53 protein-coding genes and 1 tRNA gene (1 of these 54 running past the window's edge) are annotated in these 56,506 nt (G+C 58.7%); 27 read left to right on the top strand and 27 right to left on the bottom strand.

Translation table 11 applies throughout. The features are described from left to right. The first annotated feature begins 399 nt into the window (after window positions 1–399). The 4 genes from lpxK to NMA52_RS10050 all read left to right on the top strand — a co-directional run bounded on the left by lpxK (window position 400) and on the right by NMA52_RS10050 (window position 5,251). The gene (gene lpxK, locus NMA52_RS10065; RefSeq protein ID WP_254827536.1) at window positions 400–1,467 is read left to right on the top strand and encodes a tetraacyldisaccharide 4'-kinase; all 1,068 of its coding nucleotides are present in this window, start codon (window positions 400–402) and stop codon (window positions 1,465–1,467) included. A gap of 47 nt (window positions 1,468–1,514) precedes the next feature. Continuing rightward, window positions 1,515–2,825 (top strand): 1-acyl-sn-glycerol-3-phosphate acyltransferase, encoded by a 1,311-nt coding sequence (locus tag NMA52_RS10060; RefSeq protein WP_254827535.1) that lies wholly within the window; start codon window positions 1,515–1,517, stop codon window positions 2,823–2,825. Window positions 2,826–2,827: 2 nt separating this feature from the next. After that, window positions 2,828–3,769 carry a calcium/sodium antiporter gene (locus tag NMA52_RS10055; RefSeq protein WP_254827534.1) on the top strand — a complete coding sequence of 314 codons (942 nt, stop codon included), beginning with the start codon at window positions 2,828–2,830 and terminating at the stop codon, window positions 3,767–3,769. A gap of 189 nt (window positions 3,770–3,958) precedes the next feature. After that, entirely contained in the window at window positions 3,959–5,251 is a 1,293-nt protein-coding gene (locus tag NMA52_RS10050; protein WP_254827533.1) for a glutamyl-tRNA reductase, read from the top strand. An 11-nt stretch (window positions 5,252–5,262) separates the two neighbouring features. On the opposite strand, the gene NMA52_RS10045 is transcribed toward NMA52_RS10050, so the two are convergent. Beyond that, a complete protein-coding gene (locus tag NMA52_RS10045; protein ID WP_254827532.1) occupies window positions 5,263–6,819 on the bottom strand; it encodes a hypothetical protein in 1,557 nt (518 codons plus the stop codon). Window positions 6,820–7,023: 204 nt separating this feature from the next. On the opposite strand from NMA52_RS10045, the gene NMA52_RS10040 reads away from it, so the two are divergent. Further along, window positions 7,024–8,178 carry a 2-isopropylmalate synthase gene (locus NMA52_RS10040; RefSeq protein ID WP_254827531.1) on the top strand — a complete coding sequence of 385 codons (1,155 nt, stop codon included), beginning with the start codon at window positions 7,024–7,026 and terminating at the stop codon, window positions 8,176–8,178. 6 nt (window positions 8,179–8,184) lie between these two features. Here the strand turns inward: NMA52_RS10040 and NMA52_RS10035 are convergent, their stop codons facing one another. The 6 genes from NMA52_RS10035 to NMA52_RS10010 are packed head-to-tail and all read right to left on the bottom strand — an operon-like array spanning window position 8,185 to window position 11,579. Continuing rightward, window positions 8,185–8,850, bottom strand: a complete 666-nt coding sequence (locus NMA52_RS10035) for an SCO family protein (protein WP_254827530.1) — start codon at window positions 8,848–8,850, stop codon at window positions 8,185–8,187. After that, the gene (locus NMA52_RS10030) at window positions 8,825–9,436 is read right to left on the bottom strand and encodes a toxin-antitoxin system YwqK family antitoxin (protein WP_254827529.1); all 612 of its coding nucleotides are present in this window, start codon (window positions 9,434–9,436) and stop codon (window positions 8,825–8,827) included. The genes NMA52_RS10035 and NMA52_RS10030 overlap by 26 nt, the downstream gene beginning before the upstream one ends. 1 nt (window position 9,437) lies before the next feature. Then, window positions 9,438–10,253 carry a YHYH protein gene (locus NMA52_RS10025; protein WP_254827528.1) on the bottom strand — a complete coding sequence of 272 codons (816 nt, stop codon included), beginning with the start codon at window positions 10,251–10,253 and terminating at the stop codon, window positions 9,438–9,440. Between the two features lie 32 nt (window positions 10,254–10,285). Continuing rightward, the gene (locus NMA52_RS10020; protein ID WP_254827527.1) at window positions 10,286–10,738 is read right to left on the bottom strand and encodes a hypothetical protein; all 453 of its coding nucleotides are present in this window, start codon (window positions 10,736–10,738) and stop codon (window positions 10,286–10,288) included. Beyond that, entirely contained in the window at window positions 10,735–11,007 is a 273-nt protein-coding gene (locus tag NMA52_RS10015) for a hypothetical protein (protein WP_254827526.1), read from the bottom strand. The genes NMA52_RS10020 and NMA52_RS10015 overlap by 4 nt, the downstream gene beginning before the upstream one ends. Further along, window positions 11,004–11,579: an RNA polymerase sigma factor gene (locus NMA52_RS10010; protein WP_254827525.1), complete on the bottom strand. Its 576-nt coding sequence runs from the start codon at window positions 11,577–11,579 to the stop codon at window positions 11,004–11,006. Before NMA52_RS10010 ends, NMA52_RS10015 begins: the two co-directional genes overlap by 4 nt. Window positions 11,580–11,766: 187 nt before the next feature. Between NMA52_RS10010 and leuC the strand changes: the two genes are divergently transcribed. The 4 genes from leuC (at window position 11,767) to leuB (ending at window position 15,411) form a co-directional block, all read left to right on the top strand. Further along, a complete protein-coding gene (leuC, locus tag NMA52_RS10005) occupies window positions 11,767–13,152 on the top strand; it encodes a 3-isopropylmalate dehydratase large subunit (protein ID WP_254827524.1) in 1,386 nt (461 codons plus the stop codon). 92 nt (window positions 13,153–13,244) lie between these two features. Beyond that, a complete protein-coding gene (locus NMA52_RS19150) occupies window positions 13,245–13,610 on the top strand; it encodes a four helix bundle protein (RefSeq protein ID WP_371930954.1) in 366 nt (121 codons plus the stop codon). A gap of 125 nt (window positions 13,611–13,735) precedes the next feature. After that, entirely contained in the window at window positions 13,736–14,335 is a 600-nt protein-coding gene (gene leuD, locus NMA52_RS10000; protein ID WP_254827523.1) for a 3-isopropylmalate dehydratase small subunit, read from the top strand. A gap of 20 nt (window positions 14,336–14,355) precedes the next feature. Then, window positions 14,356–15,411 carry a 3-isopropylmalate dehydrogenase gene (leuB, locus tag NMA52_RS09995; RefSeq protein WP_254827522.1) on the top strand — a complete coding sequence of 352 codons (1,056 nt, stop codon included), beginning with the start codon at window positions 14,356–14,358 and terminating at the stop codon, window positions 15,409–15,411. Here the strand turns inward: leuB and NMA52_RS09990 are convergent. The 5 genes from NMA52_RS09990 to NMA52_RS09970 all read right to left on the bottom strand — a co-directional run bounded on the left by NMA52_RS09990 (window position 15,408) and on the right by NMA52_RS09970 (window position 20,323). Further along, window positions 15,408–16,763, bottom strand: a complete 1,356-nt coding sequence (locus NMA52_RS09990) for a hypothetical protein (protein ID WP_254827521.1) — start codon at window positions 16,761–16,763, stop codon at window positions 15,408–15,410. The genes leuB and NMA52_RS09990 overlap by 4 nt on opposite strands. An 84-nt stretch (window positions 16,764–16,847) precedes the next feature. Next, window positions 16,848–17,870 carry a hypothetical protein gene (locus tag NMA52_RS09985; RefSeq protein ID WP_254827520.1) on the bottom strand — a complete coding sequence of 341 codons (1,023 nt, stop codon included), beginning with the start codon at window positions 17,868–17,870 and terminating at the stop codon, window positions 16,848–16,850. A 220-nt stretch (window positions 17,871–18,090) separates the two neighbouring features. Next, the gene (locus NMA52_RS09980) at window positions 18,091–18,624 is read right to left on the bottom strand and encodes a YfiT family bacillithiol transferase (RefSeq protein WP_254827519.1); all 534 of its coding nucleotides are present in this window, start codon (window positions 18,622–18,624) and stop codon (window positions 18,091–18,093) included. 50 nt (window positions 18,625–18,674) lie between these two features. After that, window positions 18,675–19,760: a DUF4837 family protein gene (locus NMA52_RS09975; RefSeq protein ID WP_254827518.1), complete on the bottom strand. Its 1,086-nt coding sequence runs from the start codon at window positions 19,758–19,760 to the stop codon at window positions 18,675–18,677. Window positions 19,761–19,837: 77 nt separating this feature from the next. Further along, window positions 19,838–20,323 (bottom strand): RecX family transcriptional regulator, encoded by a 486-nt coding sequence (locus NMA52_RS09970; protein ID WP_254827517.1) that lies wholly within the window; start codon window positions 20,321–20,323, stop codon window positions 19,838–19,840. A gap of 110 nt (window positions 20,324–20,433) precedes the next feature. Between NMA52_RS09970 and NMA52_RS09965 the strand changes: the two genes are divergently transcribed. Next, complete coding sequence (locus NMA52_RS09965; RefSeq protein WP_254827516.1) at window positions 20,434–21,246, top strand: mechanosensitive ion channel family protein; 813 nt, start codon at window positions 20,434–20,436, stop codon at window positions 21,244–21,246. Between the two features lie 426 nt (window positions 21,247–21,672). Here the strand turns inward: NMA52_RS09965 and NMA52_RS09960 are convergent, their stop codons facing one another. Beyond that, window positions 21,673–22,476 carry a pseudouridine synthase gene (locus tag NMA52_RS09960; protein ID WP_254827515.1) on the bottom strand — a complete coding sequence of 268 codons (804 nt, stop codon included), beginning with the start codon at window positions 22,474–22,476 and terminating at the stop codon, window positions 21,673–21,675. Window positions 22,477–22,584: 108 nt separating this feature from the next. On the opposite strand from NMA52_RS09960, the gene ytxJ reads away from it, so the two are divergent. From ytxJ to def, 8 genes are all read left to right on the top strand, one after another. Further along, window positions 22,585–22,911, top strand: coding sequence for a bacillithiol system redox-active protein YtxJ (ytxJ, locus tag NMA52_RS09955; protein WP_254827514.1), 327 nt, complete (start codon window positions 22,585–22,587; stop codon window positions 22,909–22,911). Beyond that, window positions 22,908–23,792 (top strand): nucleoside phosphorylase, encoded by an 885-nt coding sequence (locus NMA52_RS09950; protein WP_254827513.1) that lies wholly within the window; start codon window positions 22,908–22,910, stop codon window positions 23,790–23,792. Before ytxJ ends, NMA52_RS09950 begins: the two co-directional genes overlap by 4 nt. Before the next feature lie 97 nt (window positions 23,793–23,889). Continuing rightward, a complete protein-coding gene (locus NMA52_RS09945; protein WP_254827512.1) occupies window positions 23,890–24,516 on the top strand; it encodes a TetR family transcriptional regulator in 627 nt (208 codons plus the stop codon). 10 nt (window positions 24,517–24,526) lie between these two features. Further along, a complete protein-coding gene (locus tag NMA52_RS09940) occupies window positions 24,527–25,855 on the top strand; it encodes a TolC family protein (RefSeq protein ID WP_254827511.1) in 1,329 nt (442 codons plus the stop codon). 48 nt (window positions 25,856–25,903) lie between these two features. Further along, window positions 25,904–27,100: an efflux RND transporter periplasmic adaptor subunit gene (locus NMA52_RS09935; RefSeq protein ID WP_254827510.1), complete on the top strand. Its 1,197-nt coding sequence runs from the start codon at window positions 25,904–25,906 to the stop codon at window positions 27,098–27,100. After that, the gene (locus NMA52_RS09930) at window positions 27,093–30,545 is read left to right on the top strand and encodes an efflux RND transporter permease subunit (protein WP_254827509.1); all 3,453 of its coding nucleotides are present in this window, start codon (window positions 27,093–27,095) and stop codon (window positions 30,543–30,545) included. Before NMA52_RS09935 ends, NMA52_RS09930 begins: the two co-directional genes overlap by 8 nt. A gap of 9 nt (window positions 30,546–30,554) precedes the next feature. Continuing rightward, window positions 30,555–30,965, top strand: a complete 411-nt coding sequence (gene ruvX, locus NMA52_RS09925; protein WP_254827508.1) for a Holliday junction resolvase RuvX — start codon at window positions 30,555–30,557, stop codon at window positions 30,963–30,965. Between the two features lie 43 nt (window positions 30,966–31,008). Next, window positions 31,009–31,566, top strand: a complete 558-nt coding sequence (gene def, locus NMA52_RS09920) for a peptide deformylase (RefSeq protein ID WP_254827507.1) — start codon at window positions 31,009–31,011, stop codon at window positions 31,564–31,566. 75 nt (window positions 31,567–31,641) lie between these two features. Here def and NMA52_RS09915 read toward each other — a convergent pair whose 3' ends face one another. Then, window positions 31,642–32,295, bottom strand: coding sequence for a viroplasmin family protein (locus tag NMA52_RS09915; protein WP_254827506.1), 654 nt, complete (start codon window positions 32,293–32,295; stop codon window positions 31,642–31,644). Between the two features lie 34 nt (window positions 32,296–32,329). Here NMA52_RS09915 and NMA52_RS09910 point away from each other — a divergent pair, with 34 nt between their 5' ends. The 8 genes from NMA52_RS09910 to NMA52_RS09880 all read left to right on the top strand — a co-directional run bounded on the left by NMA52_RS09910 (window position 32,330) and on the right by NMA52_RS09880 (window position 36,961). Continuing rightward, complete coding sequence (locus tag NMA52_RS09910) at window positions 32,330–33,121, top strand: TatD family hydrolase (RefSeq protein WP_254827505.1); 792 nt, start codon at window positions 32,330–32,332, stop codon at window positions 33,119–33,121. 331 nt (window positions 33,122–33,452) lie between these two features. Next, window positions 33,453–33,540: transfer RNA gene (locus NMA52_RS09905), tRNA-Ser, on the top strand. A 76-nt stretch (window positions 33,541–33,616) separates the two neighbouring features. Beyond that, entirely contained in the window at window positions 33,617–34,339 is a 723-nt protein-coding gene (locus tag NMA52_RS09900) for a MotA/TolQ/ExbB proton channel family protein (protein ID WP_254827504.1), read from the top strand. Window positions 34,340–34,366: 27 nt separating this feature from the next. Further along, window positions 34,367–34,873 (top strand): hypothetical protein, encoded by a 507-nt coding sequence (locus NMA52_RS09895; protein WP_254827503.1) that lies wholly within the window; start codon window positions 34,367–34,369, stop codon window positions 34,871–34,873. A 21-nt stretch (window positions 34,874–34,894) separates the two neighbouring features. Continuing rightward, on the top strand, window positions 34,895–35,452 hold the full coding sequence (locus NMA52_RS09890) for a biopolymer transporter ExbD (protein ID WP_254827502.1): 558 nt from the start codon (window positions 34,895–34,897) through the stop codon (window positions 35,450–35,452). Between the two features lie 125 nt (window positions 35,453–35,577). Then, on the top strand, window positions 35,578–36,054 hold the full coding sequence (locus NMA52_RS09885; protein WP_254827501.1) for a biopolymer transporter ExbD: 477 nt from the start codon (window positions 35,578–35,580) through the stop codon (window positions 36,052–36,054). A gap of 124 nt (window positions 36,055–36,178) precedes the next feature. Beyond that, entirely contained in the window at window positions 36,179–36,367 is a 189-nt protein-coding gene (locus NMA52_RS19145; RefSeq protein WP_371930953.1) for an RHS repeat-associated core domain-containing protein, read from the top strand. A 195-nt stretch (window positions 36,368–36,562) separates the two neighbouring features. After that, a complete protein-coding gene (locus NMA52_RS09880) occupies window positions 36,563–36,961 on the top strand; it encodes a hypothetical protein (protein WP_254827500.1) in 399 nt (132 codons plus the stop codon). 678 nt (window positions 36,962–37,639) lie between these two features. On the opposite strand, the gene NMA52_RS09875 is transcribed toward NMA52_RS09880, so the two are convergent. The 4 genes from NMA52_RS09875 to NMA52_RS09860 form a co-directional block, all read right to left on the bottom strand. Continuing rightward, window positions 37,640–38,950, bottom strand: a complete 1,311-nt coding sequence (locus NMA52_RS09875; protein ID WP_254827499.1) for a sugar MFS transporter — start codon at window positions 38,948–38,950, stop codon at window positions 37,640–37,642. Window positions 38,951–38,981: 31 nt separating this feature from the next. Then, on the bottom strand, window positions 38,982–39,761 hold the full coding sequence (locus NMA52_RS09870; protein ID WP_254827498.1) for a DUF1080 domain-containing protein: 780 nt from the start codon (window positions 39,759–39,761) through the stop codon (window positions 38,982–38,984). A gap of 63 nt (window positions 39,762–39,824) precedes the next feature. Then, window positions 39,825–40,937 (bottom strand): glycosyltransferase family 4 protein, encoded by a 1,113-nt coding sequence (locus NMA52_RS09865; protein WP_254827497.1) that lies wholly within the window; start codon window positions 40,935–40,937, stop codon window positions 39,825–39,827. Window positions 40,938–40,958: 21 nt separating this feature from the next. After that, on the bottom strand, window positions 40,959–41,645 hold the full coding sequence (locus NMA52_RS09860; RefSeq protein WP_254827496.1) for a DUF2461 domain-containing protein: 687 nt from the start codon (window positions 41,643–41,645) through the stop codon (window positions 40,959–40,961). A 66-nt stretch (window positions 41,646–41,711) separates the two neighbouring features. On the opposite strand from NMA52_RS09860, the gene NMA52_RS09855 reads away from it, so the two are divergent. Then, a complete protein-coding gene (locus NMA52_RS09855; RefSeq protein ID WP_254827495.1) occupies window positions 41,712–43,547 on the top strand; it encodes an ABC transporter ATP-binding protein in 1,836 nt (611 codons plus the stop codon). 58 nt (window positions 43,548–43,605) lie between these two features. Here the strand turns inward: NMA52_RS09855 and NMA52_RS09850 are convergent, their stop codons facing one another. The 9 genes from NMA52_RS09850 to NMA52_RS09810 form a co-directional block, all read right to left on the bottom strand. Beyond that, window positions 43,606–46,680 (bottom strand): T9SS type A sorting domain-containing protein, encoded by a 3,075-nt coding sequence (locus NMA52_RS09850; protein WP_254827494.1) that lies wholly within the window; start codon window positions 46,678–46,680, stop codon window positions 43,606–43,608. A 433-nt stretch (window positions 46,681–47,113) separates the two neighbouring features. Continuing rightward, window positions 47,114–48,091: a potassium channel family protein gene (locus NMA52_RS09845; RefSeq protein ID WP_254827493.1), complete on the bottom strand. Its 978-nt coding sequence runs from the start codon at window positions 48,089–48,091 to the stop codon at window positions 47,114–47,116. 88 nt (window positions 48,092–48,179) lie between these two features. Next, window positions 48,180–49,784 carry a thrombospondin type 3 repeat-containing protein gene (locus NMA52_RS19140; RefSeq protein ID WP_254827492.1) on the bottom strand — a complete coding sequence of 535 codons (1,605 nt, stop codon included), beginning with the start codon at window positions 49,782–49,784 and terminating at the stop codon, window positions 48,180–48,182. Between the two features lie 417 nt (window positions 49,785–50,201). Beyond that, window positions 50,202–50,351: a hypothetical protein gene (locus NMA52_RS09835; RefSeq protein ID WP_254827491.1), complete on the bottom strand. Its 150-nt coding sequence runs from the start codon at window positions 50,349–50,351 to the stop codon at window positions 50,202–50,204. Between the two features lie 116 nt (window positions 50,352–50,467). After that, window positions 50,468–52,819, bottom strand: coding sequence for a thrombospondin type 3 repeat-containing protein (locus NMA52_RS09830; protein WP_254827490.1), 2,352 nt, complete (start codon window positions 52,817–52,819; stop codon window positions 50,468–50,470). Between the two features lie 977 nt (window positions 52,820–53,796). Beyond that, complete coding sequence (gene argH / locus NMA52_RS09825; protein WP_254827489.1) at window positions 53,797–55,140, bottom strand: argininosuccinate lyase; 1,344 nt, start codon at window positions 55,138–55,140, stop codon at window positions 53,797–53,799. 35 nt (window positions 55,141–55,175) lie between these two features. Next, a complete protein-coding gene (locus NMA52_RS09820; RefSeq protein ID WP_254827488.1) occupies window positions 55,176–55,589 on the bottom strand; it encodes a DUF5655 domain-containing protein in 414 nt (137 codons plus the stop codon). A 9-nt stretch (window positions 55,590–55,598) separates the two neighbouring features. Continuing rightward, window positions 55,599–56,186, bottom strand: coding sequence for a Uma2 family endonuclease (locus NMA52_RS09815; protein ID WP_256534235.1), 588 nt, complete (start codon window positions 56,184–56,186; stop codon window positions 55,599–55,601). A gap of 41 nt (window positions 56,187–56,227) precedes the next feature. Next, a protein-coding gene (locus NMA52_RS09810) for a nitroreductase family protein (RefSeq protein ID WP_254827487.1) crosses the window boundary here: on the bottom strand, window positions 56,228–56,506 show its 3' portion. Its footprint extends 381 nt past the window's final position; the window shows 279 of its 660 coding nt (coding positions 382–660); its start codon lies off the right edge, out of view; it ends in the stop codon at window positions 56,228–56,230.

The raw sequence follows: 56,506 nt of genomic DNA, 5'->3' as shown, positions 1-56,506 counted from the left end.
CGTCGGCCAAGCGTCTGTCTACAGACCTTTAATGGGGCTTACTTCCCCGCTTTTTCTATACAGACCACGGACTCTTGGCCACTTGCCGAGTGAGCAAACACGGAATAGGCCTCGACGCCTCAACATCCGTCACCCGCGCCCGGCAAGGGCAGGAGTTTTCCACACTTTGGGTGTGAAATCCACAAAGAAAAAAGAAGCCAAAAAGAAATTACACATAATGATGATGGTCATATATGTATGTTTCTCTTTAAGGCAAGTCTAAAGGCCCATCCGTGGTGAAGCGTCCCGGACCGGTGGCCGCTCGACCTATTGCCTCTCCTCAGCGTGCAACACCTCATCCCGGCCTAAACCATTAGCTTTAACTTTGCACTCGGCCTACAAGGCCTCGACCTTTTTTAAGTGGTACAATCGACCGTTGCCAAATTGCTGCTCGCGCCCCTGTCGCTGCTCTACGGAGCGGGGGTAGGCTTTCGGAACTGGGCGTACCGGCGCGGGATTATGCGGGGCATATCGTTTTCGGTGCCGGTAATCAGCGTCGGCAACCTGTCGGTAGGGGGAGCGGGTAAAACGCCGCACATCGAATACCTGATCCGCCTTCTCGATCCCTACCTGAACATCGCGACGCTGAGCCGGGGGTACCGCCGTAAGACCCGCGGGTTTCTGGAAGTCCGCCCGGAGATGACGGTGGAAGAAGTAGGCGACGAGCCCCTGCAGTACGCCCGAAAATTTCCGGACGTTATGGTAACGGTCGCCGAGGAACGGGCCTTCGCCATTCCCGAGATCGTCGGTCGCCGACCGGATACCCAGCTCGTGCTGCTCGACGATGCGTTTCAGCACCGTGCCGTCAAACCGGGGCTCAACATCCTCCTCACTGAGTACGAACGCCCCTTCACCCGCGATTACCTTCTGCCCAGCGGCCGCCTCCGCGAATGGCGCAGTGGATACGAGCGAGCCGATGTGATCATCGTCAGCAAATGCCCCGCCGCCCTAGACCGGTCCACAGCCGACAAGCTCATAGGGGAAATTGACCCCCTGCCCCACCAGCGGGTGTTTTTCAGTTACTACGGCTACGCTACCCCGTACTATTTGCTCGACCATCGCTACCGGCTGAGGATGGAGGAAGGGATCGACGTGCTCCTGATCTCGGCGATCGCCAACACCGAATACCTATTGTCGCACCTGCGCACCGCCGCAAAGAACGTCCGCAGCCTCGACTACGCCGACCACCACTACTTCAGTGCCAACGACCTGGCGAACCTGAAGCGGCGCTTCGGAGAGATGCCGGGACGTCACCGGGCCATCGTCACCACGGAAAAGGACGCTACTCGCCTGGAAATGCACCGGGATTTCATCGCGGAGGAGAAGCTGCCCGTATTCGTACTGCCCGTGGAGGTGAAGTTCCATTTCGGCGAGGGGGAGAACTTCGATCAACTGGTGCGCGACTACCTGATCGGCTTCGAGTCATGACGGGCTTCCGCATTATGCCTACTTTGCAGCCCCTTTACTGACCGCCTATGTCTAAGCCCTTTTTCTGGGTCCTGCACTTCATGAGTCGCTGGATGCTGCGCATCTTTTACCCCTCGATGGAGACCGAGGGCGTACACCACGCCAATCACCCGGGGCCGACGCTGCTGTGCGGCAATCATCCCAACACCCTCGCCGACCCCCTGATGGCCGGGATCCACCTCGATCACCAAACCTACTTCCTGGCCAACGCCGGCTTGTGGATGAATCCGGTGACGGCCTTCATCATCGATCCGTTCTGCGTGCCGGTGGCCCGACCGAAGGACAAGGAAGCCGGGGCCGATAAGGGGAGCAAGGAGGAAGTGTTTAACCGCACCTTTCACGCCCTGGAAACCGGGAAGATCATGTACATCGCTCCGGAAGCCTACTCCGAACTGGAGCGGCGATTACGGAAAATAAAGGCCGGGGCGGCCAGTCTGGCCCTGGAAGGTGAGTCGCGGAACGACTGGAAACTGGGACTCACGCTACAGCCGGTGGGCATCAATTACGAAAGTCCGACGACCTGCTTCAGCCGCGCCTTCGTCCGCTACGGCGAACCCATCGTGGCGGCCGAATGGCGAGAGCAGTACGAAAAGAGCCCCATGCGGGCGGTTAGGGGACTGACGAACCTGCTGAGTGAGCGCATGGAGGGGCTGCTCATTCAGACGAAGAATAAGACCGAGGAACGGTGTCTGCGCCGTATCGACCGCAGCCTGCAGAACGACCGCCCGCAGACCGTCTCCGCTCACCACTTCCGCACCCAGCGCATACTTGCCTGGTTGAGGTCCCTCAACGACGAACGGCGCGAGGCTCTCTGCGCCACCGCCGGGGAGTACGACGACTTGCTCCGGACCGAGGGACTGGATGATCTGGCATATAGCAATCACCCACGGCGCAAGTATTCCGCCGGGCTATTTCTGGCCTTGCCCATATTTCTGTACGGCCTGATCAATCACCTGCCCTGGCTACTGGCGATCAACACGATCTGGAAGGCTCTCGGCATCGACCGGGGCTACAAAGCGACGGTGCAGACGCTGGGTTCGTGGATCGTGCTGCCCGTTATGTACCTGCTGCAGACCCTGCTGTTTAACTGGGTCTATCCGGCGGGAATGGGGTGGGTGTACTTGCTTAGTCTGCCGGTGTCCGGATTATTTGCCCTGCGCTACTGGATCACCTACCGCCCGTTCTGGGTCGGTCGTTTTCGCGGGAAGTCCAGTCAGCATGACAGACTGACTTCCCTGAGAGCCCGGTTGATGGCCGAACTGCCGAATTTTGAGGACTACGTACCGGCCGGCACTGCCGCTACATCCCGCACGTCCTGACCATGGAACTATACCTTCAGATTGGCATTTTCGTCGTCGCCATCGCGGCGTTGCTGTGGTCGAGCGATCGATTCGTGGAGTCCGCCGAGCGCATCGGATTGTCGCTGGGCATCAGTCCGTTCATCATCGGAGTTACGATCGTGGCCTTCGGGACTTCGCTGCCGGAATTAGCGACCAGCATCGTATCGGTGCTGGAGGGGACCAGTCAGATTGTCGTGGGCAATGTCGTGGGGTCCAACATCACCAACATCGCCCTGGTACTCGGACTTACCGCCGTGGTGGTCAAGAACATCGATCTGGATTATAACCTCTGGCACATCGATATTCCCTTCCTGTGGGGCAGTGCTTTTCTGCTGTACTTCGCGGTGATGGACGGTACGCTTTCCTTCTTCGAATGCTTCCTGTTTCTGGGGGGGATCATCATCTTTCTGGCGTACAGTTTTAAGGATCAGGATCGCCCGGACAAGGAGGATCGACCCGGGGCGGGGGCGCGTGATTATTTGTTGCTCCTACTCGGCGGGGCGGGCGTGAGCATCTCGGCTTCGTACGTCATCGATGCAATCACGGGGATCAGTCAGATCCTGAATATCGCTCCGAGTGTCATCGCTCTTTCGGCGGTGGCCGTAGGGACGAGCTTGCCGGAGGTGGCCGTGAGCCTGGCGGCGGCCCGTAAGGGAAAGGCCTCAATTGCCGTGGGAAACGCGATCGGGTCCAATATTTTCAACACCTTCATCGTGATGGCCATTCCGCGCTTCTTCGGCCCGCTGGTCATTCCGGCGGAGATCATTTCCGTGTACCTGCCGCTGATGATCGTGATGACCATTTTGCTCGGCGTCATGAGTAACAACCGCAAGATCACCCGGTGGGAAGGTTACGTGTTGTTGTTGTTTTATGCCTGGTACTTCTCGGCGATCGTGGAAGAGGGGAGTAGGGTAGTGGGGTAGGGGGTAGGGGGTAGGGGGTAGGGGGTAGGCTGTTAGTAGTTTAGGCTGTTAGGGTGGTAGAGTGGTAGAGTGGTAGGATGGTGGGATGGTGGGGTGGTAGGAATGGTAGGGTGGTGGGATGGTTAAGCTTTGCCTTACTCCTATTTCTACCCCATTATGACAGAATCCCTGCGCCCTTAAATTATCTTTGTGGCCGTTCCGACCCCATTTATGCTGCAGCACTTTCACATTCTCACGCTTACTCACCGCAATGCCAAACTGAAAGAGGTTGGTGAGTTGGTCACCGCGTTCGAGGGGGGGGATGGTCTGCGCGACCGCCTGACTCAACTACGGGAGCGGGGACTGGTGGACGAAGTCTTTTACTCTTCCACGTGTAACCGCATTCTGCTCCTCTTTACGACGGATCAGCAGGTAGACGACATGTTCAAGCGTGCGCTCTTGCCGGTACCCGCCGCGGGGCTGAGCCGCCTGAAGCACCTGTCGGGATTGCACGCGATACGGCACCTGTACGAGGTGGCCGGGTCGATCGATTCCCTGGTTGTCGGGGAGCGGCAGATCTTGGGGCAACTTCGGGAAAGCCAGGAACGCTGCTGGGAATGGGGGCTTATCGGTGATGACCTGCGCATCATCTGCAACCAGGCCGTACTCGCCGCGAAAGACATCTACGCGAATACCCGGATCGGCGAAAAGTCCGTTTCCGTCGTTTCCCTGTCCATGCAGCAACTGCAACGGTACGCTCCGAGTCGTAAGGCGCGTATTCTGCTGGTTGGCGCCGGGCAAACGAACCTGCTCGTCACCAAGTTTCTGCGCAAACAAGGCTACACGAACGTCACCATCGCGAACCGGACCGTGCAACGCGCGGAGCAACTGGTGAGCGGATTTGCCAACGGTCGTGCGATCGGCCTCGACGATCTCCCCACTTACCGTGAGGGTTTTGACGTACTGTTCGTTTGCACGGCATCCGCTCAGGCCACCATTACGCCCGAGATCTTTTCCGGTTTACTGGCCGGAGAGTCCTCCGCGGACAAGATCGTAGTCGACCTCGGTGTTCCCGCCGACGTGGCCGACGCTACCCTGGCCAACTTTACGTTCACCTACATCGCCATCGAGCACCTGCGGGCGCTGGCGGAGGAGAATATGGATTTTCGTCGTCGCGAAGTCGACCTCGCCCACGAGATCATCGACCGTCACCTGGAGGAAACCGAAACGCTCTACCAGACCCGGCTCATCGAGCGGGCCATGCAGGAGGTGCCGGGACAGATCAAGGCGATCCGCCACAACGCCGTCAATAAGGTGTTCCGTAAGGAGCTCGAAGACCTGGATCCCCAGGCACGCGAGCTGATGGACCGGATGATGATGTACATGGAGAAGCGTTGCATCGGTATCCCCATGCAGGCCGCGCGGGAGGCGGTACTGACGCGCCGGCCGCCGGCTCCGGCGGATTTATCCCCCCGGCGAGCCACCTCCGAAGCGGTCAGCTAAAGATTGCTTACTTAAGCGATCTGCCGGTTCTCCTCGAACTGCCGCCGGATCACTTCCTGTACCGATACGCCCTCGATCTTCGATTCCAGCCAACTGGGAATGTCAAGATAGGTGAAGGGCCGTGACTCGTAGGGGATCTTGGCGACCTCGTCCAGTCGCTTTTTGAGCTTGATGAATTCGTCGCGGAGGTCCTCCTCGCGGATCCGCGGGATGCGGCGCAGGAAGCGGAAGATGATCTGCTGGGTCTGTTGCAGGTGCTCTACCTTGGAAAGGAAGCGGTAAACGGACTTGACCTGGTACTCCACTAACTGTACGTTGCCCATTTCGAAGTGACAGATGAGGCTCAGAATGCGGGCGTAAGCCTGAATGTCCGAGCGGTAATTCGGGCTTCGCTGGTTGATGATCAGGTTGAGGTAGTCGATGGCGGTGTCGTTGTCGCCGCTTCCGAAGTACAGGCAAGCTATACGGTAGTAGAACACCATATGGCGGTGATGATCCCAGTTGTAGCGGTTGTCTTCGATTACCTCCATGATCTGGGGCACGAGACCCAGGCCTTCGGAGAAAGTCCCCTCCATGTAGTGCCGCCGGATCTGGTGATCAAACTGGTAGAGGTGATAGAGTCCGGCTACGTTGACGTTGTTCGTCAGGTCGAACTGGTGGGGGAACAAATCCAGGTGGTGGAGCTCGCCGATAAATTTATCGTACTGCCACATGTTAAAGAGGTTGGCCAGGTGGTTGTGCAGTCCCTTCAGGTAGAGGGGGGCGTTGGCCTCGATCATGCGCGGGTTCTCGCGGAACAGCTCGACCCACCGCTGGGTATAGCGGTAGCAGAGGGGGAATTCCTGCCGCATCAGGTGCATCCAGGTATAGCTCTGGCAGTAGTAGACCTTTCCCCAGAAGTCGAGCCGGTCGAAATCGCCGGTGGGCAGGTTGTCGCGAAAGAAGGCCAGCACCTCTTCCGATTCTTCGTGGCTGCTCACCATACCGTTCTTGAGGTACAGCCCGTAAAGGCGAAGGGAGAGATTGGAGAAGGCGTTGGAATCGCTGATCATCTGGGTGAGCAGATCACACTCCTTGCTGAGTTCTTCGGCCCGCCCCTCGATGCTGCGGGTGATGTACTGCCCTTCGATCAGTTTTTCGAACTGGGCGGTCTCCAGGGCGATGGTGTGGGAATCCACTTCGATGGACCGCTTTTTTACCTTGTCCAGAATGTCGAGCGACTGGCGGTAGAGGCCCTTATTGTAGAGAATGCGGGCGTAGTCCAGGTTCTCCCGCAGGGTGATTTCCTCATCCTTGTTGCGATTCAGTAGTCGGAGACTCGTCAGCAGCTGTTTGTAGAGATGAGCCTTCAGGTTGCTCAGCTGAGACTTTTTTATACCTTCGATCCGCTTAAGGAGATACGCCTCGTCGTACTCGCCGGTGCGCTCCAGTATGTCGAAGAGTTGGAGAAAGAGGATGTCCGCATCCGCCTGCTGGTTGCGTTTGACGAACAAGCGGAAGTGACGCTTTTCGGCGCGATTGAGGGAAGCCACCAGTTTGAGTAAGTCGTCGGTCTTCTGCTTGGGCATTGTATAAACTGTTTCAGTACAAGGTTGAATGTCAAAAGGTTACAGAACAATTCCTTTGACACCCACGTAGCAATACGGTAGATAATATGGGGGTATCCCACTCCGCATTCCCCGGGGAAGCGGTATTTTTATGTGATCGACTACGTTCTGTCCCGAATTAAGCCCTAAAGATATAAGAAGCCCGGTAACCGGCCCGCAACAAGTATGAATACTAACCAAGTCCAAATTTTTGACACCACCCTCCGCGACGGCGAGCAAGTGCCCGGCTGTAAGCTCGATACCCGCCAGAAGGTGGTCATCGCGCGCCAGCTCGAACTCCTCGGCGTGGACGTTATCGAGGCCGGCTTTCCCGTCTCCAGCCCCGGCGACTTCAAGTCCGTGGTCGAGATCGGGCAGACCGTCAAGGACGTAGTCGTCTGTGGTCTTACCCGCGCCGTGATGAACGACATCGACGTCGCCGCGGAAGCCCTTAAGGTAGCCCGGCACCCCCGCATCCACACGGGCATCGGCGTCAGTGAAAGCCACATTCAGTACAAATTACGTACTACCCCCGACAAAATCATCGAGCGGGCCGTCGCCGCCGTAAAGCACGCCAAATCGTACGTGGAAGACGTGGAGTTCTACGCCGAAGATGCCGGCCGCGCCGACAACGAATTCCTGGCCCGCGTTATTCAGGCGGTCGTGGACGCGGGAGCCACCGTGCTCAACATTCCCGACACCACGGGCTACTGCCTTCCCCAGGAGTACGGGGCGAAAATCGCCTACCTGCGCGATAACGTCAACGGCATCCACAAGTGTACCCTAAGTACCCACTGTCACAATGATCTCGGGCTGGCAACCGCCAACTCCATCGCCGGAGCGCAAAACGGTGCCCGCCAGATCGAGTGTACCATCAACGGTATCGGAGAGCGGGCCGGCAACACCTCCCTGGAGGAAGTGGTCATGATCATGCGCCAGCACCCCCAGCTCAACCTGTACACCAACGTTAATTCCAAACTGCTGCTGGAAACCAGTCACCTGGTCAGTGAGAGCATGGGTATGATGGTGCAGCCTAACAAAGCGATCGTAGGCGACAATGCCTTTGCCCACTCCAGTGGCATTCACCAGGACGGTGTCATCAAACGCCGCGACACCTACGAGATCATCGATCCCGCGGAGGTCGGCGTTGACCAGTCCAAGATCGTCCTGACCGCCCGCAGCGGCCGCGCCGCCCTGGCCTACCGCTTCAAGAACCTGGGGTATAACCTTACCAAGGTTCAACTCGACAACATCTACCAGGAATTCCTCAGCATTGCCGACCAGAAGAAGGAAGTGGAAGATGCCGACCTGGAACGGATGATGGAGGGGATGGCCGCCTAAGGCGGTTTACCTTTCCGCCAGCAGGGTACGGATATCCCGCGTCAATTGGTCCACGGAAGCCAGGCTTAGCCCGTTATAGATACCGCGAATGTGACGGTCCCGGTCGACGAGGACGAAGTTCTCCGTATGTAGAAAATCGTCCTGCTCGCGCTCGAGGCCCAGATCCTCCTCCGCGAAGTAATCCTGGCGCCCGAGTCGGTAGATCTGGTCGCGGTCGCCGGTGAGCAGGTGCCAGGTACCGGCATCCACGCCGTTGGATTCGGCGTAATTCCGGAGTACGGCCACCGAATCGTAGTTCGGGGTCACGGAATGCGAGAGCAGTTTGACGTCCGGCACCTCCCGGAAGGCATCCTGTAACACGGTCATGTTATTGGTCATTTTCGGACAGATGCCGGGGCAGGCCGTGAAGAAGAAATTGGCGACGTAGATTTTATCCGCCAGCATAGCCTCGGTGACCGTATCGCCCAGTTGGTCTACCAGACGGAAAGGACTGATCTGGTGAAAGTCCGCGAGGGAATCGCTATCCGCCGTGAACCAGTGGGGGGTGAAGGTCGCCTCCCGGTAGTAGGGTAGGGACGCCGCTTCGGAGCGGTCTGCTTCCCCGCAGGAAAGCATCAGGAGCAGGCCGAGGGCGGTCAGGAACGATTTACTTGGCATAGCGTACTTCTTCATCTTCGAGGGTGTAGCAGAGGTTGGCGCGCCGGAGTCCGAACGTCCGGCCGTCGCGCGCTTCGTAATTGTTGTAAAGTTGGCCGTTCTCCCGCCAAGCTTGCTGGAGGCCTTCTTCCCGGCCGTCGACCAAACGCAGGGTTTTGAAGGGCGCGCCCGAATCGTACCATTGCTCCTGCACGCCGCTGGCCACGCCATCCACGAAGCGGGATACGGAACGCAGGTTACCGTTACTCCACCAGCTGCGGGTTTCCCCGTCCTGGCGTCCGCTCACGTAGTGGCTCGCGAAGCTCAGTCGCCCGTCCGGAAAATACTTGCGGTGCAGGCCGTGGCGACGCCCATTGAGGTAGTCGGTGCGTACCGCGATCGTACCATCCGGGTAATTTTCTACCGCAGTGCCCGTGAAGGGGACGCCCGCGAACCGGGTGATTGGAGTGTTGAGGTCCGTGGTGAGCCGGTCGGCCGGTACGGTGATGGCCGGTACCGACTGGTCCGTGACCGCGGAATCAACCGTAGGGGTACAGTTACTCCACAGCACGGCCAGCAGGATCGGGCTCAGGGAAGAAATATAGTGAAATAGACGCTTCACTTTACTGAATGGCGTTAGGACTTCCCTGGTAGTTGCCGGGGAATAGGATGTAGTAGGTACCCAGGTACAATTCGTTCTGGATGTGGTAGTGGTATTCCTCCTCCAGCGTATGCTGGGTGATGGAGGTATGCCCGCCGGATTCGTCCAGGTCGGTGGGGTAGGTACCGGTGGCATTGCACTTGCGGCCATAGATGAAAAAGCCGTCGGAAATGATGCCGACCAGTTTATCGTCGTCGTCCGAAAAGGCCTTCGGCTCCAGGTGGTAGTGATAACTCTGCGGGCCGGTGTGCGCGGCCGAGTAGTCGAAAGAGGAAATCGCGTTATCGAGGGGAACGTTGGGCCCTTCCTGATCGTCGTAGATCATGGCACCGCTGACCGCCATGCCGATGGGACCGAGGCCCGTGGCGGAACTGGAGTTCGCCTTCACCGGGCTCGCGGGTACCGTGAGGGTGTACGAGCCGTTGAAGTCGTCGATGTTGCCCGGCGCCATCTTTTCGAAGGTGGTGGCCGTGGGCTCCACGAAGAGGGGATGATCGGACGCGGCGGCCGGCGTGACCAGCGTGTTTCCCATCGGATCGATGGCCGTACGTTCGGTAGTGTTGGACCAGTAGGGCGAGGTGTGATTGGGTAGTCCGTTGGACTCGATCACCACCTCATTGCCGTCGAGCATGATACTGAAGGCATCGGGATTGAATTCGGCGAAGGCGGCGTGCAGCTCACCCGACTCCGTGATAGGGGTCGTAAGGTCGCTATCTTCCTGACAGGCTCCGCAGCAGAGTAAACCGGCGAGGGAAAAGGCGAGGGGGAAGTAATTCATTAGGATACTTTTTCCCCTTTGACCACACCCGGTTAGGAATCCTTCGGGGGCGGGGGATTTTTTTCCTGCTGAAGAAGAATTCTCTGCAGAATATCTTCGATGAAGACGGGGTAGGCCGTCATTTGCTCCGCGGTCAGCAACTGTTTAATGTCGTTGAGGTGGCGATACGTGAGCCGGACCTTCTCTGTTTCCACGCTGCAGACCTCCCCGGGTACGGGCGGGACGTCGGAAACGGTAGCCAGCTGTTCCAGATACGTGCGGAGCAGCTGCGTTTGCCGGTCATTCAGCGCTTGCATGTTCTGGCGGTGAGTCCCGGCCAGCCTCAGAAATTCCGCGTGCTGGTCATCATCGAGCCCCAGGATTTCCCGGGCACTGGCGTGGGGGCCGCCGCGGGGGGCGGGGCCGAAGAAGACTACGGCGAGCAGTACAAGATTGACGATCAGCAGTCCGGCGGTCGCCCACCGGTAGGCTTGTAGTTTGTTCATTCCTCGTAGAGTTGGTAGCTCGTGATTAAAGCCAGTTCAGTATCCGCGACCGACGATTGCTGGAGGTGATAATAAACCGCCGAGGCGTTCAGCCCGAGGAAGAGGACGGCGGCGGCGGCAATCCGGCGCCAGTCGACGAGCTGAATGACGGGGGTGTCGCGTAAACCGGCTTCGATCCGGGACAGCAGCGCATCCGGCGGACTAGCCCGCGGGAGCTGTTCCAGGTGGCGAAGGGCTTCGGCAAGGCGATCGGGATGTTCGGGGGTCATTTTCGGGTAGTTTTGGCTTGCCCGCGGTCGGGGTAAGCGTGCTCGAGATTAATGCGCAGTCCTTTCTTACCCCGCATGAGCAGGCTCTCGACCGCTTTGAGGGAAAGTTTCATGATCTCGGCTACCTGGTTGCGGGGCAGCTCTTCCACGTAGCTCAGGATGAAGGCGGTCTTTTGTCGGTCGGGTAGGCGGTAGATGGCGGCAAACAGCGCGCGGTTCGTCTCCCGCTCCTCCAGGCGGGCGGCGGGGTGATGAAAATCCGGGGGGTCGTGCGCTTGAAGCATGCCGAAGATATTGCGGCGCTTGCGCCGGTCGAGGGCGGTCAGCGCGGTATTGGTCGTAATGCGGTAGATCCAGGTAGCTACCTGACTTTCCGCCCGGAAGCCAGCCGCCTTTCTCCACACTTTGGTGAATACATCCTGGGTAACCTCCTCCGCGTCCGCCGCTATCTGCAGGTAACTCAGCGCGGTGTTGTAGACCCGATCGCCGTAGCGGGCATAGAGCGACCGCAGGGCGAGGGTGTCGCCCCGGGCTACCCCGGCCATCAGCTCGGTATCGGTAGGTTCGGCCATGTACGCAAGGTATTCCCCCTTTGGACCGTAGAAAGAATCAAATCCTTCGCGCCCGGAGGACTATTCGCGATTTTTTCGCAACGCTTTGCCGCCTTAGCCACCGGACATTGCTTTTACCCTAAGTTCGCCGCACCCGCGCACCGCCGCCCGACTGATTATCTTTGCCCCCCTAATCCGTATTATCGACATGCCAACCCTTTTCGACAAAGTCTGGGACGCTCACGTGGTCACCTCCGTCCCCGGCGGCGCCCAGGTCCTGTACATCGATCGTCACCTGATCCACGAGGTTACCAGTCCGCAGGCCTTTAACGGACTGCGGCAGCGCGGTATCCCCCTGCTGCGCCGCGACCGCATCGTTGCGACCGCCGACCACAACGTACCCACCAAGGACCAGGATAAGCCCATTGCCGAACCCCTGAGTCGGAAGCAGGTGAATATGCTCACCGAAAACTGCGCGGAATTCGGCGTCGAATTGTACGGCCTCGGCCACCCCTACCAGGGCATCGTGCACGTGATCGGCCCCGAACTCGGCATCACCCGCCCGGGCATCACCATGGTGTGCGGCGACAGCCATACGAGTACCCACGGGGCCTTCGGTGCCATCGCCTTCGGTATCGGGACCAGTCAGGTAGAACAGGTAATGGCTACCCAGTGCGTCCTCATGGAGAAGCCCCGCAAGATGCGGATCAACATCGAGGGAGAACTGCAGGCCGGCGTGACCGCCAAGGACCTCATTCTTTACGTCATCGCTCAGTTGGGTACCGGGGGCGGCACGGGCCACTTCGTCGAGTACGCCGGTTCCGCGATCCGCAATCTGAGCATGGAGGGCCGGATGACCGTCTGCAACATGAGCATAGAAATGGGGGCCCGGGGTGGGCTCATCGCGCCCGATCAGACGACCTTCGACTACCTCGAGGGACGGGAGTTCAGTCCGCGGGGAGCCGATTGGGACGAGGCCGTCGCCCACTGGCGCACCCTGCCCACCGACGCGGACGCGACCTTTGATACCGAATATACCTACCGGGCCGAGGACATTCCTCCCATGATCACCTACGGAACCAATCCGGGCATGGGTATGGGGGTCACGGACACCATTCCCGAAGCCAGCGCGCTCCACGGAGCGGCCAGTATGGAGAAGGCTATGAACTACATGGATCTGGAGATCGGGCAACACATGGAGGGCATGCCCATCGACTACGTCTTCATCGGCTCGTGCACGAACAGCCGCATCGAGGATCTTCGTCTGGCGGGGTCGCTGGTGCAGGGTAAGCGGGTAGCAGCCAACGTTACGGGCATCGTGGTCCCGGGCTCCCAGCAAGTCGCCAAGCAGGCCATTGCCGAGGGGCTGGACCGGGTGTTCGAAGCCGCCGGATTCGAGTTCCGCGGTGCCGGATGTAGTGCCTGCCTCGGTATGAACGAAGATAAGGTGCCGGCCGGCCGCTACTGCGTTTCCACCTCCAACCGCAACTTTGAGGGTCGTCAGGGCCCCGGAGCGCGTACCATTCTGGCCAGTCCGCTGACGGCGGCGGCGGCGGCGGTGGCGGGGAAGATAGTGGACGTCAGAGATATTTAAAATTTAAAATTGGGTATTTAAAATTTGTACTACTATTTGTTGTTTGTTAGTTTGGCAGTGATTTTTGGTTTTACCCATCTACCACTAGAGAAATGACTGCTGATCAACTGGAGGCCCGTCTCATAATGTTTGGAGTGAATTGCACCCTTCTGACCCGCCGCCTCCCAATTGAGCAATATTATGATGCTAAGAACGCCGCGCATCAACTCGTTCGATCCGCTAGCTCCCCGGGTTTTCATTACGGAGAAACGCGGGCCGCGGAGTCTTCCCGCGATTTTCTGCACAAGTTGAAGCTTGGACTGAAGGAACTACGGGAGTCCCGCAATACCCTTCGGTACATCTACTACCTTAAATACCTTCCTGAGGAAGACGTCCTGACTCTTATTCGTGAATCAACTGAATTGATCGCTATTTTCACCTCCAGTGCTAAGAAGGTCCAAATGAAGTTGGCTTCCTGAACTGCCTGCGGGTGTCTCCCACATTTCGCTAATGGTTATTCAAAACAACCGTGCTACCCGAGGTGCCAAGTAAATTTCAAATTGAAAATTTTCAATTTTAAATCTGAGATCTAAAATTTCAACTTTTGACCCCCTTCAAACAACTCACTTCCACCGCCGTCCCCCTGCCCATCGAGGACGTCGATACCGATCAGATCATTCCGGCACGCTTCCTGAAGGCGACGACCCGCGAAGGGTTTGGGGAGAATCTCTTCCGCGACTGGCGCTACGATAAGCTCAATCAGCCGAAGCCCGATTTCGTGCTGAACAATCCGGCCTACGCCGGGGACATCCTCATTGCCGGGGCCAATTTCGGTTGCGGATCCAGTCGGGAACACGCCGCCTGGGCCATCCAGGATTACGGTTTCCGGGTGGTAGTGTCGAGCTACTTCGCCGATATCTTCAAGGGGAATGCCCTGAACAACGGATTGCTGCCGGTGACGGTAAGTCCGGCCGTGCTCGACGAAGCCCTGCGTACCATCGAGCAAGACTCGGGGGCCCGGTTCACGGTGAACCTCGAAGCCCAGACCTTCACCAATGAAGTTACCGGGACGGTTACCGAATTCGAAATCGATGAGTACAAAAAAACCTGTCTGCTGAACGGCTACGACGACATCGACTTCCTGCTGAGTCAGCGGGAGAAGATCGAATCTTTCGAACGTCAACGCCTCGACTTTAGCCTGTAATACCCTTACCGCCCCACTATATGCCTACCTATAATATTGCCGTACTGGACGGCGACGGGATCGGACCCGAAGTGATCGCCGAAGCGATCAAGGTGCTCGACGTCGTTGCCGAAAAATTCGGACACACCTTTCAATACACCTACGCTCCCGTCGGAGCGGTGGCAATCGACAAGACGGGGGAGCCCCTCCCGGAAGAAACGCTGTCGCTGTGCAGACGGTCGGATGCTTTACTGTTCGGGGCCATCGGTCACCCCCGCTTCGACAATGATCCTACCGCGAAGGTCCGTCCCGAACAGGGCTTACTGAAGCTGCGTAAGGAGCTCGGCCTGTTTGCCAACCTGCGCCCGGTGGCGAGCTACGACGAACTGGCTGACCTGAGTCCCCTGCGCCCCGAACGCATGAAGGGCGTGGATATGTTGATCGTCCGAGAGCTCACCGGCGGCATCTACTTTGGGGAAAAGGGTAGAAAGGACGACGGCAATACCGCCTACGATACCTGTACCTATACCCGTATGGAGATCGACCGCATCGTGCGGATGGGCTTCGCCGAGGCCCGTGCCCGCCGTGGCAGACTCACCCTGGTCGACAAGGCCAACGTGATGGAAAGCAGCCGACTGTGGCGGGAGGTCACCCGGGAGCTCGCCGCGGAAAACGACGACGTGGAACTGAACTTCATGTTCGTGGACAACGCCGCCATGCAGTTGATCCTCAACCCCGCCCAGTTCGACGTAATCGTGACCAGCAACATGTTCGGCGACATTCTCTCCGACGCATCGAGCGTACTGGCCGGATCACTCGGATTGTTGCCGTCCAGCAGCGTGGGCTCTACCGTCGGCATGTTTGAACCCATTCACGGCTCCTGGCCGGAAGGAGCGGGACAGGACCGTGCCAATCCGGTTGCCGCCGTCCTGTCGGCCGCCATGATGCTCGATCACCTGGAACTGCGTGAGGAGGGTGCGGCGATTAGAAGCGCGGTCAACGCCGTCCTGGGGCAGGGCGTAGGTACGGAGGATCTCCGGCCGGCCACGCGGGTCGGTACCCGGGAATTCGGCGACCGTATCGCCGCCGCGCTCTAGCCCGAAGCGTAGTAAAAGGGAACCGAAATAATCGCCCTGATCGAATCTTCCGGTCTGCGGGGGGAGGGGAGCTGTCGCTGGTGGACATTCAGGTAGTGCAGCCCCGGAGTAAGGGTGTCCAGGGGAATGAATTTGATCAGATCCGGGCGTAGGCTGTGATCCTGGCGGGTCAGAAATACATCGTGCAGACTGAGTCTGTTACTGTCGAGGTAGAGTGATAGCGAACTGCCGAGACACTCCAGAATATGGGGGGTCAGCGTAGCGGAATTTGCCGCATCCGGTTCGGAACCAAACAAGCGCGACAGTATCACGGAGTGAATGACGCTCTGGTGGGGGGGTAACAGTTCGGGGCACTGCCGTGCAATCACCGCTTCGTAGGAACTATACAGTGGAATGCGCACCCGCAGGGGTGAGGCTCTGATGATCTGAGAAGGCAGTTCCACCATGGCTTCCGTGACCCGGTCATCGTTTTCGTCCGCGTAGTATCCGGCGCGGAGCAGGTGTTTGCCGTTGGTGTCGTTATCGAAGTAATCGTTCGATACATAACGGAAAGGAGTAGCCTGCAGCGAAAGAAGGGTGACGGCCAGAAACAAGTAGGGGACGAGTACGAGGGCAAACCAATAGCTATGCTTACGGGAAAGTAGGTTGTAGTACAGCGGTCGGTACAGACGGGCCAGGGTAATCCAACCCAGCAGCCGGTAGAAAGGAAAGTAAAGGTGGGAGAAGAAGCGAAAGCGCTTGAGGTAGCCGGCGGTGAGAAAGTCCACGAAATAAACGAGAACGAAAAACAGGTAAGCGAACAGGATGATTCCCAGCAGGACCGTCCAAAAGGTTCCTCCGTCGGATACCGTATTGATCAGCAGCACCAACCCCGCCAGCGATCCGGTGATCGTGAAGATGCTGACGGCGACTACGATCAGCAGAAACGTAAAGGCGAAGATCAGACTGGCCGCGTCGTCGACGTGTTGGATGTAGCGGTCAAAATTTCCGGTTCGGCGCTGAAGGAAGGAGCGGAACTTCGGGGCCAGTCTTCTCCGTATCAGTACGGTATCCCCCATAACGGACCGCGAACCGATCGCACCGATCCACAGGCACCGCAGTACCACGTGCACGAACAGATTAGCCAGCGTGATGATGTAGGCAAACGACAGACACACGATCAGACCACCGACGAAACTTGAGACAAGGTCCTTGCCACTGAGCGCGTCGAGCCACTTTTTGGTCCACTCACCAAAGGCATCGAAGCCCGACAGCATTCCCGCCAGCGCGAATCCGGTGACCAGCAGCTCCAACTGCCAACTGTTAATTTGTAAAAGATCAAGATTCGTACCCTCGGCGGTGTGTTTGCGCATTGTAGCAATATACACTGCATACAAAAAGCGCCCGCTCCTCCCGGGGGAGGAACGGGCGCCTTTAGCGTACTAGGGAATCACGGTTTAGTTATCCCGGTGCAGATACAGCGAGCTCAGCCCGGGGAAGGGCAGGGAGGTCATGGGGGCCACGTCTCCGCTAGCAGTGCCTTCGAAGATCAGCAGTGTACCGCCGTTGGTAGCGCGATCGGCTACGTAAATACGATCGGTATCCTGGTCGTAGGCTACGTCAACCGGGTTACCGAGGGTAGTGGTCGCTCCACCAATACGGGTGTAGCTCTCGGCACCGACGGAGGTCAGGTTGCCCAGGGTAGAGAAGTTGCGCAGGATGACCAGTCCGCCGTCGGTATCGGAGGCGGCGTCACCGATGTCGGTCAGGATCATGATGTCGTCTTCGGCATTGTACTCCAGTCCGTGGGTACGGGTGATGCCGTCTACCTTGATGTAGCGATCGGGGGTGACCATGGTTCCGGGAGCGTTGTTGAGCAATCCGGTAAATACGGCGACGGAATCGCTCTTATCGACTACGGCGTAGAGGTCACTGCCGACGAACTGAATACCCCAGAGGGCAATGTCGGTATCGAAGGCATAGCCGGTCTGGATGTCGTCACCCGTCAGGATGTTATACACCACCAGGCGATTGGCGTTGTCGTTCTCATCGCTCCCTTGTTGGGCGACAACGAACTGCTTGTTGCGGTAAGCCAACCCGCGACCGTTCGTGAAGTCGGAAGTACTGCGCGATTCCACGTCGACGCCGTTGGGGTCATCAAGATCATCAATGACGTCGTTGTACTCGACCAGGACGTTGTTGGTGCGGTCTACCTGATACAGATTACCCTCGTCGGTATCGTAGTAAAGTCCGTCGGCATCGGTGCCGGAGGCCGTAAAGGTTTCGATGTCCGGGGCGCCGTCTTCCAGATTGACTACGCCGACCATACCACTGGTGTTGGAGGAGAGGAAGAGCGTTCCGTCGTCGTCGAAGTCGATGCCGAGAATGGTATCGTCATCGTCGTTGCAGGAAGTGAGGGAAAGTGCCATAACGGCAATAAGGAGCAGGCCGAGCCGGCTCAGTGATAAATTGGAAAGCATAAAATTGTTGGTTTGATGGGGAAAAAGTGGGTGTGTAATACTCAATAGGTGTGTATCCCCCAAACCCGATCCGTACGATGGGTGTTCGTCAGATTCGCGTAAAGACCTGCAAATAAGCTGCTAATAAAGTATTGTTTTGCAAATTCAATCAATTTAAGAATTTAGTAGCATTGTTTATGTAGTTCACAAGTTGGTCTTCGGTAAATGCAATTTTATCGCGTCAATTGTTCTCCAGGATTAATCGCAGGTGCCCTAAATGATGATCCCCGTGCCAGGCGTAGTGTGCCGCCAGGGTGTCCAGGTGGTAGGTAATACCGCTGCCGGGATGGTAAGCCGTGCGGCGCCACTGCTCATCCGTACACTGGGCCAGTAAGACGGCCAGCCGGAGGTGTATTCCCCGCAGAATGTCCAGACTGGCCTGCACCGGCACCGCGGCTACGTCGGGCAATTCCGCCCAAGCTTCCTGATTATAGGGGACCAGGGTAGGGTGATCTTCCACGAGGGTGACCTTGTGTCTGCGGTAGGCGTGCAGGTGACTATCGGCGAGGTGGTGAATGACCTGCTGGGCCGACCAGCCACCCGGTCGGTAAGCTACGTCGAGCAGATTCCGCCGTCGAATGTCGTCCGCCAGGGCTTCCAGTCGATCCGGAAAACTACCGATGCGTTTGATGGAGTCGATGCGGGCGGCTTCGTCCCCGGGCTGGGGCAATTGGCTTGGGCCGATGGGATACCGTAGAAGGTCAGTGGCGGACATGGAAGGCAAAGTTTAGGCGGGTACGCGGGAGCGGTGTGGGACGAATATCGTTAGTTGACTTCGGCGGTACGAATAACCTGAACGACCTCGGCCATCAGATCGCGCTTGCGGCGTCCGGGAGCGTAGACGAAGCCGTCGACCAGGACCAGTTCCTTATCGGCCTCGTCGTTCAGCAGGTAGGAGACAAAGGGCCCCGCCAGGAAGTCGTTCTCGATCTCCCAGATGCCCCGGCCTTCGATGGCGTAGGCCCCGTTGAGTTCGGTAGCTTCCGTAAAGAGGGGTAAGTCGGTGTCGTTGATCCGCATGTAGGTGTTGGCGGTAGTGGAACTGACGTATTCCTTACCGATCCGATCGCGAATTTCCTTGAGTCCTTCGCGGGAGAGCTGGGACTGATCCTGGTAGGGAACTTTCGTAACCATGATATTGAGACTGGCCCCTTGCACTTCCTTGCGCAGCCAGACCACGTCCTCCGCGTCGAGCGGTACCCGAACGTAGCCGCCGGGAATTTCCAGGGAGGCGCCGGCCATCTGGCGGACGGTATCCCCCAGCCGGCGGTTCACGCCCTCGAAGTAGGTGGTGACCCGCATGCGCTCATCTTCTCCTTGCTGCAGGCGCTTGACGACGCCGGGGTACACGGTACTGAGACCCGTAAGCAACTCATCGTGATTTTTACCCAGAATGTAGACCAGTTGCTGGCCGGTAGCCCACTTGTTCTTGGCTACGGCCGTTCCGAAACCCTCGGTCCTTACCTGCTGGATCTTGTCATCGGAGAGATCGTTGAGGACCATCTGGGTGGTGGGGCTATCGCTATCGCTAAGGTCGGCCAGAACGATGTAATTGCGCAACTGGCCCCAGGTAGGTTCGGCCGATACCTGCTCGGGCGTAATGTAGCGCACGTCGAAAATAGGCTCGGGCTGGGGCAGGATGATGTAGGGAGCTTCGAAGAAGTACGCTACGGAATCCCCCACTCCGGCCTTCCAGGTGCTGCTGTCGGCGATGACGACCAGGCTGTTGATCTGCCCGAAGGCCGAGGGGGTCGGCTGGAGGGTGCGTTGCAGTTCCTCATTCCCGCAGGAAGAGAGGCCGGCGAACAGGCTCAGGCAGAGGATGAAGAGTAGGGGACGGTATGCGGACATTGATGAAAGCGTTCTAATCAGGGGAACAGATGATTACCGGACGGGTTTTGACGGGCGGTCGCCGGGTCAAATGTCGGCTAAAGCTCCAACTCGTTGATGGCTTCCCACACCATACCGGATTCGTAGCCCCGCTTCACCATATAGTCCGCCAACTTACGGCGGCGCAAGTACGGGTGCTGCCCGGCCTTTTCGATCCCGTTGCGCCGTTCGAGTTCACTACACAGCGTACCGTAATATTCGGAGGGGTCGATCTCCTTCATGGCCTGTTTGATGCAGTACGCACTGATGTGGCGGTGCTTCAGTTCCGCCCGGATCTTATACCGGCCCCACCGCTTAATCTTGAACTTACCGCGGGCGAAGGAGCGAGCGAAGCGTTCCTCGTCGAGGTATTTCTCCCGGATGAGCTCCGCGATGACTTCCTCGGCCGGATCGCCGTAGTAGCCGAGCTCGTGCAGCTTTTCGCGAGCCTCCTTATGGCAGCGATCCTGGTAGGCGCAGTAATGCTGCAGCGCTTCTAGAGCCTGCTCGGCGGTGTACACGACTTTCTTGGGGGGCTGAAACACGGAAGTTTTTAAAAGGATTTGTTGCAAAAGTACGAAATTATCGGCTACTCCGGACTTAGAGGCCAAGCCCCAACCGTCCGTATCTTGCCGCGAATTCAACCCCGACCCCAATGATAGACTTCGCGCAGCTCTGGAGCGACTACGAACCCATTTTACTCGCCATTGGCCTGAAGATCGTCCTCGGCGTATTTCTACTGGTCGCCGGCTTCTGGCTCATCAACTGGCTGACCGAGAAGCTGCGCCACCTCTTCCAGAAGCGCAACATGGACATCAGCGTTTCCGGTTTCCTGACCAGTTTTTTCAGCATCGGACTGAAGGTGCTGCTCATTCTTTCCATTGCCGGCATGTTCGGCGTGGAAACGACCTCCTTCATTGCCATCCTTTCGGCCCTATCCCTGGCCGTCGGACTGGCCCTACAGGGCAACCTCGGTCATTTCGCCAGCGGTATTCTCCTGCTCACCTTCCGCCCCTTCAAGGTGGGCGATCTGGTCACAACGGGCGGGTATACGGGTACGGTAAAGGACATTCAGGTATTTAACACCATCCTGACCTCCGTCGACAACCGGCTGATCATCATTCCGAACGGAAAAGTGATGGGCAATGCCATCGAGAACATGACCGCCCTGGGAGTGCGCCGGCTCGACATGACCTTCGGCATCGGTTACGGCGACGATATCGATCACGCGCGGGCTACCCTGCAGTCCGTGGTCGAGGCAACCCCGAACATTCTGATAGACCGCGGCGTCGACATTTTCGTCCGCACCCTCAACGACAGCAGCGTGGATATGGCCCTGCGGGTGTGGACCGAGAACGCCAATTACTGGCCGACCCTGATCTATCTGAACGAGCACGTGAAAAAGGCCTTCGATGCGGCGGATATTAATATTCCCTATCCGCAGATGGATGTGCACGTCAGGAGTTAGGATTGCTCACTGCGTTCGCGGGTGGTCGCTCGCGGGGCTCGCGGGTGGTAATTTGGGATCGCTCCCGGCGGTCGCTGGTAGTCGCTCGCGGGGCTCGCGGGTGGTAATGTGGTCACGCTCACTGCGTTCGCTGGTGGTCGCTCGCGGGGCTCGCGGGTGGTAATTTAGGATCGCTCCCGGTGGTCGCTGGTAGTCGCTCGCGGGGCTCGCGGGTGGTAATTTAGGATCGCTCCCGGTGGTCGCTGGTAGTCGCTCGCGAGGCTCGCGGGTGGTAATTTGGGATCGCTCACTGCGTTCGCTGGTGGTCGCTCGCGGGCTTGCGGGTGGTGATTTAGTCACGCTCACTGCGTTCGCTGGTGGTCGCTCGCGGGGCTCGCGGGTGGTAATTTGGGATCGCTCCCGGTGGTCGCTGGTAGTCGCTCGTGGTTAGCTGAAGTACTTTAGTCGGCGGATTTCTTCTTCGGAGAGGTAGCGGTAGAACCCGCGGGGGAGGTTCTTTTTGGTGAGGCCGGCCAGGTAGGTGCGATCGAGTTTTTCGACGGTGTATCCGAAGTGCTCGAAGGCGCGGCGGACGATGCGGTTGCGACCGTTGTGGATCTGGAGGGTGACCTTACGGGGGTCGTCTTCGTTCGTGTAGCGGGCCCAGTCGGGGAGGAAGGGGCCGTCGTCGAGGTCGTAGCCGGCCTTCATTTGGGCGAGGTCGGCGGGACTGAAGGGTTTATCCAGGGTGGCTTCGTAAATCTTGGAGGTTTCGAAGCGGGGATGGGTGAGCCGGGTAGTGACGTCACCGTCGTTGGTGATGAGAAGCAGACCGGTGGTGTCGCGGTCGAGGCGGCCGACGGGAAAGAGGCGGAGGCCACGGAGGCCGGGCTCGTCCAGCAGGTCCATGACGGTGGTGCGGTCGTGCTCGTCGTTGGTGGTGGTGATGACGTTGCGGGGTTTATTCAGCAGAATATAGACAAACCGTTCGGAGGGGGCTACCACCTTTCCGTCGTACTCGACCACGTCTCCTTCCTGGATCTGGTAGGCGGGGTTGTCGAGCACGCTGCCGTTGACCTTGACCTTGCCGGCCTTTACCATATCGCCCGCCGTGCGGCGACTCGCTACGCCGGAGTGAGCGATGTACTTGTTCAGGCGCATGCCGATCAGTTCGGCGGGTTCGCGGTCCAGTCCGGGCGGGTTACTGGAGTTGCGGGCCTGGGAGCGTTGGAAGCGGCGCGGTTGTTTCATGGCGGGGCGATTGAGCAGGGTAGGACGGGCAAAGGTAAGGCCCCCGCAAGCTGTAGACTCCCGCGAACCCCGCCCCCCTGCCGACGTTGTGAAGGCATGTTCCATACCATGAATACTTCCCAGGATCTCGACGCCGCGCTGCAGGCTTCGCAGGAAAAGCCCATCGTGATCTTCAAGCACAGCAACAGTTGCCCCTTCAGCGCCCGCGCCCAGGTGCAGATCGCGAACGCCAAGCACGATATCGACATCTACGGAATCGTGATCCAGTACGCGAAGGACCTGTCGGAGGAAATCGCCGAACGACTGGACGTGAAGCACGCCAGCCCCCAGGCGATCGTCGTGCACCGCGGAGAGGCCGTCGATCACTACTGGCGCTCCGATATACAGGAGGACAGCCTGAAGGAACAAGTCCGCAAGCTCGGCGAACAGGCGTGATCGCGGAATCGGAACTCATCCTGCGGCCCGACGGCTCCCTGTATCACCTGCACCTGCTGCCGGGACAAGTAGCGGAAACCATCATCACCGTCGGCGACCCCGAACGGGTGCAGCAAGTTAGCCGGCGGTTCGATCGGGTGGAGCTCCGGGTGGAAGCCCGGGAGTTCGTCACCCACACCGGCGAGTTGAACGGTAAGCGCCTGACGGTCATCTCGACCGGCATCGGTACCGATAACGTCGACATCGTCATCAACGAACTCGATGCCCTCTTCAACATCGATCTGCATCGGCGGGAGATCAAGGAGGAACTTATCTCCCTCGACTTTCTGCGGCTCGGCACCAGTGGGGCCTTTCAACACGATTTGCCCCTCGACAGCTTCGTACTGTCGCGGGCCGCGCTTGCTGCGGACGGACTATTACCCTTTTACCTGAGCACCGGGGAGCCCGACCCCCTGGCCATCACGCTGATTGATCACCTGGACGAACAGCGGGTGCGCCTGCCGGTAGCCCCACTCATCGTGCGCCCCGAACTACCCGACTTCCTGTCACAACCGGCCGCCCGCTCGCTGACCGGGGGCATTACCCTGACGGCCGCCGGATTTTATGCTCCCCAGGGACGCAGTCTGCGCCTACCCGCGGGCATGAATCCGGCCATTCTCGATGCGTTGCGGCAGTTCCACGCGGATGATCTGCGCATCACCAATATCGAAATGGAAACGTCCGGAATTTACGGCCTGACGCACTTGCTGGGGCACCGGGCGGCTTCCCTGTCCGCACTACTCGCCAACCGGGCTCTGGGGACTTTCAGCCGGCAGCCGGGCAATACCGTGGAGGCACTGATCGATCTCGGCCTGGAACTCGCAACCGCTCCTGCGGGGTAGGGGGCGGGGACGCGGGAGCCGGCAAAATTCGGTTCAAGCAAGCTAAAAAACGGGGGAAACTTTGTAACTATCCAAAGTTTCCCCCGTTCTTTGCGGCGTGATAGAAGAAATCAACCACAACCGGCAGGTTCTCGACAAGGCGGGTGCCATGTTTCGGAGCATCGGCATACGCAGCGTGAGTATGGATGATATCGCCCGTGAGATGGGCATCTCCAAGAAAACGCTCTACCAGATGGTGGACAATAAGGAGGACCTGATCCAGCTGGTTCTCGAGGAGGATACCCGCCGGGACATTCAGGTGCTGCGCCGGCACACCGACGAAGCGGCCGATGCCATCGACGAACTGCTGCGGAACAGCCGCTACTTCATCCGGCAGATGCGGAAGGTGTCGCCGACCACCCTCCACGACCTGCGCAAGTACTACCCCGAACTGTTTCATTCGATGATTATGGCCCACCAACGCGAGTTCCTGCGGAGCGTGGCGACTAATCTCGAGCGGGGCATGGAAGAAGGGCTCTACCGGGCCGACATCGACGCCGAGGTGATCGCCAACCTCTACGTGGGCATGACCATGATGGTGGTGGACCGCGGAGTATTTCCGGCGCAGGAGCGTCCGCTCTCGGACATCATCCGTCAGCACAGCAGCTACCACTTCAACGGCATCGTCAATCAGTTCGGGCGCGACCGGCTGGACCAATACCTGAAGCAAGAAGATCTCCCCTAAGGCCAGGCATATGAAATTCTTCCCCCCCACCGTATTTCTGCTGTTCGTTAGTCTGGGACTGTCCGCCCAGGAGGAAGTCCCGCAAACGCAGGTCTATACCCTCCAGAACGCGGTCGACTACGCCTTCCTCAATTCCAATACCATCCGCAATGCCCGGGTGGATATCCTGGATGCGGAACAGAACGTGCGTGAGCGACTGAGCACGGGGCTTCCGCAAATCAATGGTTCGCTGGACTTTCTACACTACCTCAAGGTACCGGTGCTTCCCCTGCCCGAAGCCTTCGCCCAGGGCGATCCGAACGCCCCCACCTCCATCGCCTTCCAGCTCAAGAACAGTTTCACCAGCGGCATCAGCATCGGGAGCATGCTCTTCGACGGCTCGTACTTTGTCGGACTGCGGGCCGCCCGCGCCAGCCGCGACTACTTCAACCTCCAGTTGGAGGATGCCCAACGACAGGTCCGTACCCAGGTTACCCGCAGCTACCTACCCGTACTGCTCCTGTCGACCAACCTGGAGATCGTGGACCGCAACATCGACAATCTCGAAAAGCTGCTGCGGGAAACCCAGGCCCAGTACGACGCCGGCTTCGTGGAGCAACTCGACGTGGATCGCCTGCGCCTGAGCCTTAACAACCTGCGGAGCAGCCGCAACGACGTGGAGCAGCAGCGGGAAAATGCCCTGCGCTCGCTGAAATTCCTCCTGAACTTTCCCGAGGAGGAAGAATTGCGGGTGGCCGATGACCTGGAACAGCTGGAGCTCGAGGTCGATGCCGCCGCGCTCACCGCCGACGTTCCCTACCAGCAACGGAGCGAAATCCGTTTGTTAGACCAGACCATCGCTCTTCAAGACCTTAATATAGAGTTGCAGAAGGCGGCCTTTCTGCCCCGGCTGGATGCCTCGGCGGCCGCCCAGTACCAGTACCAGGGTAATAATCTTTCGGACGGCTTCTGGGCGCCTACGGTCGTGGTGGGCGTGTCGGCGGTGATCCCCATTTACGACTTCGGCGGGCGCAGCGCCCGCCTGCAGCGCGCGCGCCTCGACAAAGAGAAGGTGGTCAACCAGCGCGACGACGTAGCCCGGGGCATCGCCCTGGAGGTACGCAATGCCCGCGGCACCTTCAACACGGCCCGTCAACGCATGCAGGTGACCAAGGAAAACCTGGAACTGGCGCAGTCAATCTACGAAACCACCCAGATCAAGTACCGGGAGGGGGTCGGCAGCAGTGTCGAAACCGTCCAGGCCGAGCAACAACTCTACGAGGCACAGGCCAACTACCTGAATGCCCTCTACGATACCCTCGTCGCTAAGGAAGATCTCTATCTCGCCCTCGGGCGGTAGGACGACGCACCCGGTGCCGTCCACCCCACAAGCCTTTCAATGATCGTCATGAGAAATCTATTTGCCGCATTGCTCCTTGCCGTAACCCTTGGCTCCTGCGGCCCCGCCCCCGAAGAAAAGGAGCCGGAAACCGCCGCGGAGATCCAGGAAGCCCTGCGCACGCGCCGCGCCGAACTGCGGGAACTCACGAAGGAAGTGGAGAACCTGGAGCAGCGGCTGGCGGAGGTCGATCCCTCCTTTGCCCCCAACGCCACGCTGGTCGCCTACGAAACGGTGGCCCCGAGCAGCTTTACCAACTTCGCCGAAGTGCAGGCGACGGTGCGGGCCTCCGAAAGTGCCGTGGCCAGTCCGGAGATCCCCGGGCGGATCCTGCGCATGAACTTCGAGGAGGGCGACCCCATCCGCAAGGGACAGCTCGTCGCCACCCTGGACGTGGAGGGCACCGAAACCCAGCGCGCCGAGCTCGAAACCGCCGCCAGCCTGGCAAAGACCATCTACGAACGGCAACAGAAACTGTGGGAGCAGAATATCGGCTCCGAAATTCAGTACCTGCAGGCAAAGAATAACTACGAGCGGCTGCAACAGCAACTGAAGAGCATCGACGTACAGGCCAGCAAACGCAACGTCTACGCCCCCCTCAGCGGCACCGTGGACCAGGTGATGATGCGGACCGGAGAAAGTGCCATGCCCGGCGCGCCGATCCTCTCGATCATCAGCACCAATGATCTGGACGTCGTGGCCGACGCCCCCGAGGATCTGCTGACGAAAGTGCGGTTGCGGCAGCAGGTGCGCGTGCGGGTGCCGGCCCTGGACCTGGAGTTCGAAGCTCCGGTGAGCCGCATCGGCCGCACCGTGGACCCCGCTAACCGGACCTTCGAGATCGAAGTGGACGTGCCGCGACAGTACGTCAATCAGCTGAAGGCGAATCTGCTGGCCGAGGTGGAGGTGCTCGACTTCGCCGCCGAGGATCTGATCGTCGTGAGCCAGGACCAGATCCAGCAGGACGTCGACGGACAGCGCTACGTCTTTACGGCCGAAGAGGTCGACGGAGAAACGGTGGCCCGTAAGACCTACGTACGTACCGGCCGCAGCTACAACAACCGGGCCGTCGTCGAAAGCGGGCTCACCGCCGGCGCCCGCATCATCACGAGCGGTAGTCGCGGACTCACCGACGGCCAGCCGATCTCCCTGAGCCAGTCGCCGGTGCAGACCGGCACCACCGCCAATCCGACCACCAATGGCTAATCAGCAGAAACGGACCTTCGGGCTCACCAACCTTGCCGTCGACAACGGCACCAGCGTATTCCTGCTGGCCATTATGATCCTGATCTTCGGTCTGTACGCCTACGACCAGGTGCCCAAGGAGCAATTTCCGGAAGTTGAGCTCCCGCAGGTGTACATCAATACACCCTACTTCGGTAACTCGGCGGCGGACATCGAAAGTCTCGTGACCCGCCCCCTGGAGAAGGAACTGCAGGGCGTCGACGGGGTGAAGGTGATCCGGTCGACCAGCATCCAGGACTTCAGCGTGATCACCGTAGAGTTCAATTCCGACGAGGACTTCGACGATGCCCTCCGGCGGGTGAAGGATGCCGTGGACATTGCCAAGGCCGAACTGCCTACCGACCTCGATACGGATCCCACGGTGCTGGAGATCAACCTGTCGAAGTTCCCCATCGTAACCATCAATATGAGCGGCGATTTTCCGCCGGAGGAGCTGCGACGCTACGCTGAGCTTATGGAGGACGAGCTGGAGAACGTCGACGGCGTAAGTGCCGTGAACCTGAAGGGTATCCAGGAGCGGGAGATCGAGATTGCCGTGGACGTCCGCAAGATGGAGAGCCTGCAGATCAGCTTTCAGGACATCGAGAACGCCATCTCGGCCGAGAACCTGACGCTCTCCGGCGGGGAGATCGTCAACAACGGCGTGCGCCGGGCCATCCGGGTAGTGGGGGAGTTCGGGGATGCCGAGGAACTGGCTGGTACGATCGTCAAGAACGAGAACCAGCGCCTGGTGTACCTGCGCGACATCGCCGACGTGACCTTCGGCTACGAGGATCCCAAGAGCATCGCCCGGGCCGACGGCCTGCCGGTGATCAGCCTGGACGTCATCAAGCGCTCCGGGGAAAACCTCCTGAGTACCTCCGACGGAGTGAACGCGACGGTGGCCGCGGTCCAGCAACGGCTGCCGGACGATCTGAGCATCACTTACTTCAACGATCAGTCGGACAACACCCGCAGCGAGGTAGACAACCTGGAGAACAGCATCATCTCCGGGGTCATCCTGGTCGTGGTTGTACTCCTGTTCTTCCTGGGGCTGCGGAACGCGCTCTTCGTGGGCATCGCGATTCCGCTATCGATGCTCATGGGCATCCTGTGGATCTGGCTGACGGGCGTGACGCTCAACATCGTCGTGCTGTTCGCCCTCATTCTCGCCCTGGGCCTGCTGGTCGATAACGGCATCGTGATCGTGGAGAACGTGTACCGCTACATGCAGCTGGGGGAGGTATCCGACCGGGCGGCGAAGTTCGGGGCGGGGGAAGTGGCCTGGCCCATCATCGCCTCCACGGCAACCACCCTGGCCGCCTTCATGCCCCTGGCCATCTGGCCGGGGATCGTGGGGGAGTTCATGAAGTATTTTCCGATTACGCTGATCCTGGTCTTGTTGTCGTCGCTGATCGTGGCGCTGATCATCAATCCGGTGCTGGCGAGCCGCTTCATGCAAGTGGATAAACGTGCCGTGACTCCCGCCGGCCGCCGGCGCAAGGTGAGGACCACCCTCCTGACGGCCGCCGTCATGGTGGTCATTGGGCTGATCGGGCTATTGGTGGGAGCCAACTGGCTTTTCAACCTCATGCTCGTCGCGACGGTGGTCACGCTGGTTTACTTTTTCCTGTTACGGCCGGCGTCGTTCGTGTTTCAGGACCGTTTCCTGCCCTGGCTCGAACGGAAGTACGACCGCTTCATCGGCTTCGCCCTGCGCTTCAGCAAGTCGATGATCTTCGGGACCGTCGGCCTGCTGGTGCTGTCCCTCTTTCTCACCGCCCTCTTCCCGCCGCAGATCGAATTCTTCCCCTCGGCCGATCCACTTTACGTGAACGCCTTCGTGGAACTGCCCCTGGGCTCCGATATTGGCGCCACCGACGAGGTCACCCGGGTCGTGGAAACGCGCATCCTCGACCTGTTGGAACCCTACGACGACATCGTGGAGGCGGTACTGACGCAAATCGGCGAGAACACCTCCGACCCGAACACCCCGCCCGAGCCCGGCTTTACGCCGAACAAGGCCCGCATCACCGTCAGCTTCGTCCCCTACCGGGAGCGGGGCGGAGTGAGCACGCGGGACATCATGGAGGAGATCCGACTAGCCGTACGCGGACTGCCCGGCGTGAAGGTAAGCGTGGATCAGAACGCGAACGGTCCGGCTACCGGCAAGCCCATCAATCTGGAGATCAGCGGGGAGGACATCGACCGCCTCGTCACGCTGGGCGACGACGTGATCAACTACATCAATCAGCAGGGCATCCCCGGCATCGAGCAGCTTAGCGCCGACATCAAACTCGGCAAGCCGGAACTCCTCGTAAAGGTGAACCGGGAGGCGGCGCGGCGCTACGGCCTGTCCACTTTCCAGATCGCCTCGGCCCTGCGCACCTCCGTTTACGGAAAGGAAATCAGCAAGTACAAGCTCGGGGAAGACGAGTACCCGATCTTCATCCGCCTGCAGGAGCGGGACCGCAACCGGGTGGAGAACCTACTCAGTCAGCGCATCACCTTCCGCGATCCCGCTACCGGGCGCATCACCCAGGTCCCCATCAGTACGGTGGCCTCCGTGGATTACTCCTCGACCTACAGCTCCATTAAGCGGAAAGATCTGGACCGCGTAGTCACCATCAGCTCCAACCTGCTGGAGGGTTACGTAGCCAACGACATCATTCCCGAGATCGACGCCGCGCTGCAGGCCTACGACCTCCCGCAGGGATTCAGTTACGAGTTTACCGGCGAGCAGCAGCAGCAACAGGAGGACGTGGGCTTCCTCCTCGGAGCGTTCGTCTTCGCGCTCTTCCTGATCTTCATCATCATCGTGGCGCAGTTCAACAGCATCAGCTCTCCGTTCATCATCCTCACTTCGGTGATCCTGTCGACCATCGGGGTCTTACTGGGCTACTTTTTCTTCGGCGGCACCTTCTCAGTGGTCTTCACCGGGGTAGGCATCATCTCCCTGGCCGGGGTGGTAGTCAACAACGCCATCGTACTGATCGACTACACCACGCTGCTGATGAAGGAGAAGGTCGATGAGCAGGGGCTGGATAAGATCTCGGAACTGGAGTTGAGCGACATCCGGGCCGCCATCATCGAGGGCGGAGCCACGCGTCTGCGGCCGGTACTTCTGACGGCCATTACGACCGTACTGGGACTGATTCCGCTGGCCGTAGGCTTCAACTTCGACTTTTTCAGCTTCATCGCCAACTGGGATGGCCGGCTTTTCATCGGAGGAGATAATACGGCTATCTGGGGCCCGATGGCCTGGACGGTCATCTATGGTCTGGTCTTCGCGACCTTCCTGACCCTGGTGGTCGTGCCGGTGATGATCTGGTTAATGTACAAATCGCGGCGGGGTATCCGACGGTTCGCCGGTCGGTTCCGCCACGAGGAGGCCGATGCCGAAGTGCTCGAAGTGGAAACTACTTAACTTGCCACCGTGCGTATCCTGGCCATCGACTACGGAATCAAGAAGTGCGGCGTAGCCGCCACCGACCCCCTGCAGCTCATTGCGAGCGGGCTGGAAACCGTACCGACCGGTAAGCTGTTGGACTGGCTGGATGAATATCTGCAACGGGAAGAAGTCAGCGATCTGGTGATCGGGGAGTCCCGCGCGCTGGACGGCGTGGCCAATCCCATTCAGACCGAGATCGTCGGCTTCGAACGCAAATTTCGTCGCCGGTATCCCGGCATCACGCTTCACCGCCAGGATGAGTTCTATACCAGCCGGCGCGCCCGGGAAAGTATGCTCGCCATGGGGATGAAGAAGAAACGCCGCCGCGACAAAACGGAAGTCGACCGGATTGCCGCCGCGCTTATTTTACAGGACTTTTTGGAAGAAAGAAGGTAAACTTGCGGTTTTCCGCCCGTGAACCTGGGGTAAATTAGACTACATGATCCTACCGATCTACGCGTACGGCCAGCCCGTACTGAAGAAAGTGGCCCAGCCCATCACTCCGGACTATCCGGAACTGGCCCAGCTCATTTCCGACATGTGGGAAACCATGGAGGAGGCGAACGGCGTCGGCCTGGCGGCCCCCCAAATCGGCCGCAGCATCCGACTGTTCGTGATCGACAGCCGGCCCATGCAGGAGGAGGGGAAGGAAGATCTGGGCATCCGGCAGGTATTCATCAACGCCGAGATCCTGGAGGAAGCGGGAGAAGACTGGAGCTACGGCGAAGGTTGCCTCAGCATTCCCGACATCACCGGCGACGTCGACCGGCCCGAGGAGGTCACCATCCGTTTTCAGGACGAGAACTTCGTTACCCATACCCGCACCTTCAACGGCATGAACGCCCGGGTCGTCCAGCACGAATACGATCACATCGAGGGCATCCTGTTTACCGAGATGCTCAAGCCCCTGAAGAAACGACTCGTCAAGCGGAAGCTCGAAAAGATCAAGAAGGGGGATATCGATCTGAAGTACCGGATGAAGTTCGTGAGAGGGTAGGGTGGTATCGCTCGCGGGCTCGCTGGTGGTCGCCCTTGGCGGATGGTCGTATTTGCTGGTGATGTGGTGGGACGATTACTTCCGCCCGAAATCCGCCGGAATCTCGCCCCATACTTCGGTCTTCCACTTATAGATGGGGTTGGTGATCTTATTATCGCGCAGCCACTGTTCTCCCCGGTCGATGAGGTCGTAGAGCTCCGCGGTTTTGGCGTTGCGCGGGAGCGTGGTCTTGCACTTTCCCTTCCTGACCCAGCCCATGGCGATCTTGGAGTCTGTGTAGATCGGTAGGTCGGGTTGCTGTTGTTTCTGGAGGAATGCCAGCGCGTGCACGAGGGCCAGGAACTCGCCGATGTTATTGGTGCCGAGGGGGAAGGCGCGGTGAAAGATCTGTCGTTTGCCGGAGGTGGTCACGCCCTGGTATTCCATGCGGCCGGGGTTGCCGGAGCAGGCCGCATCCACGCTGATGCTCTTACCGATGATGGTATCCGTGGTCGGGAAGTTGCCGGGGCGGGGCCGCGGGCGCGATGTTTTTCCGGAAGGAGCCACGAGGGCCTGGTTGAGGTAGCTGGCGAATCCCTTCCTGAAGGCCGCTTCGGCCTGTCCGCGGTCGGGAAAGGATTTATACTTTGCACCTTTGTAGCCGTCGATCTGTTGCTTGGCCGTCGGCCAGTCGGTATACACCCCCGGCACATGTCCCATCCAGACGACGTAAAATTTCTGCTTAGCCATAGCCGCGAAGGTAATTCCCAGTAGCCAGCCCCGAATGTTCATCGACACCCACGCCCATCTCTACAGCGATAAGTTTACCGCGGATCGCCCCGCCATGATGCAGCGCGCCCGCGACGCAGGCGTGGAAAGGGTCCTGCTGCCGGCCATCGACCGGAGTACCCACGAACAAATGCTGAGCCTGGAGCGGGACTATCCGGACTACTGCCACGCGATGATCGGTCTGCACCCGGTGAGCGTAGGCGCCGACGTGGAGGAAGAACTGGCCGAGGTGGAGGCCCGTCTGTCACAAAGGAAGTGGGTGGCCATCGGCGAGATCGGCATGGACCTGTACTGGGATAAAACTTACCGTCGGCAGCAGGAGGAGGCCTTCGTACGTCAGTGCGGCTGGGCGATCGATTATGACCTGCCCATCAGCATTCACGCCCGGGAGTCGATAGACGAGCTCCTGGAGCTGATCGGTGAAATCGGTGACCAACGGCTACGCGGCGTATTTCACTGCTTCACCGGCGGTGAGGAACAGGCCGCCCGGGCGCTGGACTACGGTTTTTACCTGGGTATCGGGGGGGTAGCGACCTTTAAGAACGGGGGGCTGGAGCCGGTTATTCGGGCGGCACCGAAAGATCGAATCGTTTTAGAAACCGACGCGCCATATCTTGCACCCACTCCGTACCGGGGTAAACGGAACGAATCGGCCTTTCTACCGCACGTTGCGAAAAAAATTTCCGCCCTGTGGGAATTGCCGGTCGGGGAAGTGGGAAGGATCACCTCCGCGAACGCGCGGCAACTGTTTGAACTTGACCGCTTTGCGGAAAATGCCTTAGCTTGAGGTGATCAAGATGACGTCGAAGGGCTACTGCTTATTTTATGGGGGGCCGATAAAAATTTTGTTTTGTTGAACGTTTTTACAATTTTTGCGTCTATGCCCGCGCCCCTGGCCACCCGGTCGGCGCTGCCCGCTTCTTGATGAAGAAGCGGTATATTGACAAGAATATTTTGGAGAAGTGCTCGAGTGGCTTCAGCGGTACGCCTGGAACTCTGAGGAGGAACGACGATCAGCCGTAGGCTAACGCGTCTATATGGTAACCCCCCCACACACACTGCACTTCTTTCGGCTTTCACCAACGGGTGACGGCCATTATTGACAAGAATTTCATTTTGGAGAAGTGCTCGAGTGGTTGAAGAGGTACGCCTGGAAAGCGTATATACGGTAACCCCGTATCGAGGGTTCGAATCCCTTCTTCTCCGCAGTACCTTACACCATAATGCGTAGGGTCATCATCTTATTATCACGCAAACAATTTCGTCAACCTCAAATACGGCTATGCGACATCTATTTAAACCACTGGCGGTTCTTTCGCTGGTAGCCTTTTCCGCAGCGGACCTGGCAGCTCAAGAATCCGAAGGTTTTCAGGTTCTGAAGAAGAACTTCATCGACGGTGACTGGCGGTTCATGGCGATCGTACTGATCTGTCTGATCCTCGGTCTGGCGTTCTGTATCGAGCGGATCATCACCCTCAACCTGGCCTCCACCAACACCGACAAGCTTCTCTCCCGCATCGGCGAGCGCCTCGAAGCGGGTGACGTAGAGGGTGCCAAAGAAGTCGCGAAGTCTACCCCCGGCCCCACCGCCAGCGTCCTTTACGAGGGTCTACGCCACAGCGCCGAAGGTCCTGACGCCGTCGAGAAAGCCATCGTGAGCTACGGATCGGTACAGATGGGCCTGCTCGAGCGCGGTCTGGTCTGGATCTCGCTCTTCATCGCCATTGCTCCGATGCTTGGCTTCATGGGTACGGTAATCGGTATGATCCAGGCCTTTAACCGGATCGAGACGGTCGGTGACCTGAGCCCCGCGGTTGTAGCCGGTGGTATTAAGGTGGCCCTGTTGACCACGGTATTCGGTCTGGTCGTCGCCATTATTCTGCAGATCCTGTACAACTACATCGTCAACAAGATCGACGGTATCGTTAACAAAATGGAGGATGCATCTATCGCGCTGGTAGACATCATGGCCACCAACAATACCTTCACCCGTCCCCGGCTCTAATCGGTCGCTCGCAAAATCCAATCAATTATGTATTCATTTTTGAACAAGTACGGCCAGGCCCTGGCCTTCGGGATTGGAGTGCTGATCACCGTTATCTTCCTGGCCGCGATCTTCTCGGCCGACGCCAACACCCGGGAACTGCTGCTGCAGAACGACAAAACCCCCGAAACGTACGAAACCGGCATCTTTAACTTCGGTATCTACATTTCCCTCCTACTGACCGGATTGGCTTTCGTGGTCGCGCTGATCTTCGGCGTGGCCCAGATGGCCAGCAACCCCAAAGGCTCGCTGAAGGGGATCGCCGGTCTGATCGGACTCGCCCTCATCCTTTTCATCGGCTACTCGATGGCCAGTGGTGAGGCTACCGATCCCGAGATCGTAAACGCCATCAACAAATTCGAAACTTCGCAGGAAGCCACCATTACGTCCGGCAACCTGAAGTTCATCAGTGGGGCCATCCTCACCGCGCTCATCATGCTCGGCCTGGCCTTCCTGACGCTCGTTGTTTTCGGCATTCGCGGTATCTTCAAGTAACCTTTACAAAACGATACGACCATGGCTAAGACCAAAACGAGAGACCGGATGAACAATGAGATCAATGCAGGATCCATGGCGGACATCGCCTTCCTGCTGCTGATCTTCTTCCTGGTCACGACCACTATCGCCGAAGACAAGGGTATCCTCGTGAAGTTGCCACCCTGGTCCGACGAAGAGCCTGACATTACCCGACTGAAGGAACGGAACGTATTCTCCGTACTTGTTAATGCGCAAAACCAGCTGCTCGTCCGCGAGGAGCCGGCCCGGATTGGCGAACTGCGTGAGCGGGCCAAGGAATTCATCATGAATCCCACCAAGCGTCCCGACCTGGCCGAAGGGCCCCGCAACGCCATCATCTCGCTCAAGAACGACCGCGGTACCGACTACGATACCTACCTGGCCGTATACAACGAGTTGAAGGGTGCCTACGATGATCTCTGGGACGAGCTGTCACAACGCCGTTACGGGCAGCCCTACTCCGAAGAGATGCCCTTTGCCCAGCGTAAGGCGATCCGCGACGAAATCCCCATGGTACTTTCGGAAGCGGAACCCACCAACTTCGGTGAGGAGCAGTAAGGAAAAGACGAAGGGGCCGGATCAGCGTACAACTGTCCGGCCCTCTCTTTCCTGACCCGCTGCCCACCAATTTTTCCTCCGGGGTCATCTGACCTTCAGCCACGAATTCAAAATTTATAGCTCCTATGTCCAAGTTTAGCAAGAAGCGCGGCAAAGCATCCCCCGCCATCTCGACCGCCTCGCTGCCGGATATCATCTTCATGTTGCTCTTCTTCTTCATGATGGTGACCGTACTTCGGGACTCCGACCTCAAACTGCAGGTCAATACCCCCGAAGCCACCCAGCTCACGAAACTCGACGAGAAGTCCCTCGTTAACTACATCTACATCGGCCGGCCTACCCAGCAGTACCAGTCGGTCTACGGCACCTCCCCCCGCATCCAGCTGGGCGACAAGATCTCCACGGTCGACGACATCCCCCTGTTCCTCGAACAGCACAAGGTGAAGCTCCCCGAAGCCAAGCGCTCCCGGATCACCTCCTCCCTGCGCGTCGACGGCGAAGTCACCATGGGCATCGTTCAGGACGTCAAGACCAAGCTCCGCAAGAGCAACCAGCTCAAGATCAACTACTCCGCCGGTAAGCGGACGGGTAATCTCGATTAGGTCAACCCAGCTATACTCCCATGAGTAGTTGAAAAGCCGCTTCCCCGGATGGGGGAGCGGCTTTTTTGTGTTGGGTAATCATCGTTACCGCTATAATGGCAAGGAGCTGAACGAGTAGCTGGGCTTGTACGATTACGGGGCAAGGTGGTATGATCCGGCCATAGCGAGGTGGAATGTAGTTGACCCGAATGCTGAGAAGTATACTTGGATCAATCCATATAATTACGTCTACAACAATCCGGTTAATGGATTCGACCCTGATGGAAGAGATGGCATCCTCATTGTCTTCCCGAACTACAGGGTGGATACGTAATCTCGACTAGGACGACAACCTCTTGGGCATGCTGGAGTACTTTTGATTGACAATGAGACAGGAGGAACTCGTTATTACGAGTATGGTGGGTACGCTACAAGTGATAGCACAAAAGGGAGAGTTAGAAACTACAGTATTCCTGATGTCAAGCTCGGTAAGGACGGCAAACCCACTCAACGATCTCTTAATGGGGTCATGAGAGCTATATCTAAGCGGTCAGGACAGGGAGGTGATATCGAAGGAGCGTACATTGAGAACGATAATTATCAGGCCATGCTAGATTATGCTGAATCCAAGTTGGGCGAAAGCAATCCCGGTCCCAACTATGACCAAGGTCGAGAATCATACGATTTATTTTCTAATAACTGTGCTACATTCGGTTGCGATGTGCTGAATGCTGACCCGGAGGTAAATGATGCCTCTCCATTTACAATCAATATTGCACCTAATGCGGTAAAGAACCGCTATCAAGATTACTTTGATCGGGTTACCTACGATTCTGAGACTGGGCCCACTTCATACCATGTTAGAAAAAGCGAAATACAAAAATTTCTGGATCTCTTTCGCGACAAAGATGATGGTGATGAACAGTAAAACTTCATTTTGGGTAAAAGTTGTAATAACCTGCGTGGCTATCTCTTGTGCTTTCATATGGTTGTTAACTCCTGTTCCATGCGAACCATTCAAGCGTCCGAGTGGAGTGCCCATATCAGCATATTGGTCGGGTGGATGTGATGGGGGCAACTGGGTCGAATACGTATCATCTAATCCAGGCAGATATCATAGATTTAGGGTATATCGAGATTACGATGGACATCTTGAATTAGACGCAAATTTTAGTTCAAAGAATTGCCCGCAGATGATGCCCTTTGAGGAAGTATTATATATAAATGGAGATATAATTGTAATAGACGAAACTGGGAGCCAATGTATCCTGAAGTATTTCAGATCAATGTTGATCGCTGAGTGAGGAGTACAGTTAGTACTCTCGCCCAATGAGTAGCGCCACGCCGTGGCGACGCTTTTTGCGGCGGTATGGACGTGGCGCGAGTGTTGGGCGGTTGACACCTTTACAGTGAATAGTGAAAGGGTGAGCAAAAGGAGCCAGATCATCAGTTATCCAAGGCTGAGGCGCTCCGCGCCGACCCCGCACCGCTCGCCCCCAGATCGGCCCGAAGAGGCCTCATCCTTAATCAAAAAATGCCCATCCCGGAAGCACCGGAATGGGCATTTGCATGGCTCCCGCGGACCCGCCGCTAAAGCCCGTTCGAACTAGCGGGCGGATCCGGGCGTCGACATCGCGTCCGGGTTGAGGACGGCCTCGTCGGCGCGGACCTGCGGACGGTTGCGCATGTAGAAGTACAGGCCCCCGAAGAGCACGATGAGAATGATCGGAAACCACATCATGGTGGACAGGGTAGCCTGACCCGCAATGATGTCGGCCTCGGCACCGGTAGCTCCCGCCACTTCGGCGGTCGCCTTGGCGTCGTCGAGCCAGCCGCCGATGATGGGGTTCCAGATGACGAGGGCGAACATACCGGCACCGCCGACGAGCGACATGCCGAGCGCGCCCGTCTGGGGAATGTATTCGCCCACGAAGCCGATCATGGTGGGCCAGAAGTAGCAGATACCCAGGGCGAAAACGATCGCTCCGAAGTACACCGCCCCGCCGGTGAGCGTACTGAGCAGGTAAATACCGATGGTCGACAGCACGGCACTGATGAGCAGTACGCCGGTCGGGTTGAGGTTGTGCACGATGGGACCGGCGAAGAACCGTCCGACGGCCATCAGACCCGTGACGAGCGCCAGTACGATCATGGGACTGGCACCGCTGGCCCCCAGGATCTTCTCTACCCACTGCGTCGTGCTGAATTCGGTGGTAGCGGTCAGCGTCATGCAGACCACGATGAACAGGAAGAGGGGCGTAGCGAGGCTGCGGATGTTCTCCCGGGTGTCGTTGCTAATTGAATTGGCCTTCGGAAACTCCTGGCCGTAGATCAGGACGGCGTAGATGATCGTGGGGATGAACATGGTCGCGATGAGTCCCTGCCACCCGAGCGCGTCGCCGAAGAAGCGGGCAACGAGGGAGCCGATGACGATACCGCCGGGAAACCACACGTGGAAGCGGTTGAGCATCTGTGTTTTCTTCTCGGGGTACATATCCGCCACCATGGGGTTACAGGCAGCCTCTACGGCGCCGTTGGCGAAGCCGATGAAGAAAGTCGAAATGATCAGTCCCCAGAATCCGCTCAGCGGCCCGATGTCGCCGGCGTAGATGGTGAGGACGAGCCCCAGTAAGTGACAGACGAAGGCCGTCCAGAGCATCTTGCGGGGGCCGATCTCGTTGTACAGCAGTCCGCCGATGATCATGGCGATGGGGAAGCCCAGGAAAGCCATACTGTTCACCCAACCGAGTTGGGGGCCGGTGAGCGCGAAGGTGTTGCCGAGTTCGGTGAGGATGCCGGCGCGGATGGCGAAGGTCATGGACGTGACCACGAGGGAAACGCAGGCGGCAAGGAATAAACGGTCGCGGTTCGCGGGGATACCGGCGGCAGTCCCGGCGGTCGGTGAATCAACAAGCATGATCTAAACTATTTGGTGCAGTGATGTAAAGTTATTTCGAGCTGAGCTCGCGGATGCGGATGTTGCGGAACCAGACGGGGTCTCCGTGGTCCTGCAAACTGATCTTGCCCGAGGTGGACGAACCGAAGGTGGGGTAGTCCTTGAATTTCGAGTCGGCGATCATGGCCTTCCAGGGCTCGCCCTTACCGGTGTAGGTCACGATCCGTTCGCCGTTCTGCCAGTGCTCGACGTAGCCATCCTTCACCACGAGGCGGATGGAGTTCCATTCGCCAGCCGGCTTCACGTTTTCGGGCTCGCCGGTGATCATATCGTAGAGGTCGCCGGCCCGGTGGGTGACGATCTTGGCATCGGGGTGGCAGGAGTTGTCCAGGATCTGCATTTCCGGACCGCTGAGCCAGGGATAGGGCAGGGTGTCGTGCTCGATCACGTTGTAGATGAGGCCGCTGTTGCCGCACTCGCCGATTTTCCAGTCAAGTTCCAGTTCGTAGTTGGCGTAGCTTTCGTTGGTGACAAGGTCGCCACCGCCTACAACGCCGTGCTCGCCCTTATTGCTGGTATCGAGGTAGAGCGCGCCCTCGTCGTCCACCTTCCAGGCGGCGCCCGGGGCATCCTCGCCGTAGGTGTGCCAGTTGTCGGCGATGTCGCCCTCCATGAGGTCGGTCCACTCGCCGTTGCCCTCGATCATCGGTTCTCCGGCGGAGGTCATGACTTCTTCCGGGGTGGGCATATCTTCGGCCCGGGTCGCCTCGTTACCTCCGCAGGAATAGAGCAGGAAGGGGAGGGCGACGACGGTCAAATAACTGTACTGCATGGGTGGTAATTTTACTGTGGTAAGGTAAGGCGTGCCCGGCAATATGTGAAACCCCGGTTGCCGCTACCCCCGCATGACCCGCCGGTAGGCGGCGTCGAGCTCGCGGGCCGACTGCTCCGCCCGGTAGTGTTCGGTGATGTAGGCGCGGCCGGCCGGCCCCAGTCTTTCCCGCAGTTCCCGATCCTCCGCCAGCCGGGTGATGGCTCCGACCAGGGCGTCCTCATCGCGGGCCGATACGATCAGGGCCGTTTCCCCGTCGATGCCCAGTCCCCGGTTGCCCCCAATGTCGGTCATGATGGTGGGCCGGGCCAGGAACATACTTTCCAGCAAGACCTTGCTCAGGCCTTCCCCCTTCACGCTGGGCAGCAGGCTGATGTCGGCCCCGGCCAGTATGGACAGGGCATCTTCCCGGAACCCGGTAAAGGTGTAGTCCTCCTCGTCGTGGTACGGACTATCGGCCAGGTCGACCCGCAGTTCGGTCGTCTCCAGCCCCCGGCCGACGAAGAGGAAGTGGATCGGCAGTTCGGCCGGCATACGCCGGATGGCGGTACCGAGGTAGTCCATGCCCTTCATCCGGCGGGCATTGGCCAGAATGATGATCACGAGTTTATCCGCCGGGATGCCGAAGGCCTGGTGCAGGTCCATGGGTTCCACGGCGGCGTACCAGGCCGGGTCGTGCCCCTTGCCCACCACTACGGTCTTGCGGGCGTCGAAAAACAACTGCTCGTCGAAGCTGTCCTTGACCGCCTGGCTCACGCAGGTGATCATGTCCACCCGCGGGTGCAGATGCTGGAAGTAGGCCCCCGGGTCCCACCAGTGGATGTTCCCGGTATACCCCCGGTAAGTGACCACCTTCCCCGGCCACCCCTTCGCGGCGGCCACCCCGGCGGCAATGGCCTTGTTGTTAAAGAGGTGGAGGATATTGTACTCGCCCCGCCGCAGTTCTTCCCGGATCCGGTCGCGGTCGGCGCGCCCGAACTTCGATTCCGGATGCCAGTCGATGATCCTCACGCCGGCGGCTTCCAGTTCGTCGAGGTAGCTGGACCCCTCGCGGCGGGTCATGAGGGTGATGCGATACCCGTAGTGGCGAGAGAGTTCGACGAACCAGCGCCCTTCCGGACGAACGGCGTTCAGGCTGTCGCGGTAATCGGAAATGAGGAGAAGCGAATAGGACATGGCCGCTAAGGTATTACGGACTCAGTCGATCAGGCTCTCCCCGTTCGCATCCGTCGTGAGCACCTCGCTGAAGTAATCGAAAAAGGGCCGCAGCGCCAGCAGCGTGTGGGTGGCTTCGTCAAGAAAGCCGGGCGACAGTACCTCCGCTTCGTTAAAGTGGCGGGCGGCGTAAAACTGCTTGTAGCGCAGCAGGTCGATGTTCGGGTGGTCCCGGGGGAAGCCCTGGGGAGCCGTCTTCAGTTGCTCGCCCCGCAGGGTGCCGAAGGTGGTGCCGAAGTCCTTGGCTTCCACGATCTCCCGCATCGGACCCGCGTCCCCGCCCAGCTCCTGCCGGATGCGTTGCAGATCGTCGCGCTCGATGCCGTAAAAGCCGCCACCGACCATGCTTTCTCCGGGGGAGAAGGAAAAGTAGTACCCGCCCCGCCGCTGCCGCCCGTCGCGGGTGTAGCTGCCGGCGATGTTGGTCTTAAAGGGCCGCTTGTCCTTACTAAAGCGTACGTCGCGGTAGATCCGGAAGAGTGATTTCTTCCCGTTTTCCGTACTGATCACGTCGGTCTCCCGCAAGCGCTCCAGTAAGGCGTCCGAAAACTCGGCTACGTTTGCCCGCGCCGCCTCGTACTCCCCCCGGTGTTCGGCGAACCAGTCGCGGTCGTTGTTCTCCGCCAGCTGCCGCAAAAACTCAAACGTCGAGGATTTAATCTGAATCATTCGCCAAAGGTACCCCCTTCACTCCTTCCCCCCTTCACTCCCTCACTCCCCCCGTATCTTCGCCCCATGCAATCCTTCCGCCGACTTCTCGGCTACCTGGGCAACTACCGCGGCCTCGTGGCGCTGGCCATCGCGTGTAATATTCTGACGGCCGTATTCACCGTCGTGTCCATCCCCATCTTTCAGCCGTTCTTCAATCTGCTGTTCGAGCAGACGGAGCCCGTCACCACCGCGCCGGCCTCCATCGACTCCCTGGCCGATCTCGAGCAGTACGGCGGGTACCTGGTCACCGAGTGGATCACCGAGCGGGGACGCGAACAGGCCCTGCTGTACGTGTGCGCGCTGATCTTGCTGTCCTTCCTGCTCAAGAACCTGTTCCGCTACCTCGCCCTCTTCTTCATGTCGCCGGTCCGCAACGGCGTGATCCGCGACCTGCGCAATGAGCTGTACACTCACCTGCTCCATCTGCCGCTGGGTTACTTCACCGAGGAGCGCAAGGGCAGTTTGCTCAGCCGCATCACCGCCGACGTGCAGGAGGTCGAGAGCAGTATTCTCAATGTACTGGAGGCCATCTTCCGGGAGCCCTTCATCATCATCGGCTCGCTCGCCTTCATGATCATCGTGAGTCCTTCGCTGACGCTCTTCGTTTTCGGGCTCATGATCTTCACCGGTGTCGTGATCGGCGGCATCGGCAAGCGACTGAAGCGGAGCAGCGGCGAGGTGCAGGAAACGCTCGGGGAGATCGTAAGCCGTACCGAGGAGAGTCTCGGCGGACTGCGCATCATCAAGAGTTTCGGGGCGGAAGACCACCAGGCCCGGCGCTTCGCCGAACTTAACGACCGCTACCGCCACCGGCTCATCCGCCTGCTCTGGCGACGGGATCTGTCGAGCCCCCTCACCGAATTCCTGGGCATCGCTACGGTGGCCCTGTTGCTGCTCTACGGTTCGCGGGAGGTATTCGCGGGCACCATGGAGGCGGGCACCTTCATCGCCTTCATCTTCGCTTTTTACATGGTGATCGACCCGGCTAAGAACTTTTCCAAGGCCTGGTACAACGTACAAAAGGGCCTCGGCGCCCTGGAGCGGGTGGAAGCCGTGCTCGACGTACAGAACCCGCTTCTTACGCCGGTTGCGGGCGGGGCCGCGGGTGCCGTGCATTCCCGGGAAAAGCCAACATCGGGCATTAAATTTCACGACGTCGGATTCTCCTACACCCCCGACGGAACGCCCGTGCTGCAGCACCTCGATCTGGAGATCCCGACGGGGAAGGTCCTGGCGCTGGCCGGGGCCAGCGGCGGCGGCAAGAGTACGATCGCCGACCTGCTGCCGCGCTTCTACGACCCTACGTCGGGGTACATCACCCTGGACGGCCGCGACCTGCGCGATTTCCCCCTGGAGGAACTGCGAAGCCGCTTTGGCATCGTCAGCCAGGAGGCCATCCTCTTCAATGACACCATCTACGACAATATCGTCTTCGGCATGCGGGACGTCACTCCCGCACAGGTGGAGGAAGCCGCCCGGGTTGCCAATGCCCACGACTTCATCGTCGCTACGCCGGAGGGTTACCGGACCAACATCGGCGATCGGGGCAACAAACTCAGCGGCGGCCAGCGGCAACGACTCACCATCGCCCGGGCCGTCTTGCGCGATCCGGATATCCTGATCCTCGACGAGGCCACCTCCGCCCTCGACAGCGAGTCCGAACGGTTGGTGCAGGAAGCCCTGCAGCGACTAATGCAGGGGCGTACGGCCCTGGTCATCGCCCACCGCCTCTCCACCATTCAGAACGCCGACGAGATCGTCGTACTGGACCGCGGACGCGTCATCGAGCGGGGAACCCACGGGGAGCTGCTGGAACGCGGCGGTGCCTACCGAAAATTGGTGGAGCTGCAGGAAGTATAAAAAAGGCAGGCCGCCCGAAGACAGCCTGCCGGTATAAAAATAGGGATGACTTCCTTCTTTAGCGGTGGATCACGATCTGGTGGTTGACGTCGCGATCACCGTCGGTGAGTCGGAGCAGGTACATTCCGTCGGTCAGATTAAGGGCCTGCAGGTCGAGACGCAGGGAGCCGGCTTCCGCATCCGCGATACGGTCGAGGACGATGCGGCCGGTTTGGTCCACCAGTACAACCCGGGTATCGCCCGTGAAGCCTTCCCAGTCCACCTTGATCTCACTGGAGGCCGGATTGGGGTAGACGATGGACTCGGCAAGCTCCTTGTCCGCCAGGCGGGAATTCACGGGAAGGGTGCCCGGAGGATCCATCACGATCGGCTCACTGTCTTCGTCGTCCGCGGTGCGGATCGATACCCGACCGAAGACCAGAACGGGGGCATCGTGACTGGAGAAGTCGATGCCGCGGAGGTTGTCGTACACGACGTCGTCGTTGGAATTATCGATGATGATGATCCGCAGTTTATCGAAGGGGAAGCCGCTGCTGTTCTTCTCACCGTCTTCTCCACTGACGATGAACCGGTAGTCACCCGTGCCCTTCACCTGGCCGGAGCCCGTGAAGCGGAATCGGTGACCGTCGACGCTCAGCGTTTCAAAGCGGGTGGCGGAGAAGTAGAACTCGTAGGGGTTCAGGAAAAAGTCGAAGTGCCCCGTCGGCTTATACTTTCCATCCTCATACTCCACCTTGAACCCGAAATTGGCGATGCCGGGCATGGGATCGTAGAGGTAAGCCTTCCCGGGCGACAGCAACCAGCCACCGCCCACTACGGCGCCGGCGTTCGGATCGTACACCACGATATCCCGGCCGGACTGCTCCGTAACGGAGTTGCCGCAGCCATCCGTAACCGTGATGTGAACGGTATAGGTACCCACCTGGAAGTAGCGGTGCTGGGCATCGCCCTTATTCAGCAGCTGCTTTACGCTCATCTTTTCGGTGACCCCGTCCCCCCAGTCAATGGTGGCGGTGTGGTCGTCGTGATCGTCGGCGTCGGTATACGTGACGAAGCCCTTGAGGATCTGTCCGATATACTGCGCCCGATCCGGCACGGTAATGTCTACGATCACCGGAGGAGCGCTCGCGCTCATGGGGACCTCGACGTTCATCAGGGTATCCGTACAGCCACCGGTATCATCATCACTGACCGACACCGTGTACATGCCGCCGGGTAGTCCGGTAAACGTGCCCGTCGTGTTCATATCGGCCAGCGGACCGTCGATGCTGTAGGTATAATTGGTGCCTGAGCCCGACGCGTAGGCCGTCAGGGTGCCGTCGTCCGCACCGGGACAGGTAACTCCGGTCGTTGCTACCGAGTCCAGGGTGATGGTGCAGACACCGCCGCCGCCGCCGCCGACCGCGATCGTAAAGGTCTGCTGCGGGATGCCGCCCACGTTCTGGTGGTGGTAGATGTCGTGGGCTTCCAGTTCGATCTGTACGGACCCCGCGTCTCCCGGTCCCGGTACGCCACTCAGTAGTGCCGTACCGTCGCCGTTATCGGTCAGGGTGAGCCAGGCGGGCAGGTTAATGCCGACGATCTCCAGGGCATCTCCGTAGGGGAGGTCGGCGTCGGTTGCCATGACGAGGTAAGAGTACAGCGCACCGACCGTCGCGGTAGTATCGGGCATGCTGGTGAACATCGGATTCGTATTCACCAAAATCGGGACTTCGTGGGGCGTGGATTCCCCGCTGCTGTCGACGGCGGTGAATACAATTACGGACAGTCCCCAGTCGGCCGCGCCGGGTGCCCAGGAGGCCACGGTGGAGGTCGGGTTGGCGGCCGGGGTCGGTAGGGCGGGGGAAAGCATACCGCCGAGGGCGGTAAAGTCCGTACCGGTGGATTTCTTTTTTGCCGCCGTGATGCTCACCAGGTCGGTGCTGTCGGCATCCGAGGCCTGGACGGTGAAGGAAAGGCTGTCACCCGGCGCGACGACGTTGAACACGCTCGACGGCGGGGTAGGCGGAACGTCGAAGATGGGGCGTTGGGAGACGACGATCGAGATGGCGGTGGCGGTCTGGTTACCCAGATCGTCCGTGGCGGTGACGTTGATGACGTTCGCTCCCTGATTGGCGGAGCCGGGCGTCCAGTTGAAGGTGCTCTGCACGGGGTTGCCGGAAGTCGGTAGTTGTGGCGTGAAGCTCGCGCCCGGTGGTACGCCGACCGCGTTCAGGGTGACCGTACTTCCCGGATCCGTATCGGAGGCCCGCACGGTGAAACTTACGGCCTCGCCGGGGCGTACGTTGAGCACGGTGTTATCGGCCGGCGTCACCGTATAGTCGAAGCCCGGAGGATTGGAGGGCTGCACCACGCGCACGAAAAAGTCGACGGCGGCGGCGGACTTCACGGCTCCGCTCGCGTCCAGATCTTCGACGATCACGGGAACGGAGTACAGGGCGTTTACTCCGGCACCGCTAATGTCTACGGTTACCTGCCCGGTCGCGGACACGGAGAGGGGGCTCAGGTCGATGCCGGAGGTTTCCCCGGAGCCGGCCAGGCGGTAGCGAATGGCGTCACCGTCCGGGTCCGTCGCCGGCAAATTGAAGGTGGCGGTAGCGCCCTGGGGCACGTTCACGATGGGATTGATGGAGGTTACCGGAGAATCGTTCCCGAGAAGGCCGGGCGACAGATCGACCAGACTGGTGACGTACCAGCCTCCGCTTGCGTTGACGATACCACCAATGCGACAACAGGAGGAATAGTAGGGACTATAGGCAGCCTGGGTTGGATAGGTGTGCGTAAGGGTGACTCGTCCGAAGAACCACCCGTCAACCTCGTCTACGGCAGTTACCGTCAGGTTGATAGGATCGGAGGTGCCATCACCGTAGATTAGGGCGTCCACGGTCACGACGGTGCCGATGGCCGGCGTCCCGCTGAAAAAGAAGCCCGTCCGCCAGGCTTGCTCGATCTGGAATTCCACCGTGGTGCCGGTCAGGTGCCGCCAACTCAGGGAGCCGTAGCGGAAATGCGTCGCCTGTAGGGAGAGGCTCGTGAGCAGGAGCGACAGGACCAACATGAGCGGTGCCCAGCGGGGGGTGAATCTCCGACCTTCGACTTGGGAAAATAGATTCGGGTAACGTGTACTATTCATTATTAGGGTATTATGGGTGAAAAAATAGAATGGGCATAGCTGACCCATTACCGCGACAGCGGCGTTAAGGTCATTGCGTGGAATTGCAGGTGGCACGCTCGGTAGACGCGCCCGTTGTCCGGCAAGCCGGGGTATGATTTACAGTATGTATATAGCGGACGTGCCCGGGTATCGGCTCAGCTTCGTGAGCCGGTCCTGGTCTGAATATGAAATACGTTGGCCGGGTCTACTGGGTACTTTATATACCACCTCGGGTAATCGCGGCCGGTATGGGGTAATGCGACGGCCTACGCCACTCTAGGGAACCTGAATAATATTAATCGGGGTATGGTATGGGGTATCCGCCAATGGGGTGTTTCAAAGCCCTACGAAGCTAACTTCCGTAAGCATTGTATGCACTCCCTAATATTGGGGAATTTAGGTATGTACCAGATCAGCCATCCCTTTCGAACACGGATTTCCAATCGTGCCCGGCCTGCCGCAGCAGCGCGCCGAACGACCGGCTCTCTTCGGAGTGGGCCGTATCGCCAATGAGCGGGCCGAGAAGTTCTCCCCGCCACTCCCGACGTATGTTTACCAGGGTATCGTCGTCCGTGCGTCGCAGCCGTGCCGGAACGCGCGCTAGTTCCAGGAAACGATCGATACAGCGCTCTACCCGGCGGGTGTGCGTCAGTACTCCGGGGTCATCCGCGTACCGTATCCTGAGCGCGAGCAGACACTCGTACAGGGAGGATAGTTGGACGATTGCCGACCAGGGCCGCTTATCGGAATGAAAATAATGGACGATCGGATAGCAAAGGTGATCGTTGATGTGCTGATTGAGTTGGGTCACGAGATCATCGATCCTTTCCGTAAAAAAGCTGCCGTCCGGTTCGGTCGTGAAGTACGCGTATAGGTCCGTCGGATTATCCCCCATACTGGAAATGAAGGTCGCCAGGTTTTTCTTTTTCGTAGCCGCTCCGGTTACCGAAAGGATGTAGGTAATGGCCGTCGTCAGGACGCCGAAGCCCAGTACCGAGTAGACCGCCGTGACGTGGCGACTGAGGGAGCTGCCGGGCACGTAGTCGCCAATGCCCAGGGTAGAGAACACGAAGGCGGTATAGTAGGCCCTTTCCCCGGCGTTCGCCGCCAGTTTAGTGGTGGAATTGATCACCATATCGGGGTGAGAAGAAAATACCAGCCACCCACCGAGCACGAGGAGCACGACCCACACCAGCAGGGTTCCCGTCAGGTGGATGACGCCTGACCAGTCCCGCACGATCTTGAACCGTGGCAACAGCAACAGGTCCAGTACGCGATTCGTGGTCGTTGAGATGAAGCCGGAGCCGTTACACGAGAGGGTGGTGAACAGAAAGTCCACGAGGGTAATCAGGATCAGCGCGGAACCGCTAATGACAAGTAAAGCGTCCATAGCATCAAATAGCGTTCACCGGGTGTACATGTTCGTTCTCGTAGCGGGGGCGTGCCGCTACGTCGTCAGTCAACCTGCTTCCGCCGTATCAGTCACAAGTGCCCGTCGCGCCGATCACGTCGCCGTGACCTAAATGCGCACGCAGTGCACTTACGCTGATGCACTTTTCCTTCGCCTTGGTCAGGTCGCCGGACGGTATGTGTAGTACGGTGATCTTTTCCTGCTTGGGTTTGCCGCACTTCCAGTCGTCGATGTAATCGTCGTAGGCGAGTACCTGGGTACAGTCGGGAATACCGTCCCGGTTGTGGTCCACCCGGTCGTCGATGCCCGGACATACGTCGCAGTCGTCGCCTACGGAGTCGCAGTCGCTGTCAGCCTGGGCGGGGTTGGCGGTATCGGGGCAATTGTCCGCTCCGTTGCGGACTCCGTCCCCGTCACGGTCGTAGGTGGGAAAGTCGTCCGTGTCCTGCTCGTCCTCATCGTCATCATCATCCTGCTCGTCGTCGTCGTCATCATCGTCGTCGTCACCGTTTCCGTTGCCTTCATCTTCATCGCCGTTGTCATCGTCGTCATCCTCACCGTTGCCTTCTTCATCGTCATCGCTGTCATCATCTTCATCACTTGGCGGATTCAGAGAGAACTTCATGACCGTAGCTCCGCGTCGATTATCCGGATCCGTGAATGCCAGTTGGGCAAGGTCGTGGCTGATCGTGAGGCTCTGGGCGTATGCGGGCCGCCCGGTCAGGTTGGGTCCCGCTCCGACGTACTCCCAGCCACTGCCGCGAAACCGCATGACCGAGGCGCCGTCCAGGGCGTTCAGGTCCTGAAAGGCCAGGTAAGCGTCGTCGCCGTCAAATGCTAGGTCGGTCCAGAACCCCTTTGCGAAGTTGACGCCGCCTACCCGCTCCCAGCGCCCCCCTACGAACCGCATGGTATTTATTCCGAGGGTTGCCTTGTCGGTAAAGGCTACGTACGGCGTTCCCGACGTGCTCAGTTCCAGGTTGAGCCAGAGTACGGCATCCGCGGATGGGGAAGTGAAACCGGGGTCGCCGAGGTAAACCCACTCCGTTCCGTTGAAGGTCATGACCGAGCCCCGGTAATCGTGCTCGGAATCGGGAAAAGCTACGCAGGGCTGTCCGTTGCGGAAGGTGAATCCCGCCGGATACGAGAATGCGGGTCCGAAGCCGGCCTCACCCACGTAGCTCCAGCCTCCGGCGGAATACCGCATCACCGATAGTCCCCAGCCGTTCGTGCTGGGTTCCATAAAGGCGATGTATACGAAGCCGTTGGCGAATCCGATCTTTGGATCGATACCCGTACCCCGGTCTACCGGCGGGGATACGTCCGTCCACTTTCCGTTCGTAAGCGTATAGACCTCCAATGCGTACTCACCACTATCGTCTTCGTCCGTAGTGACGATCACGAAGGGCTGACCGTCCGCCGTGAAGGCTACGTCGCTGCGCTGTACCGCCGCGGCACTGGAGAACCCGGCGGGGCCCGCGGGAATCCAGGTATTCCCCTGCAGCCGGTACAGGGATGCCCGGCCCCCGTGACGACCGTCGCTGAACACCAGGTGCGCCACGCCCGCCGGGTCGGTAGCGAGCAGGGGATACTCGGCGGTGGCTCCCGTCAGGTTCGGCGTGCCGCAGGCTTCCCACGATTGGGCGTGGAGAATTGCCGATGCCAGTAACATTACCATAAATAAGCAGCGTGGCAAAAAGGAAGTATGCATGTGTTCTCGTTCTCGGTGGATAAGGTAAGGGGCTACGGCGCCCGTGAAGGGCACGCGTTCTAAATAAAGGCTATTTTTTAGGATACTTAGGTGTGGTTGGGTGGCTAAGGGTTAGGAGTCAACCTATTCCACCCGGCGGTCTGCTTACGCAATCTTGCTAATGGTACGCATTACTAATGGACTGGGCGCCACTCGCCTGCGCAGACCGGAAGTTACCCTAGCAACGAAGTTTATAGCCCGGTGTTTACCGCCCGGGCGGCGGAGATCACCTTGCGAAGTACTCACGAGCCCCAAAGCAGAAAAGCAGGCCGCCCGAAGGTGACCTGCTTTTCCTGGGAATCAAAGCGGCCCGGTTCGGAAAACCGGGCCCATCCGTAACTACCGCTTGACGACCAAACGGGTACTCATTTGCTGGTGGCTATCCGATATGCTGACGGTATACACGCCATCGGGCAGCGCATGCTCGGCGAGGTCCAGCTGATCGATCAGACGAAGTTCGGCACCGTTTTCCCAACCGGCTACGCGCACCGCAATGTGGTCGAAAGCGCGGGCCGATTTGTTCGCTTATCAGACTGGTGTGTCGGTAAAAAGGAAGGCCACCCCGGGGGGGTGACCTTCCTTATCTACGGCATGCCCTGGGTCGTTTATCGTTGGATGACTAGCCGCTGGCTGATTTGCTGGTCGCCATCGGACACGCTTAGCGTGTAGATGCCGCTCTGCAAGTTATGCTCGCTCAACGGAAGGCGAATCGTGGAGGTTGGGACGTCTACTTGTTGTGTTATAATCCGACGTCCCAATTGATCAAACAGTACCACTTCGAGGGGGGCGTTCCAATCCTGAAGCTCCACCGTAAGATCGTGATTAGCAGGATTAGGATAGAAGGCGAAATTGGCCGGCTCTCCCTTGTCGGTGGTAGGTTGGGTCATACTTTTCGCTGCTGTTTTCCCTCCGCTATTAGCGTAGTGAATCTGGATCGTACCTCCACCCAGTTCGGTAGAAGCATATTCGGTATCACTGGAACCCATCTGGTTGTCGTAAACGACACCTCCACCATTAAGGCTCCAGATCTTGATGCGGAACTTATCGGCTTCTCCTGCCTTGTTCATGTCGCCGTCAATGCCCGTGATCATGAATGCATAACCAGCTTCTCCGTTCACCTCGCCGATGCCTTTAAACTTAGCTCGGTTGCCGGAAACGACCAGCCAGTCGTACGCCGTGCTTTTGAAGCGAAAATCCGCCGCATTAAGGTGGAAGTTGGTGTTGCCGTCGGGAGTAGACTGACCTTTTTTGTACTTGGCTACGAAGCCAAAATTGGCCTTACCCTCCAGGTTGGGATCGGGTGTGTAGGCTCCGGCAGGAGAGTGAATCCAGCCGCCGCCGGTCACAAATCCTTCGCCAGGATTGAACACCACGGCGTAAGTGGCAGCTACTTCGGTATCGGTATCGCTGCATGCGTCGGTGACGGTAACCATGATGCTGTACACACCCGTAGCGGAATAAGCGTGGTTGGCCGACGCAGCGTTAGCAAGCTGGTCGATTGCCAGATCAGAAGTTGTTCCGTCCCCCCAGTCCACGATTGCAGTGTGCCCGTCCTGGTCGTTGGCATCGGTGTATTCGACGTGTACCTGGATTGGGGAACCCAGCGCGGTAGGCTCGGCCGTTACGTTGATTGCGCTGATCTCGGGAGCAAAATTCTCGTCGATTACTCCGTCGCAGTTATTATCAATACCGTCGCAGATTTCCGCGGCCAGTGGGTTGATCGCACTATTCAGTGGATTACAATCGTCGTCGTCGTTGAATCCGTCATTGTCGTCGTCGTCATCGCAGGTATCACCGATGCCGTCCCCATCATTATCGGCCTGATTGCTATTGGCGGTGAGGTGGCAATTGTCGACAATATCCAATATGCCGTCGTTGTCGTCGTCCTCGTCGACGCAGTCAGGAGAGCTATCGCCGTCGTTGTCAGGTGACAGGCTGGCGAGGTCGAGGGGGTCGGAGCCACAGGCTACTTCGTCGGCATCCGTCTGCCCGTCACCGTCATCGTCGGTGTCTGCATTGTTGCCGATACCGTCTCCGTCGGTATCTACCGATTCAGCTGGATCGGAGGGAAAGGCATCGTCAACGTCGAGCACGCCGTCGTTATCATCGTCATCGTCACAGGCGTCACCCAGGGTATCCCCATCATTATCGGCTTGCTCCGCATTCGCGATGGTAGGGCAGTTGTCTTCTTCGTCCGGAATGCCATCCTCGTCCGTGTCTGCAATGGGGTCGATACCCTCGTTGTACGTAGCAGCCACCTCTTCCGGCGACAGAGCTCCTTGATAAATCCGAGCTTCTTCAATTCTGCCGTCAAGAAATTGATTGAGCCCGCCGCCAGGGTATATGTGACGAGTTCCGAAAACCACCTGAATGTCGTTGCCGGCGTCGAAAGTGACCAGATTATTGTTGGTAACGTAACTTCCTAAGAGTTCACCGTTCCGGTATGCAGCTATTTTCGAGCCGGTTGCGAGCTGCTCATAGGTGATTACCATCTGGATAAGAATTCCGGCTTCGGTTTCTGCGTGCGCCGTCTGTAAACGCTGAGTGCGCCTGTACCCCGAGCTGCCCACCGTCCACTGATACGGGTTGAGTTCTGCGTAGACGATGCCGTCAAATTGGTCGATGTTCGTGTGGTCGATGGTCAGGACTGAACCATATCTGACGTTCAAATCATCTATGCGGCACCACGATACCAGGGTTTTGCTGGTGAGTGGCGGACCGGTATAGGTTTCGAGTTTGGCGTACTGATTTCTTTTAAGGTTAAGGGTTCCGTCAGATATGGTCGAATTGACCAACGTCATAGTGCCGAAGTTCCCCTGTTTATCGAGGAGTTCTTCCCCTTGCTCAAAAGTCCATTGACCAACGAGCACCGGCGCTTGGGTTGCGTCGGTAGTCTGTGCTACCAAATCGCTTATCGTAACCATAGCGAGGAGCAGTATGAGTATAATATGTCGCATAAATAGAATATAAAATGAGGGAACACCGTCTTGGTAGGTGGGATCCTCGGGTGATTAAAATGGGTTGCATAGCGGTGGCCTATTCCCTTCAGTAGGGAAGTAGATAATGCCGGGATGAAATATGGATGTGGAAAGAAGAAACCGACTTGGAATAACCATGGGTCCTTCTGCGATGTCAGGCACGGTCGTGCCTAAGGGTTAATTCATACTCAGGAAGAATGGTGCAAGTCGCATATCCCTAGTCACGGATAGCATACTGCAGGGTGTTAGATAGTGTGGTAATAGTGGTGGAACTCCGTTAATAATCAACATGGCTTACCCAAAGCATGCTAAGACATACCAATTCAGATAATTAACGGGCTAATCGGGTCAAGCATAGCTTGACTGTCCTCAAAAGAAATATGTTTGTAAGTTTAGCGTATTGAACAGAGCAGCCCCGTAACGGATGTATTAGGACTCATAGTTTTCAGGACCGTCCGTTTCCGGCCGGCAATCAATCTATTAAGGCTGCTGGGACGTCGTAGTGTATACGAGGCATTAATCAAACTCTAAGCAGGTTGCGGAGCAGTACTCCGTTCTGGACACACGCTAAATATGGTCTACGAACGTATATCGAATATAGGGCTATAAAAACATATATTTACCTTAACACAAAATATGGTTGTGTAAAGTAAAATATGGGGGTCTGAACGGCATCCATCAGTGATGCATTTTTCTCGTAATTGAGATTTTTTGTTGAAGGGAAACTCGGAGGTGCAGTGCACACCTTGTTACGGTAAATATTTCGCGCCTCACAGCCCCGAAAGAACCTTTCGCCGGCTTAATCATATGAATAAATAGACGTGCAAACTTGGATTTTCTAATCCAGGAGTAGGGGGCGGGCCATATGCAGTTCCCCTTAGGAAGCCCTCTTCGCTCAGGCCAACATCCGGTCAAATACCTAGTTAACGGAAAGCTAGGATCAACAGCGCTTCTGATTAGCGGGCTTCGAGCTTGTCCAGCGCAGCTTTCGCCCGCCCAAAGTCAAAGCCCGTCATCACCATCTGCAGTTTCTCGCTGATCCGCCCATTGCCCAAATTCCCCAGGCTGCCGAGGTGGGTGTGCTTCAGTCCGGTAGGGGGAACGAAGGTCCCCGCTTCGATGTCCTTACCCACGCTTACGTAGGCATCGCGGAAGGGCAGGCCCTCCAGCACGAGTTGATTGACGGCCTCCACGCTGTAGAGGTAGGTGTAGCGCGGATCGGTCGGCAGGCTTTGGGCGCGGACGCGGGTGCGGGGCAAAGCATAAAGAGCAATGGCCAGTCCATCCTCCAGCTGATCCAGGGCCGGGAAGATGGCTTCCTTGAGCAGCTGGAAGTCGCGGTGGTAGCCACTGGGCAGGTTGCCGGTGAGCTGCGCCATCTGGGCGGGCAGGGTTTGCAGCAGATTGCAGCGTCCGCGGAGAAGCTCGAATACGTCCGGATTCTTCTTGTGGGGCATGATGCTGGAACCGGTAGTGAGGTCGTCGGGCAACTGCAGAAAGCCGAAGTTCTGGCTGCTGTAGAGGCACACGTCCATAGCCATTTTCCCCACCGTCTGGGCCAGGCCGGCAATGGCGAAGGCTACCGTAAGTTCGGTTTTTCCCCGACCCATCTGCGCGGCCACTACGTTGACCACCGGCTCGCGGAAGCCGAGCAGTTCCGTCGTGCGATCGCGGTCGAGCGGAAAGCTGGAGCCGTAGCCCGCCGCGGAGCCGAGGGGGTTCTGGTCGACGGTATCGTAGGCCGCCTTCCACAACCGCAGGTCGTCGACGAGGGCTTCGCCGTAGGCACCGAACCACAATCCGAAGCTGCTCACCATGGCGATCTGGAGGTGGGTGTAGCCGGGAATAAGCTTATCCTGGTGTTCCTCGCTGAGTTCCGTTAGGGTGCGGCTGAGTTCCGCCGTTTGCTCCACGATGCCCCGAATGCGGTGGCGGAAGTACAGGCGCAGATCCACCAGCACCTGGTCGTTGCGACTGCGGCCGGAGTGGATCTTCTTCCCGTCGTCTCCCAGCGCGCGAGTGAGCAGGAGTTCGACCTGACTGTGCACGTCCTCCACCCCGTCTTCGATGACAAACTCGCCGTTACGGGCCAGGGGATACAGCTCTCTAAGTTTTTCCTTGCACCTGCGCGCCGCCGCCCCGTCGATCAGTCCGACCTCCTCCAGCATCGTTACGTGGGCGATGCTGCCGAGTATGTCGAAGGGGGCCAGTTCGAGGTCGAGTTCGCGGTCGCGGCCCACGGTGAAGTCGGCGATGCGTTGGTCGAGGGGGTAGTCTTTCTGCCAGAGTTTCGTAGCCATGGGGCAAAGATGGGCAAAAGGGCGGGGAAGCTCCCTCAGCGGTTGCTGTAATCGTAGCCCTTCCGCAGGAGATCGATGGCCTCCGTGGAGAGTTCCCCCGGACCGCCCAGGCGGATGGAGTGGCGGTATTTCGACTGCCCCATCGTGTCCGGGGCCGAGCGGTGCAGCACGGGACTGTGGATGACTTCGCCGGTAAAAAAGCTTATTTCCAGCACCTTAGTCATGGGGCGCACGACCAGCCAGGCCCGCTTGTTGGTAAACATAATGGCGCGGCGGGCGGGGGTGATGAGGTTGGGCTCCCAGTCGGCGGTGGCGAGGAGTACGTCGTCGAAGGCCATGATCACGTTGTCCGGCTTACCGGCGAAAATCTCGTCGATGGTCTTCTCGCTACAGATGTGTTGTTGCTGGGGCCGGCGGAAGGGGCGCTGGCATTTAGGGCATGTCCACATACCGTAGGGCTAAGCGAGCAAGTTGAGATCGAAGGTGAATCCGGGCAGTACGTCCTCCCCCGTGATGGTACGGTCGAGGGGGCTTACCAGTTCGACGGAGTGGTCGGCGCGGTAGATCCACAGCCGTTGGTTGTCTACGTCCGCGAGCCAGGCTAGGCGGACGCCATTGGCGATCCAGGTGTCGCGCATTTTGGTTTCCGCTTCCCGTAAACCGTCGGAAACAGATAGTACTTCGATGATAAAGACCGGTCCGGCTGGAATAAACTTTTCAAACTGCTCGGGAGAAAGTTGGCTGAGCTGAGCGTCCGACAAATAAGCAGCGTCGGGGGACCGGATCGAACCATCGGGTAAACGAAACCCTGTACTGGCACTGAACGCCTTGCCGCCCTGCGCTCGCGCGTAAAGCGTTAAATCTGCATTAAACTCGTTTTCGCGATTGCCACTTAGACCCCCTACCGGACTCATAATTTTTAATCTCCCGTCTACTTCAAGTTCCGCATGCATATCTGGGTGTTCTTCGCATAGGGCCGCAAATTCATCGGCGGTAACCCGCTTGGAAGAATAAACCGGCAGCAGCGCATCGGGCAGGGGGGGCATATACATGGCAAAAGATTGCGTCAGCTAATATAACGGATAAGTCAGTACCAGGTTAGCACCTCGTCCAGCGGTTTCCGCTCGATGGCCGGCACCTGGGCATCCGCCGCCGGCAGTCCCACGGGGAGCAGGAGGTAGGCCCGCTCGTTTTCCGGCCGACCGAGCACCTTCTGCAGGAAATTCATCGGACTGGGCGTATGGGTTACCGTCACCAGCCCGGCCCGATGGATGGCCGCGATCAGGAAGCCGCAGGCGATGCCGACCGATTCGTTGACGTAGTAGTTCTTGTGCCGTTTGCCGTCTTCCCCCACATCATATGCCTT

The organism is Lewinella sp. JB7 (assembly GCF_024297185.1).
Taxonomy (GTDB): Bacteria; Bacteroidota; Bacteroidia; order Chitinophagales; family Saprospiraceae; genus Neolewinella.
Note: the sequence above shows the minus strand (reverse complement) of the source record. Positions and strands in the feature narration are given on the sequence as shown.

Bases quoted from the DNA above. Each gene is read 5' to 3' on its own strand.
- NMA52_RS10060 (WP_254827535.1), top strand. From the start codon at position 1,515: ATGTCTAAGCCCTTTTTCTGGGTCCTGCACTTCATGAGTCGCTGGATG.
- NMA52_RS10055 (WP_254827534.1), top strand. From the start codon at position 2,828: ATGGAACTATACCTTCAGATTGGCATTTTCGTCGTCGCCATCGCGGCG.
- NMA52_RS10045 (WP_254827532.1), bottom strand. From the start codon at position 6,819: ATGCCCAAGCAGAAGACCGACGACTTACTCAAACTGGTGGCTTCCCTC.
- NMA52_RS10040 (WP_254827531.1), top strand. From the start codon at position 7,024: ATGAATACTAACCAAGTCCAAATTTTTGACACCACCCTCCGCGACGGC.
- NMA52_RS10035 (WP_254827530.1), bottom strand. From the start codon at position 8,850: ATGAAGAAGTACGCTATGCCAAGTAAATCGTTCCTGACCGCCCTCGGC.
- NMA52_RS10025 (WP_254827528.1), bottom strand. From the start codon at position 10,253: ATGAATTACTTCCCCCTCGCCTTTTCCCTCGCCGGTTTACTCTGCTGC.
- NMA52_RS10020 (WP_254827527.1), bottom strand. From the start codon at position 10,738: ATGAACAAACTACAAGCCTACCGGTGGGCGACCGCCGGACTGCTGATC.
- NMA52_RS10015 (WP_254827526.1), bottom strand. From the start codon at position 11,007: ATGACCCCCGAACATCCCGATCGCCTTGCCGAAGCCCTTCGCCACCTG.
- NMA52_RS10010 (WP_254827525.1), bottom strand. From the start codon at position 11,579: ATGGCCGAACCTACCGATACCGAGCTGATGGCCGGGGTAGCCCGGGGC.
- leuC (WP_254827524.1), top strand. From the start codon at position 11,767: ATGCCAACCCTTTTCGACAAAGTCTGGGACGCTCACGTGGTCACCTCC.
- NMA52_RS19150 (WP_371930954.1), top strand. From the start codon at position 13,245: ATGACTGCTGATCAACTGGAGGCCCGTCTCATAATGTTTGGAGTGAAT.
- leuB (WP_254827522.1), top strand. From the start codon at position 14,356: ATGCCTACCTATAATATTGCCGTACTGGACGGCGACGGGATCGGACCC.
- NMA52_RS09990 (WP_254827521.1), bottom strand. From the start codon at position 16,763: ATGCGCAAACACACCGCCGAGGGTACGAATCTTGATCTTTTACAAATT.
- NMA52_RS09985 (WP_254827520.1), bottom strand. From the start codon at position 17,870: ATGCTTTCCAATTTATCACTGAGCCGGCTCGGCCTGCTCCTTATTGCC.
- NMA52_RS09980 (WP_254827519.1), bottom strand. From the start codon at position 18,624: ATGTCCGCCACTGACCTTCTACGGTATCCCATCGGCCCAAGCCAATTG.
- NMA52_RS09975 (WP_254827518.1), bottom strand. From the start codon at position 19,760: ATGTCCGCATACCGTCCCCTACTCTTCATCCTCTGCCTGAGCCTGTTC.
- NMA52_RS09965 (WP_254827516.1), top strand. From the start codon at position 20,434: ATGATAGACTTCGCGCAGCTCTGGAGCGACTACGAACCCATTTTACTC.
- NMA52_RS09960 (WP_254827515.1), bottom strand. From the start codon at position 22,476: ATGAAACAACCGCGCCGCTTCCAACGCTCCCAGGCCCGCAACTCCAGT.
- ytxJ (WP_254827514.1), top strand. From the start codon at position 22,585: ATGAATACTTCCCAGGATCTCGACGCCGCGCTGCAGGCTTCGCAGGAA.
- NMA52_RS09940 (WP_254827511.1), top strand. From the start codon at position 24,527: ATGAAATTCTTCCCCCCCACCGTATTTCTGCTGTTCGTTAGTCTGGGA.
- NMA52_RS09935 (WP_254827510.1), top strand. From the start codon at position 25,904: ATGAGAAATCTATTTGCCGCATTGCTCCTTGCCGTAACCCTTGGCTCC.
- NMA52_RS09930 (WP_254827509.1), top strand. From the start codon at position 27,093: ATGGCTAATCAGCAGAAACGGACCTTCGGGCTCACCAACCTTGCCGTC.
- def (WP_254827507.1), top strand. From the start codon at position 31,009: ATGATCCTACCGATCTACGCGTACGGCCAGCCCGTACTGAAGAAAGTG.
- NMA52_RS09915 (WP_254827506.1), bottom strand. From the start codon at position 32,295: ATGGCTAAGCAGAAATTTTACGTCGTCTGGATGGGACATGTGCCGGGG.
- NMA52_RS09910 (WP_254827505.1), top strand. From the start codon at position 32,330: ATGTTCATCGACACCCACGCCCATCTCTACAGCGATAAGTTTACCGCG.
- NMA52_RS09900 (WP_254827504.1), top strand. From the start codon at position 33,617: ATGCGACATCTATTTAAACCACTGGCGGTTCTTTCGCTGGTAGCCTTT.
- NMA52_RS09895 (WP_254827503.1), top strand. From the start codon at position 34,367: ATGTATTCATTTTTGAACAAGTACGGCCAGGCCCTGGCCTTCGGGATT.
- NMA52_RS09890 (WP_254827502.1), top strand. From the start codon at position 34,895: ATGGCTAAGACCAAAACGAGAGACCGGATGAACAATGAGATCAATGCA.
- NMA52_RS09885 (WP_254827501.1), top strand. From the start codon at position 35,578: ATGTCCAAGTTTAGCAAGAAGCGCGGCAAAGCATCCCCCGCCATCTCG.
- NMA52_RS09880 (WP_254827500.1), top strand. From the start codon at position 36,563: ATGAGAGCTATATCTAAGCGGTCAGGACAGGGAGGTGATATCGAAGGA.
- NMA52_RS09875 (WP_254827499.1), bottom strand. From the start codon at position 38,950: ATGCTTGTTGATTCACCGACCGCCGGGACTGCCGCCGGTATCCCCGCG.
- NMA52_RS09870 (WP_254827498.1), bottom strand. From the start codon at position 39,761: ATGCAGTACAGTTATTTGACCGTCGTCGCCCTCCCCTTCCTGCTCTAT.
- NMA52_RS09865 (WP_254827497.1), bottom strand. From the start codon at position 40,937: ATGTCCTATTCGCTTCTCCTCATTTCCGATTACCGCGACAGCCTGAAC.
- NMA52_RS09860 (WP_254827496.1), bottom strand. From the start codon at position 41,645: ATGATTCAGATTAAATCCTCGACGTTTGAGTTTTTGCGGCAGCTGGCG.
- NMA52_RS09855 (WP_254827495.1), top strand. From the start codon at position 41,712: ATGCAATCCTTCCGCCGACTTCTCGGCTACCTGGGCAACTACCGCGGC.
- NMA52_RS09850 (WP_254827494.1), bottom strand. From the start codon at position 46,680: ATGAATAGTACACGTTACCCGAATCTATTTTCCCAAGTCGAAGGTCGG.
- NMA52_RS09845 (WP_254827493.1), bottom strand. From the start codon at position 48,091: ATGGACGCTTTACTTGTCATTAGCGGTTCCGCGCTGATCCTGATTACC.
- NMA52_RS19140 (WP_254827492.1), bottom strand. From the start codon at position 49,784: ATGTTACTGGCATCGGCAATTCTCCACGCCCAATCGTGGGAAGCCTGC.
- NMA52_RS09830 (WP_254827490.1), bottom strand. From the start codon at position 52,819: ATGCGACATATTATACTCATACTGCTCCTCGCTATGGTTACGATAAGC.
- argH (WP_254827489.1), bottom strand. From the start codon at position 55,140: ATGGCTACGAAACTCTGGCAGAAAGACTACCCCCTCGACCAACGCATC.
- NMA52_RS09820 (WP_254827488.1), bottom strand. From the start codon at position 55,589: ATGTGGACATGCCCTAAATGCCAGCGCCCCTTCCGCCGGCCCCAGCAA.
- NMA52_RS09815 (WP_256534235.1), bottom strand. From the start codon at position 56,186: ATGCCCCCCCTGCCCGATGCGCTGCTGCCGGTTTATTCTTCCAAGCGG.